The 57,671-nt window shown below is 74.3% G+C and carries 51 protein-coding genes (1 of these 51 running past the window's edge); 47 read left to right on the top strand and 4 right to left on the bottom strand.

Going from position 1 to position 57,671, the window contains the following annotated elements; genetic code table 11:
* From KOV94_RS09410 to whiG, 31 genes are all read left to right on the top strand, one after another.
* Positions 1 to 1,229, top strand: partial view of a glycoside hydrolase family 9 protein gene (locus KOV94_RS09410; protein ID WP_218051891.1) — the 3' portion only. 616 nt of this gene lie to the left of the window's left edge; the window shows 1,229 of its 1,845 coding nt (coding positions 617-1,845); the start codon falls outside the window, past its left edge; it ends in the stop codon at positions 1,227 to 1,229.
* 163 nt (positions 1,230 to 1,392) lie between these two features.
* Positions 1,393 to 3,765, top strand: coding sequence for a LamG-like jellyroll fold domain-containing protein (locus KOV94_RS09405; RefSeq protein WP_218051890.1), 2,373 nt, complete (start codon positions 1,393 to 1,395; stop codon positions 3,763 to 3,765).
* Positions 3,766 to 4,106: 341 nt separating this feature from the next.
* Positions 4,107 to 7,391 carry an isoleucine--tRNA ligase gene (gene ileS / locus KOV94_RS09400; protein WP_218051889.1) on the top strand — a complete coding sequence of 1,095 codons (3,285 nt, stop codon included), beginning with the start codon at positions 4,107 to 4,109 and terminating at the stop codon, positions 7,389 to 7,391.
* Positions 7,388 to 8,764 carry a bifunctional folylpolyglutamate synthase/dihydrofolate synthase gene (locus KOV94_RS09395; RefSeq protein WP_218051888.1) on the top strand — a complete coding sequence of 459 codons (1,377 nt, stop codon included), beginning with the start codon at positions 7,388 to 7,390 and terminating at the stop codon, positions 8,762 to 8,764. Before ileS ends, KOV94_RS09395 begins: the two co-directional genes overlap by 4 nt.
* A gap of 194 nt (positions 8,765 to 8,958) precedes the next feature.
* Entirely contained in the window at positions 8,959 to 9,954 is a 996-nt protein-coding gene (dhaK, locus tag KOV94_RS09390; RefSeq protein ID WP_218051887.1) for a dihydroxyacetone kinase subunit DhaK, read from the top strand.
* 34 nt (positions 9,955 to 9,988) lie between these two features.
* Positions 9,989 to 10,621, top strand: coding sequence for a dihydroxyacetone kinase subunit DhaL (gene dhaL / locus KOV94_RS09385; protein ID WP_218051886.1), 633 nt, complete (start codon positions 9,989 to 9,991; stop codon positions 10,619 to 10,621).
* Entirely contained in the window at positions 10,618 to 11,331 is a 714-nt protein-coding gene (dhaM, locus tag KOV94_RS09380) for a dihydroxyacetone kinase phosphoryl donor subunit DhaM (protein WP_218051885.1), read from the top strand. The genes dhaL and dhaM overlap by 4 nt, the downstream gene beginning before the upstream one ends.
* Before the next feature lie 96 nt (positions 11,332 to 11,427).
* Positions 11,428 to 12,105, top strand: a complete 678-nt coding sequence (locus KOV94_RS09375) for a TetR/AcrR family transcriptional regulator (RefSeq protein ID WP_225916402.1) — start codon at positions 11,428 to 11,430, stop codon at positions 12,103 to 12,105.
* 91 nt (positions 12,106 to 12,196) lie between these two features.
* Positions 12,197 to 13,924 (top strand): MDR family MFS transporter, encoded by a 1,728-nt coding sequence (locus tag KOV94_RS09370; protein ID WP_124344403.1) that lies wholly within the window; start codon positions 12,197 to 12,199, stop codon positions 13,922 to 13,924.
* Between the two features lie 9 nt (positions 13,925 to 13,933).
* The gene (locus KOV94_RS09365; protein ID WP_124344402.1) at positions 13,934 to 14,329 is read left to right on the top strand and encodes a DUF4233 domain-containing protein; all 396 of its coding nucleotides are present in this window, start codon (positions 13,934 to 13,936) and stop codon (positions 14,327 to 14,329) included.
* Between the two features lie 54 nt (positions 14,330 to 14,383).
* Positions 14,384 to 14,809 (top strand): nucleoside-diphosphate kinase, encoded by a 426-nt coding sequence (gene ndk / locus KOV94_RS09360; RefSeq protein WP_218051883.1) that lies wholly within the window; start codon positions 14,384 to 14,386, stop codon positions 14,807 to 14,809.
* A gap of 83 nt (positions 14,810 to 14,892) precedes the next feature.
* Positions 14,893 to 18,456 (top strand): chromosome segregation protein SMC, encoded by a 3,564-nt coding sequence (smc, locus tag KOV94_RS09355; RefSeq protein ID WP_218051882.1) that lies wholly within the window; start codon positions 14,893 to 14,895, stop codon positions 18,454 to 18,456.
* 117 nt (positions 18,457 to 18,573) lie between these two features.
* The gene (locus tag KOV94_RS09350; protein WP_218051881.1) at positions 18,574 to 18,912 is read left to right on the top strand and encodes a hypothetical protein; all 339 of its coding nucleotides are present in this window, start codon (positions 18,574 to 18,576) and stop codon (positions 18,910 to 18,912) included.
* A gap of 150 nt (positions 18,913 to 19,062) precedes the next feature.
* Positions 19,063 to 20,289 (top strand): signal recognition particle-docking protein FtsY, encoded by a 1,227-nt coding sequence (gene ftsY / locus KOV94_RS09345; protein WP_218051880.1) that lies wholly within the window; start codon positions 19,063 to 19,065, stop codon positions 20,287 to 20,289.
* A gap of 179 nt (positions 20,290 to 20,468) precedes the next feature.
* A complete protein-coding gene (locus KOV94_RS09340) occupies positions 20,469 to 21,773 on the top strand; it encodes an ammonium transporter (RefSeq protein WP_124343009.1) in 1,305 nt (434 codons plus the stop codon).
* The gene (locus KOV94_RS09335) at positions 21,773 to 22,114 is read left to right on the top strand and encodes a P-II family nitrogen regulator (protein ID WP_124343010.1); all 342 of its coding nucleotides are present in this window, start codon (positions 21,773 to 21,775) and stop codon (positions 22,112 to 22,114) included. Before KOV94_RS09340 ends, KOV94_RS09335 begins: the two co-directional genes overlap by 1 nt.
* A 22-nt stretch (positions 22,115 to 22,136) precedes the next feature.
* Positions 22,137 to 23,933, top strand: a complete 1,797-nt coding sequence (locus KOV94_RS09330; RefSeq protein WP_218051879.1) for a [protein-PII] uridylyltransferase — start codon at positions 22,137 to 22,139, stop codon at positions 23,931 to 23,933.
* Between the two features lie 24 nt (positions 23,934 to 23,957).
* Complete coding sequence (gene ffh, locus KOV94_RS09325) at positions 23,958 to 25,559, top strand: signal recognition particle protein (RefSeq protein WP_124343929.1); 1,602 nt, start codon at positions 23,958 to 23,960, stop codon at positions 25,557 to 25,559.
* A 4-nt stretch (positions 25,560 to 25,563) separates the two neighbouring features.
* Positions 25,564 to 26,664 carry an amidohydrolase family protein gene (locus KOV94_RS09320; protein ID WP_218051878.1) on the top strand — a complete coding sequence of 367 codons (1,101 nt, stop codon included), beginning with the start codon at positions 25,564 to 25,566 and terminating at the stop codon, positions 26,662 to 26,664.
* A 226-nt stretch (positions 26,665 to 26,890) separates the two neighbouring features.
* The gene (gene rpsP / locus KOV94_RS09315; protein WP_124343927.1) at positions 26,891 to 27,322 is read left to right on the top strand and encodes a 30S ribosomal protein S16; all 432 of its coding nucleotides are present in this window, start codon (positions 26,891 to 26,893) and stop codon (positions 27,320 to 27,322) included.
* Entirely contained in the window at positions 27,322 to 27,561 is a 240-nt protein-coding gene (locus KOV94_RS09310) for an RNA-binding protein (protein ID WP_124343926.1), read from the top strand. The genes rpsP and KOV94_RS09310 overlap by 1 nt, the downstream gene beginning before the upstream one ends.
* Before the next feature lie 165 nt (positions 27,562 to 27,726).
* The gene (rimM, locus tag KOV94_RS09305) at positions 27,727 to 28,311 is read left to right on the top strand and encodes a ribosome maturation factor RimM (RefSeq protein ID WP_124343925.1); all 585 of its coding nucleotides are present in this window, start codon (positions 27,727 to 27,729) and stop codon (positions 28,309 to 28,311) included.
* A gap of 1 nt (position 28,312) precedes the next feature.
* Positions 28,313 to 29,128, top strand: coding sequence for a tRNA (guanosine(37)-N1)-methyltransferase TrmD (gene trmD / locus KOV94_RS09300; RefSeq protein WP_124343924.1), 816 nt, complete (start codon positions 28,313 to 28,315; stop codon positions 29,126 to 29,128).
* 218 nt (positions 29,129 to 29,346) lie between these two features.
* The gene (rplS, locus tag KOV94_RS09295) at positions 29,347 to 29,709 is read left to right on the top strand and encodes a 50S ribosomal protein L19 (RefSeq protein WP_124343923.1); all 363 of its coding nucleotides are present in this window, start codon (positions 29,347 to 29,349) and stop codon (positions 29,707 to 29,709) included.
* Positions 29,710 to 29,927: 218 nt separating this feature from the next.
* Positions 29,928 to 30,770, top strand: coding sequence for a signal peptidase I (gene lepB / locus KOV94_RS09290; protein ID WP_308160464.1), 843 nt, complete (start codon positions 29,928 to 29,930; stop codon positions 30,768 to 30,770).
* Positions 30,767 to 31,594, top strand: coding sequence for a ribonuclease HII (gene rnhB / locus KOV94_RS09285; protein WP_124343922.1), 828 nt, complete (start codon positions 30,767 to 30,769; stop codon positions 31,592 to 31,594). The genes lepB and rnhB overlap by 4 nt, the downstream gene beginning before the upstream one ends.
* Positions 31,595 to 31,663: 69 nt before the next feature.
* Positions 31,664 to 31,987 (top strand): DUF2469 domain-containing protein, encoded by a 324-nt coding sequence (locus tag KOV94_RS09280; protein WP_124343921.1) that lies wholly within the window; start codon positions 31,664 to 31,666, stop codon positions 31,985 to 31,987.
* Between the two features lie 327 nt (positions 31,988 to 32,314).
* Entirely contained in the window at positions 32,315 to 32,671 is a 357-nt protein-coding gene (locus tag KOV94_RS09275; RefSeq protein WP_124343943.1) for a YraN family protein, read from the top strand.
* The gene (locus tag KOV94_RS09270; protein WP_218051877.1) at positions 32,672 to 34,195 is read left to right on the top strand and encodes a YifB family Mg chelatase-like AAA ATPase; all 1,524 of its coding nucleotides are present in this window, start codon (positions 32,672 to 32,674) and stop codon (positions 34,193 to 34,195) included.
* Positions 34,196 to 34,527: 332 nt separating this feature from the next.
* A complete protein-coding gene (gene dprA / locus KOV94_RS09265) occupies positions 34,528 to 35,454 on the top strand; it encodes a DNA-processing protein DprA (protein ID WP_235843521.1) in 927 nt (308 codons plus the stop codon).
* 847 nt (positions 35,455 to 36,301) lie between these two features.
* Positions 36,302 to 37,201: an RNA polymerase sigma factor WhiG gene (whiG, locus tag KOV94_RS09260; protein WP_124343940.1), complete on the top strand. Its 900-nt coding sequence runs from the start codon at positions 36,302 to 36,304 to the stop codon at positions 37,199 to 37,201.
* Positions 37,202 to 37,449: 248 nt separating this feature from the next.
* Here the strand turns inward: whiG and KOV94_RS09255 are convergent, their stop codons facing one another.
* Entirely contained in the window at positions 37,450 to 37,980 is a 531-nt protein-coding gene (locus KOV94_RS09255; RefSeq protein WP_218051875.1) for a M23 family metallopeptidase, read from the bottom strand.
* 539 nt (positions 37,981 to 38,519) lie between these two features.
* On the opposite strand from KOV94_RS09255, the gene rpsB reads away from it, so the two are divergent.
* The 8 genes from rpsB to dxr all read left to right on the top strand — a co-directional run bounded on the left by rpsB (position 38,520) and on the right by dxr (position 45,856).
* The gene (gene rpsB, locus KOV94_RS09250; RefSeq protein WP_124343703.1) at positions 38,520 to 39,530 is read left to right on the top strand and encodes a 30S ribosomal protein S2; all 1,011 of its coding nucleotides are present in this window, start codon (positions 38,520 to 38,522) and stop codon (positions 39,528 to 39,530) included.
* 43 nt (positions 39,531 to 39,573) lie between these two features.
* Positions 39,574 to 40,419 (top strand): translation elongation factor Ts, encoded by an 846-nt coding sequence (tsf, locus tag KOV94_RS09245; protein WP_124343702.1) that lies wholly within the window; start codon positions 39,574 to 39,576, stop codon positions 40,417 to 40,419.
* 141 nt (positions 40,420 to 40,560) lie between these two features.
* On the top strand, positions 40,561 to 41,316 hold the full coding sequence (pyrH, locus tag KOV94_RS09240; RefSeq protein ID WP_124343701.1) for a UMP kinase: 756 nt from the start codon (positions 40,561 to 40,563) through the stop codon (positions 41,314 to 41,316).
* 54 nt (positions 41,317 to 41,370) lie between these two features.
* On the top strand, positions 41,371 to 41,928 hold the full coding sequence (frr, locus tag KOV94_RS09235; protein ID WP_124343700.1) for a ribosome recycling factor: 558 nt from the start codon (positions 41,371 to 41,373) through the stop codon (positions 41,926 to 41,928).
* A complete protein-coding gene (locus KOV94_RS09230) occupies positions 41,928 to 42,776 on the top strand; it encodes a phosphatidate cytidylyltransferase (RefSeq protein ID WP_124343699.1) in 849 nt (282 codons plus the stop codon). Before frr ends, KOV94_RS09230 begins: the two co-directional genes overlap by 1 nt.
* 85 nt (positions 42,777 to 42,861) lie before the next feature.
* Positions 42,862 to 43,986 carry a dual-specificity RNA methyltransferase RlmN gene (rlmN, locus tag KOV94_RS09225; protein ID WP_218051874.1) on the top strand — a complete coding sequence of 375 codons (1,125 nt, stop codon included), beginning with the start codon at positions 42,862 to 42,864 and terminating at the stop codon, positions 43,984 to 43,986.
* Positions 43,987 to 44,541 (top strand): DivIVA domain-containing protein, encoded by a 555-nt coding sequence (locus KOV94_RS09220; RefSeq protein WP_124343697.1) that lies wholly within the window; start codon positions 43,987 to 43,989, stop codon positions 44,539 to 44,541.
* 151 nt (positions 44,542 to 44,692) lie between these two features.
* Complete coding sequence (dxr, locus tag KOV94_RS09215; protein ID WP_218051873.1) at positions 44,693 to 45,856, top strand: 1-deoxy-D-xylulose-5-phosphate reductoisomerase; 1,164 nt, start codon at positions 44,693 to 44,695, stop codon at positions 45,854 to 45,856.
* On the opposite strand, the gene KOV94_RS09210 is transcribed toward dxr, so the two are convergent.
* Positions 45,801 to 47,123: an NAD(P)/FAD-dependent oxidoreductase gene (locus tag KOV94_RS09210; protein WP_218051872.1), complete on the bottom strand. Its 1,323-nt coding sequence runs from the start codon at positions 47,121 to 47,123 to the stop codon at positions 45,801 to 45,803. The genes dxr and KOV94_RS09210 overlap by 56 nt on opposite strands.
* A 210-nt stretch (positions 47,124 to 47,333) precedes the next feature.
* Here KOV94_RS09210 and KOV94_RS09205 point away from each other — a divergent pair, with 210 nt between their 5' ends.
* The 3 genes from KOV94_RS09205 to KOV94_RS09195 all read left to right on the top strand — a co-directional run bounded on the left by KOV94_RS09205 (position 47,334) and on the right by KOV94_RS09195 (position 50,896).
* The gene (locus tag KOV94_RS09205; RefSeq protein ID WP_124342552.1) at positions 47,334 to 48,644 is read left to right on the top strand and encodes a M50 family metallopeptidase; all 1,311 of its coding nucleotides are present in this window, start codon (positions 47,334 to 47,336) and stop codon (positions 48,642 to 48,644) included.
* 132 nt (positions 48,645 to 48,776) lie between these two features.
* On the top strand, positions 48,777 to 49,913 hold the full coding sequence (gene ispG / locus KOV94_RS09200) for a flavodoxin-dependent (E)-4-hydroxy-3-methylbut-2-enyl-diphosphate synthase (protein ID WP_200829680.1): 1,137 nt from the start codon (positions 48,777 to 48,779) through the stop codon (positions 49,911 to 49,913).
* A 74-nt stretch (positions 49,914 to 49,987) separates the two neighbouring features.
* Positions 49,988 to 50,896 carry a GNAT family N-acetyltransferase gene (locus tag KOV94_RS09195; RefSeq protein ID WP_124342554.1) on the top strand — a complete coding sequence of 303 codons (909 nt, stop codon included), beginning with the start codon at positions 49,988 to 49,990 and terminating at the stop codon, positions 50,894 to 50,896.
* A gap of 79 nt (positions 50,897 to 50,975) precedes the next feature.
* Here KOV94_RS09195 and KOV94_RS09190 read toward each other — a convergent pair whose 3' ends face one another.
* Positions 50,976 to 51,866 (bottom strand): Fpg/Nei family DNA glycosylase, encoded by an 891-nt coding sequence (locus tag KOV94_RS09190; protein WP_218051871.1) that lies wholly within the window; start codon positions 51,864 to 51,866, stop codon positions 50,976 to 50,978.
* Positions 51,867 to 51,946: 80 nt separating this feature from the next.
* Between KOV94_RS09190 and KOV94_RS09185 the strand changes: the two genes are divergently transcribed.
* On the top strand, positions 51,947 to 53,740 hold the full coding sequence (locus KOV94_RS09185; RefSeq protein ID WP_124342556.1) for a proline--tRNA ligase: 1,794 nt from the start codon (positions 51,947 to 51,949) through the stop codon (positions 53,738 to 53,740).
* Between the two features lie 225 nt (positions 53,741 to 53,965).
* Here the strand turns inward: KOV94_RS09185 and KOV94_RS09180 are convergent, their stop codons facing one another.
* Entirely contained in the window at positions 53,966 to 55,072 is a 1,107-nt protein-coding gene (locus tag KOV94_RS09180; protein ID WP_124342557.1) for a DUF4439 domain-containing protein, read from the bottom strand.
* Positions 55,073 to 55,212: 140 nt separating this feature from the next.
* Here KOV94_RS09180 and rimP point away from each other — a divergent pair, with 140 nt between their 5' ends.
* The 4 genes from rimP to KOV94_RS09160 all read left to right on the top strand — a co-directional run.
* Positions 55,213 to 55,794, top strand: a complete 582-nt coding sequence (gene rimP / locus KOV94_RS09175; RefSeq protein ID WP_218051870.1) for a ribosome maturation factor RimP — start codon at positions 55,213 to 55,215, stop codon at positions 55,792 to 55,794.
* A 1-nt stretch (position 55,795) separates the two neighbouring features.
* Positions 55,796 to 56,869, top strand: coding sequence for a transcription termination factor NusA (gene nusA, locus KOV94_RS09170; protein ID WP_225916401.1), 1,074 nt, complete (start codon positions 55,796 to 55,798; stop codon positions 56,867 to 56,869).
* The gene (locus tag KOV94_RS09165) at positions 56,866 to 57,231 is read left to right on the top strand and encodes a YlxR family protein (RefSeq protein WP_124342558.1); all 366 of its coding nucleotides are present in this window, start codon (positions 56,866 to 56,868) and stop codon (positions 57,229 to 57,231) included. The genes nusA and KOV94_RS09165 overlap by 4 nt, the downstream gene beginning before the upstream one ends.
* 162 nt (positions 57,232 to 57,393) lie before the next feature.
* A partial coding sequence (locus tag KOV94_RS09160; protein WP_218051869.1) for a translation initiation factor IF-2 N-terminal domain-containing protein occupies positions 57,394 to 57,671 on the top strand: 278 nt, incomplete at its 3' end.

The following is a 57,671-nucleotide window of genomic DNA, read 5'->3' as shown; positions in this document are numbered from 1 at the left end:
GCACCGGCACGGACGACGCGCTCGGCGACGGCTCGCTCCGTGTCCCCGAGCGCGGGAACGGCGTGCCCGACGTGCTCGACGAGGCCCGCTGGGAGCTCGAGTGGATGCTCCGCATGGTCGTGCCCGACGGGCAGCCGTACGCGGGCCTCGTGCACCACAAGGTGTCCGACGAGCGCTGGGTGCCGCTGCCGACGCTCCCCGCCGACGACCCGCAGCCGCGCTACCTGCACCGCCCCTCGACGGCGGCGACGCTCAACCTGGCGGCCGTCGCCGCACAGGGCGCCCGCGTCCTCGCGCCGCACGACGCGGCCTTCGCGGAGCGCCTGCTCGACGCGGCACGCGCGGCCTACGACGCCGCCGCGACGCACCCCGTCGTCCTCGCACCCGACACCAACACGCTCGAGAACGCCGGGAGCGGACCGTACGACGACCTCGACGTCGACGACGACCGCCTCTGGTCCGCGACCGAGCTCTACCTCACGACGGGAGAGGACCGCTACGCCGCGGACCTGCGCGCCAACCCGTACCGCCTGGGCGGTGAGCGGCCGGCGTTCCGGCCCGAGGGGTTCGACTGGAACCACGTCTCCGCGTGGGCGCGCCTGCAGCTCGCGACCGTCGAGAGCGCGCTGCCCGAGCGGTCGCTCGTGCGCGCGTCCGTCGTCGACGCCGCCGACGCGCTGGTCGAGCAACAGGCCACCCAGCCGTTCGGCCTCCCCTACGTGCCGTCGAACGGCCGCTACGACTGGGGCAGCAACGGGCTCGTCCTCAACAACCTCGCGATCCTGGCCGCCGCGCACGAGATCACGCGCGACGACCGCTACCGCGACGCCGTGCTCGGCGGCGTCGACTACCTGCTGGGCCGCAACGCCCTGGGCCTGTCGTACGTGACCGGCTTCGGGACGCGCGACGTCCGCAACCAGCACAGCCGCTGGTACGCGCACGCGCTCGACCCCGACCTGCCGCCCCCGCCGCGCGGGACCGTGTCGGGCGGCCCCAACTCCGACTGCCCCGACCCGGTGTCGGCCGCGCTCGCGGGCAGCCCGGCGCAGCAGTGCTTCGTCGACGACGTCCACGCGTACGGCGTGAACGAGATGACGATCAACTGGAACTCGGCGCTCGCGTGGGTGGCGTCGTACCTGGCCGGGCTGGGAGACGGTGGCCCTGCCCGGGACCCGGGTGCGGTCGCGGCCGACAAGCCCGACGAGGAGCGCGTCGGCGCCGACGGCTGACGCACCGCGCACCACCGCAGCTCGGCGCGGATCGGACCAATCCCGCGTCCTACAACGATGTACATCTCTCGCACAACGTTGTAGATTCCGGACTCGGCGCTTCTTCGCGGCATCGCCGCCGCCCGCGCCCTGTCCTGCGTCCGACGTCGCACCAGGAGTACCGATGGCCCGTCGCCCCGTGCGCGCCGCCCTCACGGCCGCCGCCCTGACCCTCGCGCTCGGAGTCACGAGCGCCCCCGCCGCCCAGGCGCACCGCCGCCCGGCCGAACCGCCCCCGCCGACCTTCCAGGACGTCTCCGTGCACGACCCGTCGGTCGTCACGTCGGGCGACGACATCTGGGTGTTCGGCAGCCACCTCGCCGCCGCCAAGACCGACGACCTGCTGCACTGGGAGAAGGTCGCCGACGGCGCGAACGCGGACAACCCGCTGTTCGACGACGTCCGTGCCAACCTCGCCGAGACGTTCGCCTGGGCGCAGACCGACACCCTCTGGGCGGCCGACGTCATCCAGCTCCCCGACGGTCGCTACGCGATGTACTACAACGCCTGCAAGGGCGACTCGCCCCGCTCGGCGATGGGGATCGCGGTGAGCGACGACGTCGACGGCCCGTACGTCGACCAGGGGATCTTCCTGAAGTCAGGGATGTGGGACGAGCCGTCCGACGCCGTCGACGGCGCGATCTACGACGCCCGCGTGCACCCCAACACCGTCGACCCGGACGCGTTCGTCGACGCCAAGGGCACCTGGTGGCTCGTCTACGGGTCATACTCGGGCGGCATCTTCATCCTGGAGCTCGACCCGTCCACCGGGAAGCCGGTCGAGGGTCAGGGCTACGGGAAGCACCTCGTCGGTGGGAACCACAGCCGCATCGAGGGCCCGACCGTCATGTACGACACGAAGACCCGGTACTACTACCTCTTCCTGTCGTTCGGCGGCCTCGACGCGAACGGCGCGTACAACGTGCGGGTCGCCCGCTCGAAGAGCCCCGACGGCCCGTACCTCGACGCCGCGGGCAACGACATGGCGCAGGTGAAGTCAGACCCGACGAAGCCGCTGTTCGACGACGCGTCGATCGAGCCGTTCGGCACCAAGATCCTCGGCAACCACCTGTTCGCGCGCGAGATCGGCGACCCCGGCGAGGGCCCTGGAACCGGCTACCTCTCGCCGGGTCACAACAGCTGGTACCGCGACCCGGAGACGGGCGAGACGTTCCTCGTCTTCCACGCGCGCTTCCCCGGCAAGGGCGAGCAGCACGAGGTCCGCGTGCACCAGATGTGGATGAACTCCCAGGGCTGGCCCGTCCTCGACCCGTACCGCTACGCGGGCGGCGACGACCGGCGCGTCGAGCGCAAGGACGTCGCGGGGGAGTACGCGCTCGTGACGCACGACAAGGCCCTCACGGCCGACCAGCGCCGCGCGACCCCCGTCACGCTCACGGCCAACGGCAAGGTCACCGGCTCGCTCACCGGCAAGTGGTCCCTCACGGGCAAGAACCAGGCCCGGATCGACGCGGGCGGCACGCGCTACGACGGCGTCTTCACGCGCTCGTGGCAGCCGGACCAGGCCCGTTGGGTCGTGACGTTCTCCGTGCTGTCCCGCGGCGGCGTGACGCTGTGGGGCAGCGCGGTCCCGTCGCTGACCGCGAAGCAGGCCGTGGACGCGGTCGTCGCCGACCTCGACCTCGGGGACACCTCGGGCGTCGTCGCGGACCTCGCGCTGCCGACCACCGGCACCCACGGCACGACGGTCACGTGGGCGTCGTCCGACCCCGCGGTCGTGTCGACCACGGGCGACGTGACCCGCCCCGAGACGGGCGCAGGCGACGCGCACGTCACGCTCACCGCGACGGTCCGCAACGGCAAGGTCGTCAGGACCGCGACCTTCGACGTCACCGTCCTGCAGCGCGTGGCCGGAGGCGTCGTCGGCTCGTGGTCCTTCGAGGGCGACCTCGCCGACGGCACGGGGACCCACGCCCCCGCCACGACGACCGGCCCGCGGCTCGACCAGGCCGGCGGCCAGGTCACGTACGTCGCCGACGGCGCGCGCGGTCAGGCCGCGCACCTCAACGGCACCTCGGGCGTCCGGCTGCCCGACGGTCTCGTCTCCGGCTCGACGTGGTCCGCGTCGATGTGGCTGCGCCCGCAGGCGCTCACGCCGTACACGACCGCGTTCTTCGCGGCGCGCGACGCGGACAGCTGGGTCAGCGTGGTCCCGCGCGGCCACGACGGCGTCGGCGGCTCGACCATGGTCTGGTCGGGCGCGCAGTGGTACGACGCCGGCACGGGCACGCAGATCCCGGTCGGCGAGTGGAGCCACGTCGCGGTCACGGTCGACGGCGGCGACGTGGTCGTCTACGTCGACGGCGAGGCGCGCTACACCGGCACGGGCTTCCCCGACGTGCTCACGACGACGACGGGCACGTTCGCGCTCGGCGTCAACTGGTGGGACACGCCCTTCCAGGGCGACGTCGACGAGGTGTCCGTCTGGAGCTCGGCGCTCACCCCGACGGAGGTCGCCGCGCTCGCGACGCGCTGACGTCCGACCGCGGCCCGGTCGTCACGCCCTCCCGTGACGGCCGGGCCGTGGCCTGCGCGGACGCATTCGCGGTGGCGGACCTCCCGGGACGGGTCGGTAGACTCACGCCCACAGGCGTCGACCCGGCCATCACCGGCGAGCCTCCGGAAGAACAGGCTCCGACCCGCCCGGCGGGGACGAGCCCCAGTAGAACCGGACGGGGCAGGCCCGTCACAGCCGCAGCAGAGAGGTCGACGACCCCGCGAGGGGGAGCCGGCAAGCGAGGTGGTACCGCGGTCGTCCCCGCACCCGGGGGTGGTCGTCCTCGCGGCCGTGAGCGAGATCGACCAGGAGACCCGACGGTGACCACCGCACCGCGCTACCCGCTGCACCGCCCCGACCAGCCCGTGCCCGCGTCGCCGGACCTGCCCGGGCTCGAGCGCGACGTCCTCGCGCACTGGGACGCCGACGGGACGTTCCAGGCGTCGATCGACCAGCGCGACGCGGGGGAGGACGGCAGCAACGAGTTCGTCTTCTACGACGGCCCGCCGTTCGCGAACGGCCTGCCGCACTACGGCCACCTGCTCACCGGCTACGCGAAGGACGTCGTCCCGCGCTTCCAGACGATGAAGGGCCGCCGCGTCGAGCGCCGGTTCGGCTGGGACACGCACGGCCTGCCCGCGGAGCTCGAGGCGCAGCGGCTGCTCGGCATCACCGAGAAGGCGCAGATCGACGAGCTCGGCATCGCGAAGTTCAACCAGGCGTGTCGCGAGTCGGTGCTCAAGTACACGGGCGAGTGGCGCGACTACGTCACGCGTCAGGCGCGCTGGGTGGACTTCGACCACGACTACAAGACGCTCGACGTCACCTTCATGGAGTCGGTGATCTGGGCGTTCAAGCAGCTTCACGACAAGGGCCTCGCGTACGAGGGCTACCGGGTCCTGCCGTACTGCTGGGTCGACGAGACGCCGCTGTCGAACCACGAGCTGCGCATGGACGACGACGTGTACGCGTCGCGCCAGGACCCCGCGCTGACCGTCGGACTCCGCCTGGAGAGCGGCGAGCTGCTGCTCGTCTGGACGACGACCCCGTGGACGCTCCCGAGCAACCTCGCCGTCGCGGTCGGCCCGGACGTCGAGTACGTGGTCGTCGAGCCCGCGGCGGACTCGCCGTTCGGCCAGGCGCACCCGGGGGAGCGCGTCATGCTCGCAGCGGCGCGGCTCGCCGCCTACCAGCGCGAGCTCGGCGAGGCGACGGTCGTCGAGACCGTGACGGGCACCGACCTCGTCGGCCGCTCCTACACGCCGCCGTTCGACTACTTCGCGGGCCACGAGCACGCGCACCGCGTGCTCGCCGCGGACTTCGTCACGACCGACGACGGCACCGGCGTCGTGCACCTCGCGCCCGCGTTCGGCGAGGACGACATGGTCGCGTGCGACGCGGCGGGCATCGCGCCCGTCGTGCCGGTCGACGCGCGTGGGCGGTTCACGGCCGAGGTCGGCGACTACGCCGGCCAGCAGGTCTTCGAGGCGAACAAGCCGATCATCGCGGACCTCAAGGCGGGCTCGGGTCCCCTCGCGCGCGTCGACGCCGCGCAGCGGTCCGTCGTCGTGCGCCACGAGACGTACGACCACTCCTACCCGCACTGCTGGCGCTGCCGGAACCCGCTGATCTACAAGGCCGTGTCGTCGTGGTTCGTGCGCGTCACGGAGTTCCGCGACCGCATGGTCGAGCTCAACCAGGAGATCACCTGGACGCCCGAGCACATCAAGGACGGCCAGTTCGGCAAGTGGCTCAGCAACGCGCGCGACTGGTCGATCAGCCGCAACCGGTACTGGGGCACGCCGATCCCGGTGTGGGTGTCGGACGACCCGCTGCACCCGCGCGTCGACGTCTACGGCTCGCTCGCGGAGCTCGAGGCGGACTTCGGCCGCCTGCCCGTGAACGAGGCCGGTGAGCCCGACCTGCACCGCCCGTTCATCGACGACCTCACGCGCCCGAACCCGGACGACCCCACCGGCCGTTCGACCATGCGCCGGATCCCCGACGTGCTCGACGTGTGGTTCGACTCGGGCGCGATGCCGTTCGCGCAGGTGCACTACCCGTTCGAGAACGCCGACTGGTTCGAGCACCACTACCCGGGCGACTTCATCGTCGAGTACATCGGGCAGACGCGCGGCTGGTTCTACACCCTGCACGTCCTCGCGACGGCGATCTTCGACCGCCCGGCGTTCCGCAACGTCATGTGCCACGGGATCGTCCTCGGCGACGACGGCCGCAAGGCGTCGAAGTCGCTGCGCAACTTCCCGGACCCCGTCGTCATGTGGGACAAGTACGGCTCGGACGCGGTGCGCTGGTCGCTCATGTCGAGCCCGATCCTGCGCGGCGGGAACCTCGTCGTGACCGAGGAGGGCATCCGCGACGGCGTGCGCCAGGTGCTGCTGCCGCTGTGGAGCACGTACTACTTCTTCACGCTGTACGCGGGTGCGGTGCGCGGCGGGGAGGGGCTCACGGCCCGACGCGTCGACGAGTCGTCCGTGGGGTCGCTCGCGACGATGGACCGGTACGTGCTCGCGCGCACCCGGTGGCTCGTCGACGACGTCACGCGCCACCTCGACGCGTACGACATCGCGGAGGCGTGCGAGGCGGTCCGCGACCACCTCGACCTCGTGACCAACTGGTACGTGCGCACGCAGCGCGACCGGTTCTGGGACGAGGACCAGGCGGCCTTCGACACGCTGTGGACGGTGCTCGAGGTGCTCACGCGCGTCATGGCGCCGCTCGCGCCGCTCGTCACGGAGGAGATCTGGCGCGGCCTGACGGGCGGGCGCAGCGTGCACCTCACCGACTGGCCGACGGCCGCCGACGTCGTGGCGACGGACGTGGGCTTCGAGTACACCGAAGCCGAGCTCGTCGCGGCCATGGACCGCGTGCGCGAGGTCGTGTCGACGACGCACGCGCTGCGCAAGGCCCGGCAGATCCGCGTGCGCCAGCCCTTGCGCGGCCTGCGCGTCGTCGTGCCGCACCCCGAGTGGTTCGGCCCGTTCGTCGGTCTGATCGCGTCCGAGGTCAACGTCCGTGAGGTCGAGGTCCTGGGCCTGCACGACGCCGACGCCGCCGACCTGGGCGTGAGCGCGCAGCTCGCCGTGAACGCGCGTGCGGCCGGCCCGCGCCTGGGTCGTGCCGTGCAGACCGTCATCAAGGCCGCGAAGGCGGGTGCGTGGGAGCAGACGCCCGACGGCGTCGTCGTCCGCACCGACGACGGCGAGGTCGCGCTCCAGGAGCACGAGTACACGGTGACGACGGTCGTCGAGCAGCGCGAGGGGGTCGACCTGGCCGCCGCGGTGCTGTCGACCGACGGGTTCGTCGTGCTCGACGTGGCCCTGGACGACGAGCTGCTGGCCGAGGGGTACGCGCGCGACGTCGTGCGGCAGGTCCAGGACGCCCGCAAGGCCGCCGGGCTCAACGTCGGCGACCGCATCCTCCTCACGCTCGACGTGCCGCGCGAGCACGTGGCCGACGTCGAGACGCACCGCGACACCATCGCGCACGAGACGCTCGCGGTGAGCGTCACGGTCAACCCGTCGGCCGCCGACGCGGTCGGGGTCCACGTCGAGGCCGTCGAGGCGGGCGGGTACGAGGCATGAGCAAGGGATCCGAGCACCTGCGCGCCGAGCAGGAGCGCGCCGCACGGGAGGCCGCCGACGAGGTCTACCGCGCCATCCTGTCGCGCGCTCCCGAGCACGACATCGACCCGACGCTCGACCGCGTGCGCGCGGTGTGCGAGCTGCTGGGCGACCCGCAGCGCGCCTACCGGACCATCCACCTCACGGGCACCAACGGCAAGACGTCGACGAGCCGCATGGTCGAGCGGCTGCTGCGCGAGCACGGCCTGCGCACGGGCCGGTTCACGAGCCCGCACCTCACGCGCGTGACCGAGCGCATCGCGATCGACGGCGAGCCGATCAGCGACGAGCGGTTCGTCGAGGTGTGGCAGGACGTCGCGCCGTACGTGCACCTGGTCGACCAGCGGTCGGCGGAGAAGGGCGAGCCGCGGCTGTCGTTCTTCGAGGTGTTCACGGTCATGGCGTTCGCGGCCTTCGCGGACGCGCCCGTCGACGTCGCCGTCGTCGAGGTGGGCCTGGGCGGCCGGTGGGACTCGACGAACGTCGTCGACGGCGAGGTCGCGGTCATCACGCCGATCGCGATGGACCACGAGCGCTACCTCGGCGACACGCTCGTCGAGATCGCGTCCGAGAAGTCGGGCATCGTCAAGGACGGGGCGACGCTCGTCCTCGCGCAGCAGACCGAGGACGTCGAGGGCGTGGTGCTGGCTGCGGCGGCCGAGCACGGTGCGCGCGTCGTGCGCGAGGGCGTCGAGATCGCGGTGGTCGACCGGCAGGTCGCGGTCGGCGGGCAGATGCTGACGCTGCGCGGGCTCGGCGGCGTCTACTCCGAGGTGTTCCTGCCGCTGCACGGCGCGTTCCAGGCGCACAACGCGCTGCTCGCGCTCGTCGCGGTCGAGGCGTTCCTCACCGGCGGCGCGGCCCTCGACGGCGACGTCGTCGGGGCCGCGTTCGCCGACGTCACGTCGCCGGGCCGCCTCGAGGTCGTGCGGTCGAGCCCGACGGTCATCGTCGACGGCGCGCACAACCCCGCGGGCGTCGAGGCGCTCGTCGCGTCCCTCGAGGAGGCGTTCGCGTTCCAGCGCGTCGTGGGCGTCGTCGGCGTCATGGCGGACAAGGACCCGGAGGGGATCCTGTCGGTGCTGGAGCCGGTGCTGGCGGAGATCGTGGTGACGCGAGCACCGACGTCGCGCGCGCTCGACCCGCAGGACCTCGCGGAGGTCGCGTACGACGTGTTCGGCGAGGACCGCGTGCACGTCGTCGAGCGGCTGGACGAGGCCGTCGACCTCGCGGCGTCGCTCGCGGAGAGCGAGGTCGAGCGCGGGGCCGCGGTGCTCGTCACCGGCTCGATCGTCCTCGTCGCGGAGGCCCGGATCCTCCTGGGGCGCCCCTGACGGGTCGTCGCATCCCGCACCGCCACCCGTCCGGGTGACACCGCGCCCCCGCGTGCACGAACGTGCACCGGGGGCGCACGTCGTCGCCTTGACCGTTCCTTGGGGTGCGGAGAAGGTGGGGGTGGTCGGGACGACGAGGCCTCGACGCACCTGACGTGGGCGGTCGTGCCCAGGTCGACGGGAGGACGGACAGCGTGAAGAAGCTCATCAACGACCCCCAGGACGTCGTCGCCGAGTCGCTCGAGGGCTTCGCGGCCGCGCACCCGGACCTCGTCGAGGTGCACCTCGACCCGCCGTACGTGGTGCGGACGGGTGGCGCGCGCGAGGGCAAGGTCGGGCTCGTGAGCGGTGGCGGCAGCGGGCACGAGCCGCTGCACGCGGGGTTCGTCGGTGTCGGCATGCTCGACGCGGCCGTGCCGGGCGCGGTGTTCACGTCCCCGACGCCCGACCAGATCGCGCCCGCGATCCAGGCGGCCGACGGCGGAGCGGGGGTGCTCGCGATCGTCAAGAACTACACGGGCGACGTGCTCAACTTCGAGACGGGCGCGGAGCTCGCCGAGGCCGAGGGCGTGACCGTCCGCTCGGTCGTGGTCAACGACGACGTCGCCGTCGAGGACTCGCTCTACACCGCCGGCCGTCGCGGCGTCGCAGGGACCGTGTGCGTCGAGAAGATCGCAGGGGCGGCCGCCGAGCGCGGCGACGACCTCGACGCCGTCGCGGCCGTCGCCGAGAAGGTCATCGCCAACGTGCGGTCCATGGGCGTCGCGCTCACCGCGTGCACCGTCCCGCACGCCGGCAAGCCGAGCTTCGACCTGCCCGAGGACGAGATCGAGATCGGCATCGGGATCCACGGCGAGCCCGGCCGTCGGCGCATCCCGCTCGCGGGCGCGGACGAGATCACCGAGATGCTGCTGACGCCCGTGGTCGACGACCTGGGCCTGTCGGGCGGCGAGGAGGTGCTGCTGTTCGTCAACGGCATGGGGGGCACGCCCGCCTCCGAGCTGTACGTCGTCTATCGTCGGGCACGCGCGTTGCTCTCCGAGCGCGGGGTCGAGGTCACTCGCTCGCTCGTCGGCAACTACGTGACATCACTGGAGATGCAGGGCGCGTCGGTCACCGTGCTGCGGCTGGACGCCGAGACGACCGCCCTGTGGGACGCCCCCGTGCACACCACCGCCCTGCGGTGGTGAGGCTCCGGGACGTCCGCGGTCGAGGGGACGGGGCATGACGCTGGACGTGGCGTGGGCGGTGGCGTGGGTGCGTGCGAGCGCCGCGACGGTCGCCGAGCATCGCGACGAGCTGGTCGAGCTCGACCGCCAGATCGGCGACGGCGACCACGGGGAGAACCTCAACCGCGGCTTCAAGGCGGTCGTCGCCAAGCTCGACGCACTGCCCGAGCAGCCCGCCCAGATCGGCGACGTGCTCAAGCTCGTCGCGACGACGCTCATGTCGACGGTCGGCGGCGCGGCGGGACCGCTGTACGGCACGGCGTTCCTGCGGGCCGCGCGCGCGACCGACGTCACGGAGCTCGACAGCGGCGGTGTGGTCGCGCTGCTCGAGGCCGCGCTCGAGGGGATCGTCGCGCGCGGCAAGGCGACGACGGGCGAGAAGACGATGGTCGACGCGTGGACGCCCGCGACGGAGGCCGCGGTCGCGGCGGCCGACCAGGGCGCGGCACCCCCGGCGGTGCTCGCGGCGGCGGCCCAGGCGGCGGCCGACGGTGCGCAGGCCACGATCCCGCTGGTCGCGACCAAGGGACGGGCCAGCTACCTGGGCGAGCGCTCGGCGGGCCACCTCGACCCGGGTGCGCGGTCGACCGAGCTGCTCCTCGCCGCCGCGGCGCAGGCAGCGGCGTGACAGGCGAGCGCGCGACCGCCCGTGTCGCGCTCGTCCTCGTGTCGCACTCGCGCGGTCTCGCCGAGGGGGCGGTCGAGCTCGCCGGGCAGATGGCGCCGGGCGTGCTGCTGCTCGCGGCGGGCGGCGGTCCCGACGGCGGGCTGGGCACGAGCTTCGACCTGGTCGAGGCGGCGCTGACGGACGCGACCGCGGACGGTCGGTCGGCGGTCGTGCTGACCGACCTGGGTTCGGCGGTCCTGACCGCGGAGTCGGTGCTCGAGCTCGCGGAGCCCGACGTCGCCGCGCGTGTGCGGCTCGCGGACGCGCCGTTCGTCGAGGGAGCCGTCGCCGCCGCGGTCGCGGCGCACGGGGGAGCGGACCTCGCCGCCGTCGTGGCCGCGGCCGAGCACGCGGGGACGACGTTCGCGGCGGTGCCGCCGAGCGAGCCCGCTGCCCCGGCGGCCCAGGGGGACGACGTGGCGCGGGGCTCAGCGGTGCTGCGGAACCCCCTCGGGCTGCACGCGCGTCCCGCCGCGATCGTGGCGCGCATGATCGCCGGCTACGACGCGCGCGTCCGCGTGAACGGCGTCGACGCGGCGAGCGTCCTGCAGCTCATGAAGCTCGGTGCCGTGCAGGGGCAGGAGATCGTCGTCGAGGCCGAGGGGCCGCAGGCCGTCGAGGCGCGCGACGCGCTGCTCGACGCGGTGGAGGGCGGCTTCGGGGAGGTCTGACGCGACGCCTGGGCGCGCGGTCTGGATGGGCCGGGTGAGCGACGGCACAGAAACTGCATGGACTGCAAAGTTGCAGTGGATGTAATGTTGCATCCCATGCAGGAAGTCGACGCCGCGCGCGGACTCGCCGACCCCGCCGACACGCGGCCCGTCGACGAGTCGGCGCCCAGCATCGAGGAGCTCGTGGGCGCCCTCGGGCTCCGCGAGCGCAAGAAGCGCGCCCGCCGCGACGCGCTCATCGACGCCACCCACCGCCTCGTCGACCGCGACGGTCTCGACGCCGTCACGGTCGAGGCCATCTGCGAGGCCGCCGGCGTCTCCGTCCGCACGTTCTTCAACTACTTCGAGACGAAGGACGACGCGGTCCTCGGGCACGCGACGTACCCGATCGACCCGCTGGTCGAGGACGAGTTCGCGTCCGGGGGCCCCACGGGCCACCTCGTGACCGACCTCGAGCACCTCGTCGGCTCGCTGCTCGACGCCGCGCCCCCCGGCCGGGCGCGCATGGCGAAGGGCCTCGCCATCGCCGCGCAGGAGCCCCGGCTGCTCGCGCGGCACCTTGCGTGGCTCGACAAGCACAAGGGCAACCTCATGGCACTCGTCGCACGCCGGCTCGGCGACGACCCCGTCCACTCGCCCGACACCGTCGCCTCGCTCGCCCTGTTCCTCACGCACGCGACGTTCGTGCGCTGGGAGTCGGGCGGGAGCGAGGGCGAGATCCGCGACCACCTGCACACCGTCGTCGGGGAGCTGCGCGCGCTGCTCGCCGACTGACGCACCCGATCTGCCCGCCACCCGCGGGACGGGCGCGTCCGCGCGCCCGCACGACCACGCCATCCACGTCCCCTGAGAAGCAAGGAACCCCATGGCCACCGCCACCGTCCCCGACGTGGGAGCGAGCGACAAGCCGCTCGTCGTCCTCACGCCCCGCACCGTCTGGCTCATCTTCGGCGCCCTCATGGCGAGCATGTTCCTGTCGTCGCTCGACCAGTCGATCGTCGGCACCGCGATGCCGACCATCGTCGGCGAGCTCGACGGCGTCGAGCACCAGGGCTGGGTCGTGACGGCCTACATCCTGGCCATCGCGATCGTCATGCCGCTCTACGGCAAGTTCGGCGACATCTGGGGGCGGCGCTGGCCGTTCCTCGTCGCGATCGCGCTGTTCACGGCGGGCTCCGCGGTCGCCGGCTTCGCCGGGTCCTTCGGCTGGCTCGTCGTCGGCCGCGGCATCCAGGGCCTCGGCGGCGGTGGCCTCATGATCCTGTCGCAGGCGATCATCGCCGACATCGTCCCCGCCAAGGACCGCGGCAAGTACATGGGTCCGATGGGCGCCCTGTTCGGCATCGCGGCCGTCGTCGGCCCGCTGCTCGGCGGCCTGTTCACCGAGCACGCCGACTGGCGCTGGTGCTTCTGGATCAACATCCCCGTCGGCATCGCGGCGTTCGCCGTCGCGTGGTTCGCGCTCAAGCTGCCGTCGCACCGCTCGGGCCGCCGCATCGACGTCGCGGGCATCCTGTTCGTCGTCCTCGGCACGTCCGGCCTGGTCCTCGCCACCAGCTGGGAGAGCTGGAGCGGGCAGCGCGGCTACGACTGGTCCGACCCGGGCCTGCTCGCGCTCGTCGTCGGCACGCTGCTCTCGATCGCGCTGTTCATCGTGGCGGAGCTCAAGGCGTCCGACCCGCTGCTCCCGCTGCGCCTGTTCCGCAACCGCACCTTCACGATCGCGACGGCCATTGGCTTCATCCTCGGCATGGGCATGTTCTCCGCCCTCGCGTTCCTGCCGACGTTCCTCCAGATGTCGACCGGCGTGGGCGTCACGCAGTCCGGCTACCTCCTGCTGCCGATGATGGCGGGCGTCATGCTCACCGCGATCGGCTCGGGTATCGCGATCACCAAGACCGGCCGCTACAAGATCTTCCCCGTCGCGGGCCTCGCGATCACGACCGTCGGGATGGTGTGGCTGACCCGCATCACCGGCGACATGTCGATGTGGCTGTTCGGCGCGATGATCTTCGTGCTCGGCGCCGGCATGGGCCTCGTCATGCAGACGATCGTCCTGGCCGTGCAGAACGCGGTCGACCCGCACGAGCTCGGCACCGCGACGTCGGCGAACAACTTCTTCCGCGAGATCGGAGCGGCCGTCGGCGTCGCCGTGTTCTCCACGATGTTCACCAGCCGGCTCATCGAGCAGGTCACCGACGTGTTCGCGGGCGTGCCCGCCGGCTCCGGCGGCGAGGCGTCCGGCCTCACCCCGGACGTCGTCCAGCAGCTGCCCGAGCCGTTCAAGACCGGTGTCATCGACGCCTACGCGAGCAGCCTGTCGTCGTCGTTCTGGTACTTCATCCCGCTCGTCGTGGTCGGCTTCGTGCTCGCGCTGTTCCTCCGCGAGGTGAAGCTCTCCGACGTGGCCGGCATGGTCGCGCGCGGCGAGGCGGTCGCGGCGGACGACGTGCGTGCGGGCGCGGTCCGCGCGGACGCGACGGTCGACGGCGCGGTCGTCGTGGACGAGCTCTCGGCCTCCGCGCACGACGACGACGGGGCGCCCACCGCGGGCGACCGAGCGGCCGACGGCGACGCCGTGGGTGCCCGGTAACCTGACCCGATGAGCTCGACCGACCCGCAGGCCGTGCGCCGCAAGCGCCCCGCGAAGCCGCAGTTCACCCAGACGATGCTCGTTCTCGAGGCCTTCGTGGTGTTCTTCGCGACGCTCGTGGCGTACGGCCTGCGGGTCGCCGACACCGCCACCGTGTGGTGGGTCGGCGGCTCGCTCACCGTCGTCCTGGTCGTGCTCGCCGGCTGGGTCGGTCGACCCGGCGGCTACGTCGCGGGGTCGGTCGCGCAGGTCGTCGTCCTGGCCTGCGGCTTCGTGATCCCGATGATGTTCGTCGTCGGCGCGGTGTTCGCCGCGATGTGGGTGTTCTCGCTGCGCGTCGGCGGCCGCATCGACCGCGAGCGTGCCGAGTGGGACGCCGCGCACCCCGGCATGGTCGGCCCCTGACCGTTCACGGACACGTCACCGGGCCGCCCGGGCGCCCCCGTTAGGGTGACGCCCATGACTGACACGCAGTGCACCCTGGTCCTCGTCAAGCCCGACGGAGTCCGCCGGGGTCTGGTGGGGGAGATCCTGCGTCGCATCGAGGCGAAGGGCTACACGCTCGTCGCCGTCGAGCTCCGCGAGGCCGACGAGGCGCTGCTCGCGGAGCACTACGCCGAGCACGCCGGCAAGCCGTTCCTCGAGCCGCTCGTCGAGTTCATGCGGTCCGGCCCGGTGCTGGCCGCGGTCGTCGAGGGGCACCGCGTGATCGAGGGCTTCCGCTCGCTCGCCGGCGCGACCGACCCGACCGTCGCCGCCCCCGGCACGATCCGCGGCGACCTGTCCCGCGACTGGGGCTTCAAGGTCATCCAGAACCTCGTGCACGGCTCGGACGGCGAGGAGTCGGCGGCGCGCGAGATCGCGCTGTGGTTCCCGTCGCTCTGACGCCCCTCACCTGACACCGACGGCGGGCGGCGGACGCGCCCCGCGTCCCCGACCGCCCGCCGTCCACGTCCTAGGCTTCCCCCGTGCACCTCAAGACCCTCACCCTGCGGGGGTTCAAGTCGTTCGCCTCGGCGACGACGCTGAGCTTCGAGCCGGGCGTCACCTGCGTGGTCGGCCCGAACGGGTCGGGCAAGTCGAACGTCGTCGACGCGCTCGCGTGGGTCATGGGGGAGCAGGGGGCCAAGTCGCTGCGCGGCGGCAAGATGGAGGACGTCATCTTCGCCGGCACCGCGGGCCGTCCGCCGCTCGGCCGCGCCGAGGTCGCGCTGACCATCGACAACACCGACGGCGCTCTGCCGATCGAGTACACCGAGGTCACGATCTCCCGGACGCTGTTCCGCAGCGGCGGGTCGGAGTACGCGATCAACGGGCAGGGCTGCCGGCTGCTCGACATCCAGGAGCTGCTGTCCGACTCGGGCCTGGGCCGCGAGATGCACGTGATCGTCGGGCAGGGGCAGCTCGACGCGGTGCTGCGTGCGACGCCCGAGGAGCGGCGCGGGTTCATCGAGGAGGCCGCGGGCGTCCTCAAGCACCGCAAGCGCAAGGAGAAGGCGCTCCGCAAGCTCGACGCGATGCAGGCCAACCTCACGCGGCTCGGTGACCTGACCGGTGAGATCCGTCGCCAGCTGGGACCGCTCGGGCGGCAGGCCGAGGTCGCGCGCAAGGCCGCCGTCGTCCAGGCCGACCTGCGCGACGCGCGCGCCCGCCTGCTCGCCGACGACCTCGCGCAGCTCAGCGCGACGCTCGAGCAGGAGATCGCCGACGAGTCCGCGCTGCTCGCCCGCCGCGCCGAGGTCGAGCAGGCGCTCGCCGCGGCCCGCGACGGGCTCACCGCCCTGGAGCGCGAGGCCGCCGAGGCGACCCCGCACCTCACCGAGGTCACCGAGGTCTGGTACCGCCTGTCGTCGCTGCGCGAGCGGCTCCGGGGCACGGCGTCGCTCGCCGCGGACCGCGTGCGGCTGCTCGGCAGCGCCGGGTCGGAGCGCACGGGCGGGCAGGACCCCGACGACCTCGCCGCGCAGGCGGAGCGCGTCCGGGCCGCGGAGGCCGAGCTCGCCGCCGAGGTCGACCTCGCACGCGTCGCACTCGAGGCCGCGGTGACGGCCCGCCAGGAGGCCGAGCAGGCGGCGGCGGCCGCGGAGAAGGAGCTCGCGACCGCGCTGCGCGGTGCCGCCGACCGGCGCGAGGGCGTCGCCCGGCTCGCCGGTCAGGTTGCCGCCCGCCGCAGCCGCGTCGAGGCGACCCAGGCCGAGATCGGGCGCCTGCACGAGACGCTCGCCGCTGCCCGGGAGCGCGAGGCCACCGCGCACACCGAGTTCGTCGCGCTCGAGTCCGAGGTCGCGGGCGTCGAGGCCGGCGAGGAGGGGCTCGACGCCGCGCACGAGGCCGCCGCCGAGGCCCTCGACGTCGCGACCGAGCGGCTCACGGACCTGCAGCAGCGGCTGTCCGAGGCCGAGCGTGAGCACGGGGCGCTCGTCGCGCGGGCCGAGACGCTCGAGCTCAGCCTCACGCCCAAGGACGGCGCGGGTGCGCTGCTCGCCGCCGACGGCCTCACGGGCACGGTCGGGTCGGTCGCGGCGCTGCTCGCGGTCGACGCGCGCGACGAGGAGGCCGTCGTCGCGGCGCTCGGTGCCCTCGCCGACGGTGTCGCGGTCGAGTCGGTCGACGCCGCCGTGGACGCGCTGCGGTGGCTGCGCACCGAGGACGCCGGACGCGCGACGCTGCTGGTCGCGGGCGCGCCCGACGCGGGTCCCGTGGTGGACCTGCCGCCCGGCGCCGACCGTGCGGTCGACCTGGTCACCGCCCCGCCGCTCGTCCAGGCGACCGTCCGCGCGCTGCTCGCCGACGTCGTCGTCGTGGACGACCTCGCGACCGCCCGCGCGCTCGTCGCGCAGCACCCGCACCTCGTCGTCGCGACCCGCGCGGGCGACGTCCTGTCCCGGCATCGCGCGTCCGGCGGGTCGGCGACCGCACCGAGCGCGCTGCACCTGCAGGCCGCGCTCGACCAGGCCCGCTCCGGCGCGGACGAGGCGACGGCCACCGCGGAGCGTCTGCGCTTCGAGATCGCCGGCGCGACCGCCGAGCAGCAGCACGCCCGCGACGAGCACGACCGCACGCTCGCCCGGCTCAACGAGTCCGACGCCGCACTGGCCGCCGTCGCGGAGCAGCTCGGCCACCTGGGGTCCGCCGTCCGGGCCGCGCGCGCCGAGGCCGACCGCGTCGAGGCGTCGCTCACGGCCGCCTCCGCGACCCTGGAGTCGGACGCCGCGGAGCTCGCCGACCTCACCGCTCGCCTCGCGGTCGCCGAGGACGAGCCCGTCGACACCGAGGCGACCATCGCAGAGGCGACCGAGCGCCGCGACTCCCTGGCCGGCCTGGCCACGGGCGCGCGCTCGCGCGAGACCGAGGCCCGCCTGACCCTGCGCACGAGCGAGGAGCGCGCGCGGGCCCTGTCGGGGCGCGCCGCGTCGCTCGAGCGTGCCGCCGAGGCCGAGCGCGCCGCGCGGCAGAAGGCCGCCGAGCGCGAACGCGTGCGCGCGCGCCAGGCGGCCGCGGCCGTCGCGGTCGGGCAGGGTGCCGCGCACGCGCTCGCCGCGATCGAGGGCTCGCTGCGCCAGGCGTCGACCGAGCGCGAGGCCGCCGAGGCCGCCCGGACCGAGCGCGAGCAGCAGCTCTCCGCGACGCGCGCGCGGGTCGACGAGCTCGCGCGCGAGCTCGCGCAGCTCACCGACGCCGCGCACCGCGACGAGGTCGCCCGCACCCAGCAGCGCCTGCGCATCGAGCAGCTGCAGAACCGGTCGGTCGAGGAGCTCGGGCTCGACCCCCAGGTGCTGCTCGACGAGTTCGGCCCGCACCGCGACGTGCCCGTCGTGCTGCCGCCGGGCACCGAGCCCGACGCCGACGCGCCGTCCGCGGTGCCGTTCGTGCGCGAGCAGCAGGAGAAGCGGCTGAAGGCTGCCGAGCGCGCGCTGTCGCTGCTCGGACGTGTCAACCCGCTGGCCCTCGAGGAGTTCGCCGCGCTCGAGGAGCGGCACAAGTTCCTCACCGACCAGCTCGCCGACCTCAAGAAGTCGCGCGCGGACCTGCTGGAGATCGTCAAGGAGATCGACGAGCGCGTCGAGCAGGTGTTCGCCGAGGCGTACCGCGACACCGCTGCCGCGTTCGACGTCGTCTTCCCGCGCCTGTTCCCGGGCGGTGAGGGGCGCCTGGTGCTGACCGATCCCGACGACATGCTCACCACGGGCATCGAGGTCGAGGCGCGCCCGGCCGGCAAGAAGGTCAAGCGTCTGTCGCTGCTGTCCGGCGGCGAGCGGTCGTTGACGGCCGTCGCGCTGCTCGTCGCCATCTTCAAGGCGCGGCCGTCGCCGTTCTACGTCATGGACGAGGTCGAGGCGGCCCTCGACGACGCCAACCTCGGCCGGCTGCTCGACATCTTCCGCGAGCTGCAGGAGGACTCCCAGCTCATCGTCGTCACGCACCAGAAGCGCACGATGGAGATCGCCGACGCCCTCTACGGCGTGACGATGCGCGGCGACGGCGTCACGACCGTCGTGAGCCAGCGCATGCGCGAGGACGTCGCCGTCTGACCCCCGGACCCGGGCGACCGGGACGAGCCGGGCGGCGGGTGTGGAGATCGTGTGAGGGCTGCCCGCCGCGCGGGTGACGTCGCGCGCGTCGGGCCCCGGGGCGCGGAGGATGGACCCGTGGCTGTGCTCGTCGGGATCCTCGTGTCGCTCCTCGTCGCCTTCGCCGTGCTGATCCTCGCCGGCGTCGCGGCGGGCTCCGGCGCGCCCGGGGACGAGCGCACGGGCCCGTGGCGCGCGTTCCGCGCGGGCTGGGCGGCGCGCAAGCACCCCGACGCCGACCAGACCGCGGCCGCGGCCGCCGCGTCGGTGCGTCCCGTCGACGTGTCGCTCGACGAGTTCCTCCGCGCGACCGCCGACGAGGGCGACCCGTACCTGCAGGTCGACGACCTCGCCGACACGCTGCAGCGCGCGAGCCGCAAGGCCGCGCGCGCCCTGCCCCGCCAGCGCGGCGCCTGACGGGCGCACCGTCCTGCCTCCTGGTGCGGCGCCTGACCGCCGCACCGCGGTGACCTGACCGACCGGTCCACCCCGGGTGTGGGCCAGGTCGCACCGGCGCGTCGGTGGGCGGGCTCGCGCGCACGCCCGCCGCCCAGGGAGACTGTGCGCGTGGATCAGGACACCCTCAACACCCTCCTCGCCGTCGGCATCCCGACGGTCGTCGTCGTCACCGTCGGCACGCTGCTGGTCACGCTGCGCCGCGGCCGCGGCGGCAGCACCCCGACGCAGGACGTGCCGCCGCCCGTGCCGGCACCCGAGGCGCCCTTCGGCGACCCGCAGGCTCCCGCGGCGACACCGGTCCCGGTCGACACCGCTCCCGGGACGGCCGTCCCGCCCGAGGCGGCGCCCGACGACGTCGCTGAGCTCGACCGCCCGCCCGTCCTGGAGGTCCCGGCGCCCGTCGCCGGACGTCTGACCCGCCTGCGCGACCGCCTGTCCCGGTCCGGCTCGCCGCTCGGCACCCGCCTGCTGCAGGTCCTGTCGCGCGACCACCTCACGGAGGACGACTGGGACGAGCTCGAGGAGACGCTGCTGCTCGCCGACGTCGGCGCCGGCCCGACCACCGAGATCGTCGACGCGCTGCGCACGCGCGTCCGGGTCGAGGGCCTGCGTGAGCCCGGTCAGGTGCGCACCGTGCTGCGCGACCAGCTGCTCGCGATCGTGGACCCGACGCTCGACCGCTCGCTGCACACCGACCCGGGCGCCACCGCGGACGGCGCGGCTGTCCCGGCGGTCGTGCTCGTGGTCGGCGTCAACGGCACGGGCAAGACGACGACCGTCGGCAAGCTCGCGCGCGTCCTGGTCGCCGACGGGCGCACGGTCGTGCTCGGCGCGGCCGACACGTTCCGCGCCGCGGCGGCCGACCAGCTCGAGACGTGGGGCTCGCGCGTCGGCGTGCGGACCGTGCGGTCCGACAAGGACGGCGCCGACCCCGCGTCGGTCGCGTTCGACGCCGTGCGCACGGGGAAGACCGAGGCGGTCGACGTCGTGCTCGTCGACACGGCCGGCCGCCTGCAGAACAAGGCCGGCCTCATGGACGAGCTCGGCAAGATCACGCGCGTCCTCACGCGCGAGGCGCCGCTCGCCGAGGTGCTGCTCGTCCTCGACGCCACGACCGGTCAGAACGGGCTCAACCAGGCGCGCGTGTTCGCCGAGGTCGCGGGCGTCACGGGCATCGTCCTCACCAAGCTCGACGGCACCGCGAAGGGTGGCATCGTCGTCGCCGTGCAGCGTGAGCTCGGCGTCCCGGTCAAGCTCGTCGGGCTCGGCGAGGGCCCCGACGACCTCGCGCCGTTCGACCCCGAGGCGTTCGTCGACGCGCTGCTCGCGCAGTAGCCCGGCGCCCCCGGTGGGCGCCCGCTGCTGGACGGATGCCCACCACGAAACCGAACGTTTACGCCCGGGTGAGCGTTGTCACACCGCTGTAACACCCTCAGCCCATCGCCGAAACGGTCCTGGCCGACCTTTGGTACCGGACCAGCCACCCCCGGCTGGCGACGGGAGAGGCGATTTCGATGTTCGAACTCGACAGCGGGAACACCGCGTTCATGATCCTCGCCGCGTCTCTGGTGCTGCTGATGACGCCCGCCCTGGCGTTCTTCTACGGCGGCATGGTGCGCGGCAAGAGCGTGCTCAACATGATGATGATGAGCTTCGGTGCCCTCGGCATCGTCTCGCTCATCTGGGTCCTGTACGGCTACTCGGCCACGTTCGGCGGCGACTACGGCGGCTTCGTCGGCAACCCGTTCGAGTACTTCGGCCTGCAGGGCGCGACCGACGAGCAGAGCCTCATGGCCGCCACGGGCGTGCCGTTCCTCGTCGCCGCGGGCTTCCAGCTCACGTTCGCGGTCATCACCGTCGCGCTGATCTCCGGCGCGATCGCGGACCGCTTCAAGTTCAACACCTGGCTCGTCTTCGCGGCGATCTGGGTCACGGTCGTCTACATCCCGCTGGCGCACATGGTTTGGGGCGGCGGCCTGCTCGGCGGCGGCTGGTTCCTCGCCGGCTCGCTCCCCACGCCGATCGACTTCGCCGGTGGGACCGTCGTCCACATCAACGCGGGTGTCGCGGGCCTGGTCCTCGCGATCGTCACGGGCAAGCGCCGCGGCTTCGGCCGCGAGCCGATGCGGCCGCACAACCTGCCGTTCGTCATGCTGGGCGCCGCGCTCCTGTGGTTCGGCTGGTTCGGGTTCAACGCGGGCTCCGAGTTCGCCGCCGACGGCACCGCCGGTCGCGCCTGGGTCAACACGACGGTCGCCACCGCGGTCGCGATGCTCGCCTGGCTCGCCACGGAGAAGGTCCGTGACGGCCACGCCACCTCGCTCGGTGCCGCGTCCGGCGTCGTCGCGGGTCTCGTCGCGATCACCCCGGCGGCCGCGGCCGTCGACACGTGGGGTGCCATCGGCATCGGCGTCGTCGCGGGCATCCTCTGCGCGCTGGCGGTCGGCCTGAAGTACCGGTTCGGCTACGACGACTCGCTCGACGTGGTCGGCGTCCACCTGGTCGGCGGCCTCGTCGGCACGGTCCTCATCGGCTTCTTCGCGACCGACGCGAACGCGACCTGGTACGCGGACGGCGCCGAGAACGGCCTGTTCTACGGTGGTGGCGTCGGGCAGCTGGCCACGCAGATCATCGTCGCCCTGTGCGCGGTGCTCTTCAGCGGTCTGGCCACGCTCGTCATCGCCCTCATCCTCAAGGCCACCATCGGCCTGCGGGCGACGGAGGAGGACGAGGTCGGCGGTCTCGATCTCGCCACGCACGGCGAGACGGCGTACGAGTCCCTGGGCGCGGGCGCCCGGGTCGTGACGGAGGTGAAGTGATGACGAAGCTCGTGACGGCGGTCATCCAGCCGCACCGGCTGGACGACGTGAAGTCGGCCCTCGAGGCGGCGGGTGTGCGGGGTCTGACGGTGAGCGAGGCGAGCGGCTACGGCCGTCAGCGCGGGCACACCGAGGTCTACCGCGGTGCGGAGTACACCGTGGACCTGGTGCCGAAGGTCAAGATCGACGTGCTGGTCGCCGACGCGGACGCCGCGAGCGTCACCGAGGTGATCGTGCGCGCCGCGCAGACCGGCAAGATCGGCGACGGCAAGGTCTGGGTCGTGCCGGTCGAGGACGTGGCTCGCGTCCGCACCGGTGAGCACGGCGACGACGCCCTCTGAGCAGGACGGTCCCGCACAGCACATGACGCAGAACCGGCCGCCCGCGGGGGGCGCGGCCGAGCACGAGTCGCCGGAGGTCCCGCACCCCCTCGTCGGGGTGCGGGACCTCCGCGTCGAGCGGCTCGACCTCGCCGCCCGCCTCACGGGCCCCACCGCCGACGGGGTCGCGCGCCGCGCGGCCGCCGTCGACCTGGTCCGGCACCGCCTCGCCGAGCTCTGGCACCAGGCGACCGACGGGCAGGACGTCAACGGCATCGCGCTCGGCGCGGTCGGCAGCATCGGCCGCGGCGACGCGAGCCCGGTGAGCGACCTCGACCTGCTGCTCGTGCACGAGGGGCGTGGGCACTCGCCCGAGCAGCTCGCCGAGCTCGCGCAGCGGCTCTGGTACCCGATCTGGGACGCCGGGCTCGACCTCGACCACTCGGTCCGCTCGCTCGCGCAGTGCCGCCAGGTCGCGTCGAAGGACCTCCCGGCCGCGGTCGGCCTGCTCGATCTGCAGCCGGTCGCGGGCGACGCGGTGGTGATCGCGCGCGCCAAGTCGGCGCTGCTCGAGGACTGGCGGTCCGCGGCCCGCCGCCGCCTGCCCGAGCTGCTGGCGTCGACCCGGCAGCGCGCCGAGCAGCACGGCGAGCTCGCGTACCGCATCGAGCCCGAGCTGAAGGAGGCCCGCGGCGGCATCCGCGACGCGGTCGTGCTCAGCGCGCTCGCGGCGACGTGGCTCACCGACCGCCCGCACGGCGCGGTCGACCACGCGTACGCGCACCTCCTGGACGTGCGCGACGCCGTCCAGGTCGCGACGCGTCGGCACACCAACCGGCTGCTGCTCGCCGACCAGGACGAGGTCGCGGCGCTCGTCGGCTTCGACGACCGCGACGACCTGCTCGCGAGCATCGCGGAGGCGGGCCGCGTCATCTCGTACGCGCTCGACACGACCGCGCGCAACGCCCGTCAGGCGCTCCAGCGGCCCGCGCGCAGGCCCGTGCTGGTCCGCGGACGCCGGACGCCGCCGCGCCTGCGGCCCATCGCGGAGGACCTGGTCGAGCACGACGGCGAGATCGTCCTCGCGGTCGACGCCCGCCCGGCCGAGGACCCGCTGCTCTCGCTGCGCGCCGCGGCGACCGCCGCCCGGACGGGACTCGCGCTCTCGCCGGTGACCGTCGCGAGCCTCACGGCGACGCCTCCGCTGCCGACACCGTGGCCCAAGGCGGCACGGACGTCCTTCCTCCAGCTGCTCGCGTCGGAGCACGCGCAGGTGCCGATCTGGGAGGCGCTCGACCTGGCGGGCGTGGTGACGACGTGGATCCCGGAGTGGGCCGGCGTGCGGAACCGGCCGCAGCGCTCGCCCGTGCACCGGCACACCGTCGACCGGCACCTCGTCGAGACCGTCGCGCGCGCGGGGCACGCACGCCGGGACCTCGCGCTCGGCGACACGCTGCTGCTCGCCGCGGTCCTGCACGACATCGGCAAGCGCGCGGGGGCGGGGGACCACTCCGTCGAGGGTGCGCGGCTCGCCGCGCCGATCGTGCTGCGCATGGGCTTCGACGACCAGGTCGCGACGGACGTCGCGCGCCTCGTGCGCGAGCACCTGACGCTCGTCGAGCTCGCCACGACGGCCGACCCGGACGACCCCGCGACCGTCGACCGCCTCCTCGACGCGGTCGACCACCGCGCCGACCTGCTCGCGGTGCTCCGCGCGCTGACCGAGGCCGACGCGTCCGCGGCCGGTCCCGCGGCGTGGAGCGCGTGGCGCGGCACCCTCGTCGACGACCTCGTCGCGCGGGCCGGCCGGGTCCTGACAGGTACCCTGGGACGTCCGTGATCCCCGAAGCGTGAGGACCGCCCGGTGTTCGCCACCCTGTCCGACCGACTGACGTCGACCTTCAAGAACCTGCGCACCAAGGGCCGTCTGTCCGAGGCGGACATCGACGCGACCGTGCGCGAGATCCGCCGCGCGCTGCTCGACGCGGACGTCGCCGTGCCGGTCGTGCGGTCCTTCACGGGGGCCGTGCGCGAGCGCGCGCTGTCCGTCGAGGTGTCGCAGGCGCTCAACCCGGCGCAGCAGGTCGTCAAGATCGTCAACGACGAGCTCGTGTCGATCCTCGGCGGCCAGAACCGGCCGCTCGCGTACGCCAAGCGTCCGCCGACCGTCATCCTGCTCGCGGGTCTGCAGGGTGCGGGCAAGACGACCCTCGCGGGCAAGCTCGCGCTGCACCTCAAGAACCAGGGCCACACGCCGCTGCTCGTCGCGGCGGACCTCCAGCGCCCCAACGCGGTCACGCAGCTCCAGGTCGTGGGGGAGCGCGCCGGCGTGCCGGTGTACGCGCCGCACCCCGGCAACCAGGGCTCCGACGACTACCTGCCCGCCGGCGCGGACCCGGTGTCGGTCGCCCGCCAGGGCCTCGAGACCGCGCGCACCCGCCAGCACGACGTGCTCATCGTCGACACCGCGGGCCGCCTCGGCGTCGACGCCGAGCTCATGCAGCAGGCCTCCGACATCCGCGACGCGGTCGAGCCCGACGAGATCCTCTTCGTCATCGACGCGATGATCGGCCAGGACGCGGTCGCGACCGCGCAGGCCTTCGCGGACGGCGTCGGCTTCACGGGCGTCGTGCTGTCCAAGCTCGACGGCGACGCGCGCGGTGGTGCCGCGCTGTCCGTCGCGTCGGTGACGGGCCGACCGATCCTGTTCGCCTCCACGGGTGAGAAGCTCACGGACTTCGAGGTCTTCCACCCCGACCGCATGGCCTCGCGCATCCTCGACATGGGTGACGTGCTCACGCTCATCGAGCAGGCCGAGAAGGCGTTCGACGCCGAGCAGGCCGAGAAGATGGCCGGCAAGCTCGTCAGCGGCGAGGACTTCACGCTCGAGGACTTCCTCGTGCAGATGCAGCAGCTGCGCAAGATGGGCCCGCTCAAGAACATGTTCGGGATGCTCCCCGGCATGGGCCAGATGCGGGAGGCCCTCGACAGCTTCGACGAGCGCGAGGTCGACCGCATCGAGGCGATCATCCGCTCGATGACGCCCGCCGAGCGGCAGAACCCGAAGATCATCAACGGCTCGCGCCGCGCCCGCATCGCGCGCGGTTCGGGCACCACGCCGACCGACATCAACCAGCTCGTCGAGCGGTTCGACGGCGCGCAGAAGATGATGCGCCAGATGGCCAAGGGCGGCGGCATGCCGGGCATGCCGGGGATGGGCAACCTGCCGGGCATGGGCGGCAAGAAGTCGCGGGGCAAGACCGCGGCTCCCGCGCGGAAGGTCAAGGGCAAGTCGGGGAACCCCGCGAAGCGTGCCGCGCAGGAGCGGGCGGCGCTCGAGCGCGGCCCCGCGACGCCGGCGGCGACCGGCTCGGCCTTCGGGCTCGGCCAGCCGGCCGCGCAGCAGGACGTCGACCCGGCGGACCTGCAGCTCCCCGCCGGGCTGGACCGTTTCCTCGGCCGCTGACGCCATGACGGCCGGCGAGGTGCTGCACCTGCGCGGGACCGTCGTGCTCGACGACGACCGCGAGGTCGGGGAGGCGTGGGTCGTCGGCGGACGCGTGACGTTCTCCCGTCCTGCCGCGTCGCCCACGGCGACGCTCGACGGGTGGGTGCTGCCCGGCCTCGTCGACGTGCACTGCCACATCGGGCTCGCGTCCGACGGGCCTGTCGACGACGGCACCGCGGAGAAGCAGGCGCTGGCCGACCGCGACGCGGGCGTTCTGCTGGTGCGCGACGCGGGCTCGCCCGCCGACACCGGCTGGGTGCACGCGCGCGACGACCTGCCGCGGCTGATCCGCGCCGGCCGGCACCTCGCCCGTCCCAAGCGCTACCTGCGCCACTACGGCCGCGAGCTCGCGACCGTGGACGAGCTGCCCGCCGCGGTCCGCGAGGAGGCCGCGCGCGGCGACGGCTGGGTCAAGCTCGTCGCCGACTGGATCGACCGCGACCTCGGCGCCGACGGCGACCTGCGACCGCTCTGGCCGCGCGACGTGCTGGCCGAGGCGGTCGCCGCCGCGCACGACGCCGGTGCGCGCGTCACCGCCCACACGTTCGCGACCGAGTCGCTCGACGACCTGCTCGACGCGGGCGTCGACTGCCTCGAGCACGCGACCGGCGCGTCCCCCGAGCACGTCGAGCGCATCGCCGCCGCCGGCATCCCCGTCACCGCGACGCTCCTGCAGGTCGCGCAGTTCCCGGCGATCGCCGCCCAGGGCGCCGAGCGCTATCCGCTGTTCGCTGCGCGCATGCGCGCGATGGGGGAGCGGCGGTACGACCACGTGCGCGACCTGCACGACGCGGGCGTGCGCGTGCTCGTCGGCACGGACGCGGGCGGCACGATCGGGCACGGCCGGATCGCCGAGGAGGCGACGGAGATGGCGCGCGCCGGCATCCCCGACCGGGACGTGGTCGCGGCTGCGAGCTGGCGGACCCGTGCCTGGCTGGGCGCCGACGGGCTGAGCGAGGGCGCGTCGGCCGACCTGGTCGTCTACACCTCCGACCCGAGGGACGACGTGCGCGTGCTCGCCGACCCGGCCGCCGTGGTCCTGCGCGGGCAGCGGGTGCGCTGACCGGCGCGGACGTCGACGACGGCCTCCGTGGACGGCCCGTCGGACGGCCGTCGTCGCACGCAGCCGACCGGCTTGGGAGCACGGTGCGACGTCTGGCACAATGGTCGGCTGTACCCGATGGCTGCAGCCCCTCTACCTGCTGTCGTCGTGTCCTCGGCCGGACGGCGCCCCACCCCACGGGCAGCGCCTCGAGGCCACCCCAGCAGATCCAGGAGAAGACCACACCGTGGCCACGAAGATCCGTCTCAAGCGTCTCGGCAAGATCCGGGCGCCGTACTACCGCATCGTCGTCGCGGACTCGCGCACCAAGCGCGACGGCCGCGTCATCGAGGAGATCGGCAAGTACCACCCGACCGAGGAGCCCTCGTTCATCGAGATCACCTCGGACCGCGCGCAGTACTGGCTCGGCGTCGGCGCGCAGCCGACCGAGCAGGTCCTCGCGCTCCTCAAGGTCACCGGCGACTGGCAGAAGTTCAAGGGCCTGCCGGGCGCCGAGGGCACCCTGCGGACCAAGGGCGACAAGGCCGACCCGAAGGCCGCGATCGAGGCCGCCGCCGCTGACGCCGAGAAGGTCAAGGCGACGGCGTCGGAGAAGAAGGCCGCCGTTGCCGAGGCCCCGGCCGACGAGGCGCCCGCCGCCGAGGACGAGCAGGCCTGATGCTCGCCGACGCGCTCGAGCACCTGGTGCGCGGGATCGTCGACCACCCGGACGACGTGCGCGTGAGCGCCTCGTCCCTGCGGCGCGGCGAGCTCCTCGAGGTCCGGGTCCACCCGGACGACCTCGGACGCGTCATCGGTCGCGGCGGACGCACCGCCCGTGCGCTGCGCACCGTCGTCGGGGCGCTGTCCCCGGACGGCGCGGTGCGCGTCGACGTCGTGGACGTCGACCGCCGCTGACCCGCCCCCGGGCACGCCGTCACGGCGGCTGCCCGACGGCTCGACAGGCCCGGTCCCCTAACCTGGGGACCGGGCCTGTGCCGTGCCTGCCCGTCGTCGCCCTGCCGTCGTCGCCCGCCCGGAACCGGGCGCCCGATCCACGCCGTATCCCTCGGAGGAACTCCCATGCTGCTGACCGTCGCGCGGATCGGACGTGCGCACGGCCTGCGCGGCGAGGTCGCGCTCGACCTGCGCACCGACGCGCCCGAGGACCGGCTCGCCGCGGGAGCGGTGCTCACCACCGAGCCCGCGTCGGCCGGCCCGCTCACCGTCGTGCGGACGCGCGTGCAGCAGGGCCGCTGGTACGTGACGTTCGCCGAGGCGTCCGACCGCACCGCCGCGGAAGGGCTGACCGGGGTGACGCTCGTCGTCGACGCGGACGACTCCGACGACGACGAGGACGCCTGGTACCCGCACGAGCTCGCCGGCCTGCGGGCCGAGCACGTCGACGGCCGGGTCCTCGGCGAGGTCGTCGGTCTCGAGCACGCGCCCGCGCACGACGTCCTGGTGGTCCGGGAGACCGACGGCGCCCGGACGCTCGTGCCGTTCGTCCGGGCGATCGTCCCGGTGGTCGACGTCGCCGGCGGACGCGTCGTGCTCGACCCGCCGGGCGGGCTTCTCGCGTCGGACGCCGCCAACCTCGTGGTGTCCGACGAGACGCGGGGCGACGGCGCCGCAGGCACGCGCGACGGCGTGGACGACGAGGCCTGACGTGCGCGTCGACGTCGTCACGATCTTCCCCGACTACCTCGCGCCGCTCGACCTCTCGCTCGTCGGCAAGGCGCGCACCGCCGGGCTCTTGGACCTGCGCGTGCACGACCTGCGCGACTGGACGTCGGACCGCCACCGCACCGTCGACGACACCCCGTTCGGCGGTGGTGCGGGCATGGTGATGCGGCCCGACGTGTGGGGGAGGGCGCTCGACGACCTGCTCGACGAGGGCTCGCACCTGCTGCTGCCGACCCCGTCGGGCACGCGCTTCACGCAGCGGACCGCCGAGCGCCTCGCGACCGAGACGCACCTCGTCGTCGCGTGCGGGCGGTACGAGGGCATCGACGCACGCGTGGCCGAGCACTACGCGACCCGCTCCGGCGTGACGGTCAGCGAGTTCTCCCTGGGCGACTACGTGCTCAACGGCGGGGAGGTCGCGGCGCTCGTGCTGGTCGAGGCCGTCGCCCGCCTGCTCCCGGGCGTCGTGGGGAACCCGGAGTCGCTCGTCGAGGAGTCGCACGGCGCCGCCGGGCTGCTCGAGTACCCCGTCTACACGAAGCCGCCGACCTGGGCCGAGCTCGACGTGCCGGAGGTGCTGCTGTCCGGGCACCACGGCCGCATCGCGCGCTGGCGGCGTGACCAGGCGCTCGTCCGCACGGCGGCACGGCGTCCCGACCTGCTCGACGCGCTCGCCCCCGACCAGCTCGACGCGCACGACCGCGCGACGCTGCAGGCGACGGGGTGGTCGCCCGGTTCCGCGGAGCCGCAGGTGACCGGTTCCGGCGCGACCGACGGTCCGGCGCGCGCCGACGCCTGACGCGATTACCGCGGGCGGGTGCCGCTGTGGCAGACTTGTCCGCTGGTGCGCGCAGGTCGCGTCTCTGCCACAGGGGAGACGGCCCACGGCCAGCCGGGAACCGCCGATCGCTCGGCCCCGGACGCACCGGAACCAGACCATCGCAGGCGCCCGCCCCTCGCGGCCGGGGCGCCCACGAGAACGTTCCTGACCTGTGGCAGGGCGGGGAAGCGGCACACATGCACACGCTCGACCAGCTCGACGCAGCCTCGCTGCGCAACGACGTCCCGGACTTCCGCCCCGGTGACACCGTCAAGGTCAACGTCAAGGTCGTCGAGGGCAACCGCTCGCGCGTCCAGGCGTTCCAGGGTGTCGTCATCGCCCGCCAGGGCGCCGGCGTCCGTGAGACGTTCACGGTCCGCAAGATCAGCTTCCAGGTCGGCGTCGAGCGCACCTTCCCGGTGCACTCCCCGTCGCTCGAGTCGATCGAGGTCGTCACCCGCGGTGACGTCCGTCGCGCGAAGCTGTACTACCTGCGTGGCCTGCGCGGCAAGAAGGCCAAGATCAAGGAGAAGCGCGAGAGCGTGCCGTCGAAGGGCTGAGCCTGCTCGACGCTCCACGACGGGCGGTCACCCTCCGGGGTGGCCGCCCGTCGGCGTCTCCGCACCCTCGCCCGACGGTCGCCGCCCCGCCCTCCCGTACGCGTCCCCGCACCCGTCACGGGCGCCTGCACCGACCCCTCACAGCCGGGTCACAGAAGCCCCGTGACCGTGTCGTGGTCAGGTACACGAACGGCCCTGCGGCGTGCGAGAGTGTGCGGGTGATCGACCGTCCCGCCGAGGGAGTCCACGAGCAGCCCCGGCGCACCCCCTGGCCGCGGGAGGGCCTCGTGCCCCCGCCCACCGACGACCACGCGCAGGGCGACGACGCCCCCGACGACCGGCGCTCGCGCCGGAACCGGCACGTCGCGAAGCGCCAGCGCAACGGCGCGCTGTCGATGCTCCGCGAGACCGTCATCATCCTCGTCAGCGCCCTCGCGCTGTCGCTCGTCGTCAAGACGTTCCTCATCCAGGCGTTCTTCATCCCCAGCCCCTCGATGCACGACACGCTCATCGAGGACGACCGGATCCTCGTCAGCAAGCTGACCCCGGGTCCGTTCGACCTGCGGCGCGGCGACATCGTCGTGTTCAAGGACCCGGGCGGCTGGCTCAACGGCGCCGGGGAGGTCGCGCCGACGGGCGTCAACAAGGTCGTGCGGGACGTCCTCACGTTCATCGGCCTGTACCCCCAGGACGCGGGCGAGCACCTGGTCAAGCGTGTGATCGGGCTGCCCGGAGACCACGTCGTGTGCGACGACGCGTGCGTCGCGGGCGGGCCCTTGACGGTGAACGGCGTCGCGATCGACGAACCGTACGTCGCGCCCGGCGCGATCCCGAGCGACGTGCCGTTCGACGTCACGGTCGCACCCGAGTCGTTGTGGGTCATGGGCGACAACCGGCAGCGCTCGCTCGACTCGCGGTTCAACATGGCGAAGCCGGGCGGCGGCGCCGTGCCGATCAAGAACGTCGTGGGCGTCGCGTTCGTGACCGTGTGGCCGCTCGACCGCGCCGGGCTGCTGCGCAACCCGTCGGCGACGTTCGAGGACGTCCCGGACCCGTCGTGACCGCGGACCTCGCCACCGCCGCGCCTCGTGCCGCGAGGGGCGTGAAGGCGCGCAGCGGACCGCACCTCCGGCACGAGCGCGTGCTGCTGCGGGAGGGCGCGCGGCTCGTCGCAGGCATGGACGAGGTCGGCCGCGGCTCGCTCGCGGGACCCGTGAGCGTCGGGGTGGTCGTCGTCGACGCCGCGACGCGGTCGGCGCCCCGCGGGGTGGCCGACTCCAAGCTGCTCACGCCCCTCGCGCGCACGGCGCTGCTGCCCGCGCTGCGGCGCTGGGGGCTCGCGCGGGCCGTCGGTCACGCGAGCGCGGCCGAGATCGACGCGGTCGGGATCATCGCCGCGCTGCGGCTCGCCGGGACGCGAGCGCTCGCCGAGGTACGCACCCAGATCGGACCCGTCGACGTCGTGCTGCTGGACGGCTCGCACGACTGGCTGTCCGGCCCGACCCAGCAGGACCTCTTCGCGGCCGTCGAGGCCGAGGTCCCGCCGACGCCGCGCGTGCTCACGCGCGTCAAGGCCGACCGCTCGTGCGCGACCGTGGCCGCGGCGTCCGTGCTGGCCAAGTGCGAGCGCGACGCGATGATGGTCGAGCTCGCCGCGCAGCACCCGGACTACCGCTGGGACGAGAACAAGGGCTACTCGTCGCCGGACCACCTGGACGCGCTGCGCACGCTCGGGCCGTGCGTCCTGCACCGCCGGTCGTGGCGACTGCCGACCGCGACGGAGGGCGTCCTGGGCGCCGAGGTCGCGGACCTCGAGCCGCTCGTGCCGCTCGACGCGTTCGGCCTGCCGGAGGCCGTGCACGCGTCGCTCGTCGATCCGGACTGACCGGGACGACCGGGGCCCGCGGCGGGTCGCGGTGGCGTGCCGCCCGTGGGCATGGGGGATGATGGACGCGTGAGCGCCGAGGACCTGGAGAACTACGAGACCGACATGGAGCTCGCGCTGTACCGCGAGTACCGGGACGTCGTGGGGCTCTTCTCGTACGTCGTCGAGACCGAGCGGCGGTTCTACCTGGCCAACCACGTCGACCTGCAGGTGCGGTCCGCCGCCGGCGAGGTCTACTTCGAGCTGAGCCTCGCCGACGCGTGGGTGTGGGACGTCTACCGGTCCGCGCGGTTCGTGAAGTCCGTGCGCGTCGTGACGTTCAAGGACGTCAACGTCGAGGAGCTCGCGAAGACCGAGCTCGACCTCGGCGGCGGGACAGCCTTCCCGCGCTGACGCACCGCGGGACACGCTTCCCGGAGTGCGGGCGACGCGGGAGGACCTTGCCGCGCCGCCGGCGCTGCGGGGCCTCCGCCGCCGCGCTGACGCGCGACGCCTCCGCCGCCGCGCTGACGGACGACGCGTTCGCCCCGCGCCGCGCTGACGCACGACGCGTCCGCCCCGCGCGCGTCGAGCCCCCAGTACCGCCCAGGACGACTGCGCGTCGTCGACGCGAGCGCGAACCGTCCACAGCCCGCCAGGTGCGGCGCGCGTCCACGGGTCGGCCGGACGGCTGCGTGCACCCCCTTCGGCCGCCGCGAGGCTGCCTCCGGAGGTGGTCCGGTGCGTGCGAAGGACGCGGTGGGACGGTACGGCGAGGACGTGGCGGCGGCGCACGTGCGCGAGCGCGGCTGGCAGGTGCTCGAGCGCAACTGGCGGTGCTCCGACGGCGAGCTCGACCTCGTGGCGCTCGACGGCACGGAGCTCGTGGTGGTCGAGGTCAAGACCCGACGGTCGACGACGTACGGGTCGCCCGCCGAGGCGGTGACCGCGCGCAAGCTCGCCCGGATCCGGCGGCTCGCCGCGCGCTGGCTCGCCGCGCACGACGTCCGCCCGGCCTCCGTCCGCGTCGACGTCGTGTGCGTGCTCGTCCCCGCCCGCGGGGCCGCGCAGGTCGAGCACCTCGTGGGGGTGGTCTGAGTGACCCTCGGCCGCACCCTGGCCGTCGCCCTCGTCGGCCTGGCCGCCCACGTCGTGGACGTCGAGGCGCACCTCGCGCCGTCGCTCCCGGCGTTCACCCTCGTCGGTCTCCCCGACGCGTCGCTCGCGGAGGCGCGCGACCGGGTCCGGGCTGCGGTGACGTCCAGCGGGCTCGCGTGGCCGAACCGCCGGATCACCGTGAACCTCTCGCCGGCGACCCTGCCGAAGTCCGGGTCCGCGTTCGACCTCGCGATCGCGGTCGCCACGCTCGCCGGTGCCGGGCTCGTCGACGCCGACCGCGTGCACGGTCTCGTCCACGTCGGCGAGCTGGGGCTCGACGGCCGCCTGCGCCCCGTGCGTGGCGTCCTGCCGGCCGTGGCGGCGGCGGTCGCCGCCGGTCACGCGCGGGTCGTCGTCCCGGCCGGCAACGTCGCCGAGGCGCGGCTCGTGCCCGGTGCGCGGGTCGTCGGGGCGACCACGCTCGCCGAGGTCGCCGCCGGGTACGGCGCAGACGTCCCGGTCCCCGACCTGCCACCCGTCGACGGGCTCGTGTCCGGGACCGCGCGCACCGCTCGTGACCTCGACCTCGCGGACGTCCTGGGGCAGGAGGACGCGCGGCACGCGCTGGAGGTCGCCGCGGCCGGCGGGCACCACCTCCTGATGGTCGGCCCGCCCGGGACGGGCAAGACGATGCTCGCGTCGCGCCTCCCGGGCCTGCTGCCCGACCTCGACGAGCGCGCCGCGGTCGAGGTGACGTCGGTGCACCCGATCGCGGGCACGTTCGACCCCGGCGCGGGGCTGCTGACCCGCCCGCCGTTCGAGGACCCGCACCACACGGCGACGCCGGCGAGCGTGGTCGGCGGCGGCTCCGGCGTCCCGCGACCCGGCGCGGCGTCGCGCGCCCATCGCGGCGTGCTCTTCCTCGACGAGGCGCCCGAGTTCACGACGGCGGTGCTGCAGACCTTGCGGCAGCCCCTCGAGCACGGCGAGCTCGTCCTGCACCGGGCCGCCGGCGCCGCGCGCTACCCGGCACGCTTCCAGCTCGTGCTCGCCGCCAACCCCTGCCCCTGCGGTCGCGCGGTCGGCAAGGGCCTCGACTGCACGTGCCGCAGCGAGCAGCGGCGCCGGTACTTCGCCCGGCTCTCCGGGCCGTTGCTCGACCGCGTCGACCTCCAGGTCGAGCTGCCCCCGACCCGGCCCGGCGGAGCCGCCGGCGACGCGACCGCGGTCGTCGCCCGACGCGTGACCGATGCGCGGGCGGCGCAGGCGGAGCGTCTGGCCGGCACCCCGTGGCGGACGAACGCCGACGTGCCGGGCTCCTGGCTGCGCGAACGCCTCGGCTCCGACCGTGCCGTCGTCTCCGACCTCGACCGTGCCCTCGAGCGCGGCACGCTGAGCCTTCGAGGCGTCGACCGCGTGGTCCGGGTCGCCTGGACGCTCGCCGACCTGGACGGTCGGGCCTCGCCGAGCCGGGCCGACGTCGGCCGCGCGCTGCTGCTGCGGACGCGGGGGCACGGCGCATGAGCGTCTCGGAGCGGGAGCGCCGGGCTCGGGCGACGTGGAGCGCGCTCGTGGAGCCCGGCGATGCGGTCGCCGGCGCGCTCGTGTCGACGTTCGGCGCGGCCGAGGCCTGGGACCGTGTGAGACTCGCCCTGCGCGCGAGCCCGGACGGTGCAGGCGCAGCGGGGCTGGTGCTGGACGCAGGCGACGGACGGGACGCGACAGCGCCGCGTGGGCGAGCCGACGACCGGGAGGGCGGTGACCACGACGGTCGGCCCGTCGGCCAGCGGGAGGAGGGCCCGGGTCGCGCCCGTCTTGCCCGAGCGCTCGCTCGATGGGCACCGCGAGCGTCGACGGTGGACGGCGGTGCGCTGCTCGGCGCGCTCGACGGACTGGGTGGCGGGTTCCTCGTGCCGGGGGACGACGGGTGGCCGGAGGCCCTCGACGCGCTCGGGCCTGCGGCTCCGTTCGGGCTCTGGGTGCGTGGCGCTGCTGACCTCGCGCGGACCGGCGCGCGCGGCGTCGCGGTGGTGGGTGCACGTGCGGCGACCACCTACGGGGAGCGCGTCGCGCACGACCTCGCGGCCGGCCTCGCCGCGCGTGCCGTCACGGTCGTGTCCGGGGGTGCCTTCGGGATCGACGCCGCCGCGCACCGGGGGGCGCTCGCCGGGTCCGGCCGCACGGTCGTCGTGCTCGCCGGTGGCGTCGACCGGGCCTACCCACGGGGCAACGCGCGGCTGCTCGAAGCGGTCGTCGCCGACGGTGGGACGGTCGTCTCCGAGGTCCCGGTCGGCTCGGTCCCGACACGCGTCCGCTTCCTGCAGCGCAACCGGCTCATCGCGGGCCTCGCGACCGCGACAGTCGTCGTCGAGGCAGCGTGGCGGTCCGGTGCGATCAGCACGGCGTACCACGCGTCGACCCTGCTCCGGCCCGTCGGTGCGGTGCCTGGACCCGTGACGTCCGTCGCGTCGGCCGGGTGTCACCGGCTGCTGCGGTCCGGAGTCGCGGTCTGCGTGACGGACACCGCGGAGGTGCTCGAGCTCGCCGGCCTGGACGGCCCGGCAGCCGACCCGTCCGACGTCCCGACCCGTCCCGGAGACGGCCTGCCCGAGCACGTCCGCCGTGTTCTGGAGGCCGCACCGTCGCGCCGCGCGCTCGAGCCCGGCGCGCTCGCCGTCGCCGCAGGGGTCAGCCTCGCGGAGGCGCACGCCGCGCTGGGGCTGCTCGAGCTCGACGGTCTCGTCCGCCGCGAGGGCGCGGGATGGCGCCGCGCACGGCCCTGACACGCCGCGCTGCGGAGGAGCTGGGCCACCGGCGTAGCGAGCATCCGGCGGTTGCGCGACGACTCACGGACGCGGTGCGGAGGACGGCGTCACCCCGTGGGGGACGCAGGGACGCGCGTTGCGGGGCGTACCGGTCGACACGTGCGGGACGGCTGGACGCCCGTGGCGTGGGGGCGGGCAACACGTACGGGCACTGCTCGACGCACGTGGCGTGGGGGAGCGGGCCACGCGTTCGGGACGGCGGGACGCACGTGGCGTGGGGGAGCCGGCGGCGCGTACGGGACGGCGGGACGCCCGTGCGCGCGGGCGCGGATCACCCCTGCGCGTCCGGTCCGCGGTGACACGTGCGACCGGAGCGCGGTGACACGTGCGCAGCCGCAGCGAGTGACAGGTGCGCGAGGCAACTAGACGAGCGACGAGCCGCAGGAGTTCCCACCGCGCCGGAACTGCACAGGACCCGCCGGGTGAATTTCGTCACGGGGGACGGTCGAATCGGACATCGATTCAGACAATGCGTCCACAATCGCCCGCGACTGCGCCGGAGGAGTGAAGTTGCGGCTTGTTCGGCGCGTGTGTTTCCCGTCACCGTAGGGGCCATGAACGAGACGACGGCTCCCCGGGGGCACCGCGGCCCCCGCGCCGACGCCTCGTTCTCGGCATTTCCGATGAATGTCTCCGGTCCTTTCTCGGGTCGTGTCCGTCCGGACGTGGCCGTCGGGAACGGGGGCGTCGTCGGCGCCGTGCGCACGGCGGCCACGCAGCGCGCGACCACCCCCTCCATGGTCCAGCCGGAGTGCTCGGCCCCCTCATGCGCGCCCGGCCGCGCACGCACGAACGGAGTACCTCGATGACGAGTGCACTGGACGCAGCGCCGTCCCGTCTGCGGTTCGTCGGCACCGCGCCGGTCGGCGTGATCCCGAGCCCCCGCACCGCGGCGCCGGCACCCGTCGAGGACGTCGACGTCGCGTCGGCCCCGGTCGTCGAGCCGCTCATCGCCGAGGCGTGGGACGACTACAAGTCGACCGGCAGCCGCGCGGCGCGCGAGCAGCTGATCCTGCACTACGCCCCGCTCGTGTCCGCTGTCGCGGGCCGCGTCGGCATGCGCCTGCCGAGCACGGTCGAGCAGGCCGACCTCGTGTCGTACGGGATGTTCGGGCTCATCGACGCGATCGAGAAGTACGAGACCGGTCGTGCCGTGAAGTTCGAGTCGTACGCGTCCTCCCGCATCCGCGGCGCGATCATCGACGAGCTCCGGGCGATGGACTGGGTCCCGCGCTCGGTGCGGACGAAGGCCCGTTCCGTCGACCGTGCGTACGCCGAGCTCGAGGCGAAGCTGCACCGGGCGCCCACGGAGTCGGAGGTCGCGGCGCACCTCGAGATCGCGGTGTCGGAGCTGCGCCAGACGTTCTCCCAGCTGTCGACCGTGAACATCGCGGCGCTCGACGAGCTGCTCGGCGGCGGCGAGGACCGTCAGGCGGGCGTCAGCCTCGTCGACACCCTCGGCGACGAGCGCACCGAGGACCCGGCCGGCTCGCTCGACGCGGCGGAGACGAAGTACCTCCTGGCCCGCGCGATCGAGCAGCTGACCGACCGTGAGCGCATGGTCGTCGTCCTCTACTACTACGAGGGCATGACGCTCGCCGAGATCGGCCGAGTCCTGGGCGTGACCGAGTCGCGCATCTCGCAGATGCACACCGCGGCCATGCTGCGGCTGCGCACCCGCCTCGTCGAGGCCGAGCAGGCCTGACGACCCCGCACCACCCGGCGAGGCCGAGATCGCCTCGTCCCAGGGCGCGTCCGCCTCGTCGAGCGGACGCGCTGCGCGTGTCGGCGTCGACCGGACCCGACGGACGCTCGCCGCTCACGTCGGCATCGACGGGACAGGCGGGCGCGCCCTGCGGATGCGGGCGTCGTCGATCGGACGTGCCCGCTCTGCTTCCGGCGAGCGGACGTGCCACGCGGGTGCCGGGGACCGGCGGACGGGCCGCGGGCGGGTCACCGCGTGGGCAGGAGCACGATCGGCCCGCCGTCGACGAGGGCGACCGGGTCGAGGTAGACGTCGCCCCGTCGCACACCCCAGTGCAGGCACGCGTCCGCCGCGCAGTGGCCGCCGTCCGGGCTCACCGTGCCGACGGGGTCGCCGGCTGCGACGCGACCCCCCGTCGCCACCACCGGGGTGACCGGTTCCACGGAGGAGCGCAGCCCGTCGTCGTGCGTCAGCGTCACGACGCCGCGGCCCGCGACGACGCCGACGAACGTCACGACGCCCGGCGCCGGTGCCCGCACGACCGTGCCGGGCGCCGCGCGCAGGTCGACGCCGCGGTGCCCGGCCGCCCAGGGGGCGGGCGGGGCCTCGAACGGGGCCGTGACGGCGACGGGCGGCTCGAGCGGCCAGACGTAGCGGGCCACCGGTCGTCGGACGTCCGGCGCGCCGGTGCCCGCCGTCGATGCGGACACCGGCGCGGGGAGCGCCGATGCGGACACGAGCGTGGTGACGGTGCCGAGCGTGACCAGGGTCGAGACCACGCGGGCGGGAAGCCGCGCCCGACGGCGGGACGACGTGCCGCCGTGGGTCGGCGGACGAGGGACGCGTCGACGGGGGAGCGAGAAGCTGGACACGTGCCGAGCGTGGCGCGGACCGTGACCGTCGCGCCGGGATCAGGCCGCGACGGTGGACAGGCGCGGTCGGCTCCGGGCTGGGGACGGGTCGCGGGGGCGCCGGACGGGGCACGGCCCGACGTCGGCTAGACTTCCCCTGCGACCGGTCCGTGCCGGTCGACATCGCGCACCACCGACCCGCCTCGTCGTCCGCCTCGCGGACCTCGACCGGGGTCGGGCGCTGCACCGGTCCGCAGGACGTCCCGCTCGTCGGGGGTCCGCGGCGCAGCCCCTGACGTGGTGCCAGGGGCCCCGACCTGGTGTCGGAGCCGACAACCGAGACGCGGGGGCGCCGCGGCGGCCCCGCCCAGTCGCGCGCACCGGCCGGTGCGCGCGACTGGGCGGGGCCGCCGCGGCGGCCCCGCCCAGTCGCGCGCACCGGCCGGTGCGCGCCGGAAGGACGTGCCATGGCCGTCGTGACCATGCGCCAGCTGCTCGAGAGCGGTGTCCACTTCGGGCACCAGACCCGCCGCTGGAACCCCAAGATGAAGCGCTTCATCTTCACCGAGCGCAACGGCATCTACATCGTCGACCTGCAGCAGTCGCTGTCCTACATCGACCGCGCGTACGACTTCGTCAGCCAGACCGTCGCCCACGGTGGCTCGATCCTCTTCGTCGGCACCAAGAAGCAGGCGCAGGAGCCCGTCGCCGAGCAGGCCGCGCGCGTCGGCATGCCGTACGTCAACCAGCGCTGGCTGGGTGGCATGCTCACCAACTTCTCGACGGTCCACAAGCGCCTGCAGCGCCTCAAGGAGCTCGAGCAGATCGACTTCGACGACGTCGCGGCCTCGGGCCTGACGAAGAAGGAGCTGCTCGTCCTGCGTCGCGAGAAGGACAAGCTCAGCAAGACCCTCGGCGGCATCCGTGACATGGCCAAGGTCCCCTCGGCCGTGTGGATCGTCGACACGAACAAGGAGCACCTCGCGGTCGACGAGGCGCGCAAGCTCGGCATCCCGGTCGTCGCGATCCTCGACACGAACTGCGACCCGGACGTCGTCGACTACCCGATCCCGGGCAACGACGACGCGATCCGCGCCGTCCAGCTGCTCACCCGCGTGATCGCGGACGCCGCCGCCGACGGCCTGCTCAAGCGCCACTCGGGCCGCACCGCCGCCGCGGAGGGTGCCGAGGCCGACGCCGAGCCGCTCGCCGAGTGGGAGCGTGAGCTCCTCGCCGGTGCCGAGGCCGACCTGCAGTCCGGCTCGTCCGCCGCTGCGCCGGCCGCCGTGCAGGCCGACGCGCCGACCGCTGCCGACGTCGTGACGACGGACGCCCCGGCTGAGGAGGCCGCTGCGGCCGCCGAGGCCGCGGAGACCGTCGAGGCCGCCGCGGCCGCTCCCGCCGAGGGCGACGAGGCCAGCCCGGCCGCCGCCGGCGACGAGGCCGCCCCGGCCGAGGGCGACGCGGCGTCCCACTGACGCGCGTCCTCCTGCACACCCCTTCGACCAGAACGGAACACTGATGGCGAACTACTCGCTCGCTGACATCAAGGCGCTGCGCGAGAAGACCGGCGCGGGCATGCTCGACGTCAAGAAGGCGCTCGAGGAGGCCGAGGGCGACTCGGACAAGGCGCTCGAGATCATCCGCGTGAAGGGCCTCAAGGGCGTCGGCAAGCGCGAGGGCCGCTCGGCCTCCGACGGCCTCGTCGCGGCGCACGTCGGTCCGACGGCGGACGGCGAGGGCCAGACGGGCGTGCTCGTCGAGGTCAACTCGGAGACGGACTTCGTGGCGAAGAGCCCGAACTTCGTCGCGCTGGCCGACCGCGTCCTCGCGGCGGCGGTCGACTCGGCCGCCCGCGACGCGGACGCGCTGCTCGCGACCGAGGTCGACGGCTCGAGCGTGCAGTCGATCGTCGACGAGACGGCCGCCACCCTGGGTGAGCGCGTCGTCGTGCGCCGTCTGGCCCGCGTGGCCGGCGAGCACGTCGAGGTCTACCTGCACAAGGTCAACAAGGACCTGCCCCCGCAGGTCGGCGTCCTCGTCGCCACGGACGCGGCCGGTGCCTCGGTCGCCCGTGACGTCGCGACCCACATCGCCGCCTTCTCGCCGTCGTACCTGACGCGCGACGAGGTCCCGGCGGAGACGGTCGAGAACGAGCGTCGCATCGCCGAGGAGACGGCTCGCACCGAGGGCAAGCCCGAGGCCGCGCTGCCGAAGATCGTCGAGGGCCGCCTCAACGGCTTCTTCAAGGAGAACGTGCTGCTCGACCAGGCGTTCGCGAAGGACCCGAAGAAGTCGGTCGGCCAGGTCCTCACCGAGGCCGGCGGCACGCTCACCGGCTTCGTGCGCTACCGCGTGGGAGCCTGACCCCATGTGATCGACGGTGGCCCCGGCCCGCAAGGGTCGGGGCCACCGTCGCACGGGGCGCCCCACGACCTGCCGCCGAGAAGGCCCGCGGTCGCCGCGCCTGCCCGACACCCGGACGACCAGCACCCACCCCGACCGTCGATGGAGGCCGCAGTGACCCAGGACCCGAGTACGACCGGCGAGCCCGCGCCCGCCCGGCGCGTCCTGCTCAAGCTCTCCGGCGAGACGTTCGGCGGCGGTGACGTCGGCCTCGCGGCGGACGTCGTGCAGCGGGTCGCCGCGGAGATCGCGGTCGCGGTGCGCTCCGGCGTGCAGGTCGCGATCGTGGTCGGGGGTGGCAACTTCTTCCGCGGTGCGGAGCTGTCGCAGCGCGGCATCGACCGGGCCCGTGCGGACTACATGGGCATGCTCGGCACGGTGATGAACTGCCTGGCGCTGCAGGACTTCCTCGAGCAGGCCGGCGTCAGCACGCGCGTGCAGACGGCGATCGCGATGGGCCAGGTCGCGGAGCCGTACATCCCGCTGCGGGCGATCCGGCACCTGGAGAAGGGCCGCGTCGTGATCTTCGGCGCGGGCGCGGGGATGCCGTACTTCTCGACCGACACCGTGAGCGTGCAGCGCGCCCTGGAGACGCACTGCCAGGAGGTGCTCATGGGCAAGAACGGCGTCGACGGCGTGTACACGGCGGATCCCCGCAAGGACCCGTCGGCGGTCAAGCTCGACCACCTGACCTACACCGACGCGCTCGTCGGCGACCTGGGCGTCATGGACGCGACGGCGCTGAGCCTGTGCCGCGACAACGACGTGGTCATGCGCGTCTTCGGGCTCGAGGAGCGGGGCAACGTCACCCGAGCCCTGCAGGGTGAGAAGATCGGCACGCTGGTCACGGCGAGCTGACGCACCGAGCCCGCACGCCCGACCCCCAGACGACAGCAGCACGAAGGAGCAGCGGTGATCGACGAGACCCTCCTCGAGGCCGAGGAGAAGATGGACAAGGCGGTCGAGGTCGCCAAGGACGACTTCGCGACGATCCGCACGGGCCGGGCCAACGCGGCGATGTTCTCGAAGGTGTTCGTCGACTACTACGGCAGCCCGACGCCCCTCCAGCAGCTCGCGTCGTTCAACGTGACCGAGGCGCGCACGATCCTGGTCTCGCCGTTCGACAAGTCGTCGACGACGGCGATCGAGAAGGCGCTGCGCGACTCCGACCTGGGCGTGAACCCGACGAACGACGGCAACGTCATCCGCGTCGTGCTGCCGGCCCTCACGGAGGAGCGTCGCCGCGACTTCGTCAAGCTCGCGAAGTCGAAGGCGGAGGACGCCCGCGTGTCGGTGCGCTCCGTCCGGCGCAAGGCCAAGGAGGAGCTCGACCGCATCGTCAAGGACGGCGAGGCGGGCGAGGACGAGGTCGTGCGGGCGGAGAAGGAGCTCGAGGCGCTCACCAAGAAGCACGTCGAGACCATCGACCACCTGCTCGCCTCCAAGGAGAGCGAGCTCCTCGAGGTCTGATGACGGAGCACAGCACCATCGCCGCGCCGAAGACCCTCCGGCCGGGCCGCGACCTCCCGGTCGCGGTCGTGGTCGGCGTGACCCTGCTCGTCGGCGTCGTCGCCTCGCTGTTCATCCGCAAGGAGATCTTCGGCGTCGTCGCGATCGTGGCGGTCTGCGCGGCGCTGTGGGAGCTGGCGCAGGCGTTCGCGCGCCGCAACATCCACCTGCCGCTGCTCCCGCTGCTCGTCGGCGCGGTCGGCACGCTCGTGTCGGCGTACCTCGCGGGCCCGGAGGCGCTGTTCGTCGCCTTCATGCTGACCGTCGGCGGTGTCGTCGTCTGGCGCGTGCTCGACGGTAGCGGCGAGGCGGCGCTGCGCGACGCGAGCGCGGGCGCGTTCGCGGCGGCGTACCTGCCGTTCCTGGCGGGTTTCGCGATGCTGCTGCTCGCGGAGCCCGACGGGCCCTGGCGCGTGATGCTGTTCATCCTGCTCGTGGTCGCGAGCGACACGGGCGGGTACGCGGTCGGGGTGCTGCTGGGCCGGCACCCGCTCGCACCGTCGGTGAGCCCGAACAAGACATGGGAAGGGCTGCTGGGCTCGGTCGTCCTGGCGAGCGTCGTCGGCGTCGTCGGGGTGCAGGCCGCGTTCGGCGGCGAGCCGCTCGTCGGCGTCGTCATGGGGCTCGCGACCGTCGTGACGGCGACGCTGGGGGACCTGGCCGAGTCGATGCTCAAGCGCGACCTCGAGCTCAAGGACATGGGCCGGCTCATCCCGGGCCACGGCGGGATCCTCGACCGGCTCGACTCGTTGCTCCTCACGGCACCCGTCGCCTACGTCATCCTCGCGGTGCTGCAGCCTGCGGGCTGACGCGCACGCCACGCGCCCGCCGCTCGCGGCCACCCGCGCCGCCGCTCGACCCCGTCCCACCGACACCCAGAAGGGGGTGCCCCGCATGACCGGTACACCCGTGCGCCTCGACCTGTCCTCGCCGACCCGCGGACCGCGGGGCAAGCCGCCCAAGCACTTCGTCGACCTCACGCCCGAGCAGCGGGTCGAGGCCGTGGCCGAGCTCGGCGAGAAGCCGTTCCGCGCCAAGCAGCTCGCCACGCACTACTTCACGCACCTGACGAACGACCCGGCGCAGATGACGGACCTGCCGAAGGCGACGCGCGACAAGCTCGTCGAGGGCCTGTTCCCGACGCTGCTCACGGCGCACCGCACGCTGACCGCGGACCAGGGCACGACCGTCAAGACGCTGTGGCACCTGTTCGACGGTGCCAAGGTCGAGTCGGTGCTCATGCGGTACGCGAACCGCACCACGCTGTGCATCTCGAGCCAGGCGGGCTGCGGTCTCGCGTGCGCGTTCTGCGCGACGGGTCAGCTGGGCCTCACGCGCAACCTGTCGACGGCGGAGATCGTCGAGCAGGTGCGGGCTGCGGCGCGGTCGCTGGCCGACGGCGAGGTGCCCGGCGGACGGACGCGCCTGACGAACGTCGTGTTCATGGGCATGGGCGAGCCGCTCGCCAACTACAAGGCCGTCATGGAGACCGTGCGGCGTCTCGTGGCGCCCACGCCCGACGGCCTCGGCATGTCGGCGCGCAACGTGACGGTCTCGACCGTCGGCATGGTGCCGGCGATGGACCGGCTCGCGAACGAGGGCATCCCCGTGACGCTCGCGCTGTCGCTGCACGCCCCCGACGACGAGCTGCGCTCCGAGCTCGTGCCGGTCAACACGCGCTGGAGCGTCGACGAGGCGATCGACTCGGCGCACCGCTACTTCGAGAAGACCGGCCGCCGGGTGTCGATCGAGTACGCCCTGATCCGGGACGTGAACGACCACGCGTGGCGCGCGGATCTGCTCGGCGAGAAGCTCGCGGCGCGCGGCAAGGGGTGGGTGCACTGCAACCCGATCCCGCTCAACCCGGTGCCGAACTCGCGGTGGACGGCGAGCGATCCCGAGGTGGAGCGCGAGTTCGTGGCACGCTTGCGAGCGCACGGGATCCCGACCACCATCCGGGACACGCGCGGCAGCGAGATCGACGGGGCGTGCGGACAGCTCGCCGCGGAGGAGGACTGAGTGAGCGACGGCATGTTCCGGACCGTCTCCGGCCTGAAGCAGGGATACGACCCGGACGAGGTCGACGACTTCTTCACGCACGCGCGCCAGGTGTACGAGGCGGGCCCGTCGTCGGGGCTGTCGAGCAAGGACGTGCGCGGCGTCGCGTTCGACATGGTCCGCGGCGGCTACGTGACCGCGGCGGTCGACGCGGCGCTCGACCGGCTCGAGCAGGCGTTCGTCGCGCGGCAGCGTGCGGAGTTCGTGCAGCGCAACGGCCAGGACGCGTGGATGGCCAAGCTCAGCGAGCAGGCGCGGACCCTGTACGGGCGTCTGTCGCGTCCCGATGGCGACCGGTTCGCCGCGCCGGAGGGGCGTCAGCAGGGCTACGAGCCCGCGGACGTCGACGCCCTGTGCCACCGCCTGGTCGCGTACTTCGACAAGGGCACGCCGCTGTCGGCGGCCGAGGTCCGGGCGGCGACCTTCCGCAGCCGCCGGGGCCGCAACGCCTACGCCGAGCAGTCGGTGGATGCGTTCCTCGCGCGTGCGGTCGAGGTGCTGCTCGGCGTCGAGTGACGCCCGCGACGTGCGCCGTCGTCGGCGAGTGACGCCCGCGGCGTGCTCAGCCTGCGGCGGATGACGCCTTCGACCTGCTCCGCCGGCGTCGAGCGTCGCGACGCGGCCGGCGGTGTCCCCGCACGGTCCGCGCGTCCGGGAGGATGGGCGAGTGAGTGAGCGCAGCGTCGTCATCCTCGGCTCGACGGGGTCCATCGGCACCCAGGCGATCGACGTCGTCCGCCGCAACCCCGACCGGTTTCGCGTCGTCGGGCTGAGCGCGGGCGGGCGGGACGTCGCGACGGTCGCCCAGCAGGCGCGTGACCTGCGCGTCGAGACGGTCGCGGTGGCCGACCCGGCCGCGGGTGATCCGCTGCGCGCCGCGCTCGACGGCACTGGCGTGGAGGTCGTCGCCGGCCCGGGCGCGTCGACGGACCTCGCGGGCCGCGGGGCGGACGTCGTGCTCAACGGCATCACGGGGTCCGTGGGCCTGGGGCCGACGCTCGCGGCGCTGCGCTCGGGCAGCACGCTCGCCCTGGCCAACAAGGAGTCGCTCGTCGTGGGCGGTGCGCTCGTGCACGCGGCGCGCGTGCGACCCGACCAGATCGTGCCGGTCGACTCCGAGCACTCCGCGATCGCGCAGGCGCTGCGCGGCGGGGCGCGCGACGAGGTGCGCCGGATCGTGCTGACGGCGTCGGGCGGGCCGTTCCGCGGGTGGTCGCTCGACGACGTCAAGGCCGTGACGGCGACGCAGGCGCTCGCGCACCCGACGTGGTCGATGGGCCCGGTCGTGACGGTCAACTCCGCGACGCTCATGAACAAGGGCCTGGAGCTCATCGAGGCGCACCTGCTGTTCGGCGTGCCGGTCGAGGACATCACCGTCGTCGTGCACCCGCAGTCGGTCGTGCACTCGATGGTCGAGTTCGTCGACGGCTCGACGATCGCGCAGGCGTCGCCGCCGGACATGCGCCTGCCGATCGCGCTCGGCCTGTCGTGGCCGGACCGCGTGCCCCTCGTCGCGCCGCCGTGCGACTGGACGACCGCGACGGCGTGGACGTTCGAGCCGCTCGACGAGGAGGTGTTCGGCGCCGTGCGGCTGGCCCGCCACGCGGTCGCCGCGTCCCCGACCCACCCGGCGGTCTACAACGCGGCGAACGAGGAGTGCGTCGACGCGTTCCTCGCGGGCCGGATCGGCTTCCTCGACATCGTGTCCACGGTCGAGCGCGTGCTCGCCGAGCACGACGGCACGGACCCCGACGACCTGTCGCTCGACGCGGTCCTCATCGCGGAGCGGTGGGCGCGGTCGCGTGCGCACGAGGTGCTCGCGCAGCGCTGACCCGGGCGACCGCGTCGCCGAGCAGCCGCACGGGCGCCGGCGGCCACGTGGGGGAGCGGTGCCCGACCCACGGCAGCCGGACGAGGGGCCCGCCCGCGCCCGTCACGAGGTCGGCGAGGGTGCGCCCGGCGAGGTTCGCCGCGGCCACGCCGTCGAACCCCAGCCCGCGCACCCAGCCGATGCCGTCGTCGTCGAGGCCGACCGAGGGGTGCCCGTCGCGTGCGACGCCGACGGTCGCCGACCAGGCGTGCGTCGACGGCGTTGCGGCCAGGTCGGGGAACAGCTCACCGAGCGTCGTGTGCAGCGCGGTCGCCGCGCGGTCGACGCCGGCCGGCGACGCGACGGCGCGCCCGCTCACGTCGACGAGGACGAGCCGCCCGTCGGCGGTGCGCTCACCCCGGACGCGTGCGGCGGCGTCGACGAACGTCTGCGACCGGGCGAGCCCGACCGCGTCCCACTGCGCGGAGGTCAGCGGCGAGGTCGCGACCGCGACCCCGTGGCGCGCGACGACCGAGCGGCCCGAGCCCGGCGTGAGCGGCGCGCCCGCACCGGTCGCGACGACCGTCCACCGGGTCCGCACGATGCCCCGGTCGGTCGCGACGGCGCGCGGCGACACGCGCAGCGCCCGGGTCCGCTCGACGACCCGGCCCCCGCGTGACAGCACCACGTCACGCAGCCCGAGCGCGAGGGCCGCGGGCTGCAGGCGCGCGCAGTCGGGGCTGTACGCACCCGCGAGGACGCCGGCCGCACGCACGTGCTCGGCGACCTCGTCGGGTGCGAGCAGGTGCACGTCGTCCTCGAGGTCGGCCGCGACCTGCACGTGCGTCGCGATGCGCTCGACCTCCGCAGGGGTGCGCGCGAGGCGGACGGACCCGCCGTACGCGAACCCGCAGTCGACCTGCTCGGCAGCCGCGGCGCCGCCGACCTCGACGACGGCGTCCCGCAGCGCCGCCCGCAGCGCCCGTGCGCCTGCGAGCCCGTGCAGGCGGACCAGCTCCTCGCCCGGCACGTCCAGGTCGGCGGAGCACCAGCCCGACCCGTGGCCCGTCGCGCCGGCACCGGTGACGTCGGCCTCCACGACGAGCACGTCGAGCGAGGGGTCGGCCTCGAGGAGGTAGTACGCGGTCCACAGCCCCGCGAGCCCCGCGCCGACGACGACGACGTCGGCCTGGTCGTCGCCGTCGAGCGGTTCCCGCGGGCGCAGCGCGCCGGGGTCGTCGTCGAGGAGCTGGTCGAGCCACAGCGGGTGCGTGCGAGCGGTCGCCATGCCGGGACGGTAGTGGCGCGCGCGGGTTGCCGACAGCCGACACGACGCGGTCGGCGACGCGCGCCTGCGCCGGTCGGGTGGTCTGCGGGCCGCTCCGCGAACGGTGTCAGCGGACTCCCAGCCGGACGCGGGATGATGGTCGCCGGCCCGGGCAGCGACCGGGCCCGTCCGCGTGCCTGCGGACGTCTCGCGTGGAGGTGTCGGGACCGCATGGAGTTCCTGGTCGGCGTGCTGATCGTCGTGGTCGTGCTGCTGCTGTCGATCGCGTTGCACGAGGTCGGGCACATGGTGCCCGCCAAGCGCTTCGGTGTCCGCGTCAGCCACTACATGGTCGGGTTCGGCCCGACGCTGTGGTCGCGCACGAAGGGCGAGACGGAGTACGGCCTCAAGGCGATCCCGCTGGGCGGCTTCGTGCGGCTCGTCGGGATGTACCCGCCCGACGAGGCCGTCGGCAACCCGCCGGCCCGCACGTGGATCGGCCGGCTCGCGCGCGACGCGCGGCAGGCGAGCGCCGAGGAGATCCGCCCCGGCGAGGACCACCGGGCGTTCTACCGGCTCTCGACGCCGAAGAAGCTCGTCGTCATGCTCGGCGGTCCCGTGATGAACCTCCTGATCGCCGTGGTCCTCATGGTCGTGGTGCTCGTCGGGATCGGGATCCCCTCCGGGCAGAGCACGACGCTCGAGTCGGTCTCGCAGTGTGTCATCCCCGCAGACGCACCCGCCGACCGCGCCTGCACGGACGGCGACGAGCCCGCGCCGGGCGCCGCGGCCGGGCTGCGGCCGGGGGACACCGTGGTGTCGTACGACGGCACCGCCGTCGAGTCGTGGGAGCAGCTGACGGACCTGATCCGGGCAACGGGGGGCGAGAGCGTGCCGGTCGTCGTCGAGCGCGACGGCCAGCAGGTGACGCTGTCGGTGACGCCCGTCGTGGCCGAGCGCCCCGTCATCGGCGAGGACGGCGGCCCGGTGCTCGACGCGGACGGCGAGATGAAGACGGTCCCGGCCGGCTTCCTCGGCGTGACCGCGGCCCAGGCCATCGAGCGGCAGCCGTGGAGCGAGGCGCCCGAGTCGGTCGCGTCGGCCACGTGGCAGACCATCGGGGTCGTCGCGACGCTGCCGACGAAGGTCGCGGACCTGGCACGGTCGACGTTCGCGCACGAGGAGCGCGACCAGAACAGCATCGTCGGCGTCGTGGGCATCGCCCGGTTCGGCGGTGAGATCGGCGCCGCCGACCTGCCGTTCTCGGTGAAGATCGCCGGCTGGCTCCAGATGCTCGCGATGCTCAACGTCGCCCTGTTCGTCTTCAACCTCATCCCGCTGCCCCCGCTCGACGGCGGTCACGTCGCGGCGGCGCTCTGGGAGGGTGTCCGCCGTCAGGTCGCGCGCCTGCGCGGCCAGCCGCGGCCCGGGCCGTTCGACGCGGCGAAGCTCGTCCCGCTCGCGTACACCGTGTTCATCCTGCTCGGCGCCGTCGGGCTGCTGCTGGTCTACGCCGACATCGTCAACCCGATCACCATCTGACCTGCGCGGACCCGGCGGACCGCGGCGCACGGCGCAGGTTCCGTGCGGGTTGTGTGGCGTCGGTCGCTCGGGCCCGGTCCGGGCGTGCGACGGTGCGATGATGGGGGCGTGAGCACCCCGATCAGCCTCGGCATGCCGGCTGCGCCCGTCCCCGTCCTGGCGCCCCGGCGGGCCTCCCGCAAGATCCGCGTCGGCAAGGTCGAGGTCGGCGGCGACGCCCCGATCAGCGTCCAGTCGATGACCACCACGCCGACGACCGACATCAACGCGACGCTCCAGCAGATCGCCGCCCTCACGGCGTCCGGCTGCGACATCGTCCGCGTCGCCGTGCCCAGCCAGGACGACGCCGACGCGCTGCCCGCGATCGCGCGCAAGTCGCAGATCCCGGTGATCGCCGACATCCACTTCCAGCCGAAGTACGTGTTCGCCGCGATCGACGCGGGCTGCGCCGCCGTCCGCGTGAACCCCGGCAACATCCGCAAGTTCGACGACCAGGTCAAGGAGATCGCGCGCGCCGCGTCCGACGCCGGCGTCTCGCTGCGGATCGGCGTCAACGCGGGCTCGCTCGACCCGCGGCTCCTCGCCAAGTACGGCAAGGCCACGCCCGAGGCGCTCGTCGAGTCGGCCGTGTGGGAGGCGTCCCTCTTCGAGGAGCACGGCTTCCACGACTTCAAGATCTCGGTGAAGCACAACGACCCGGTCGTCATGGTGCGCGCCTACGAGCTGCTCGCCGAGGCCGGCGACTGGCCGCTGCACCTCGGCGTGACCGAGGCCGGCCCGGCGTTCCAGGGCACGATCAAGTCGGCGACCGCGTTCGGTGCGCTGCTCAGCAAGGGCATCGGCGACACGATCCGCGTCTCCCTGTCGGCCCCTCCCGTCGAGGAGGTCAAGGTCGGCATCCAGATCCTGCAGTCGCTCAACCTGCGGCCCCGCAAGCTCGAGATCGTGTCGTGCCCGTCCTGCGGTCGCGCCCAGGTGGACGTCTACACGCTGGCCGAGAAGGTCACCGCGGGTCTCGAGGGCATGGAGGTGCCGCTGCGCGTCGCGGTCATGGGCTGCGTCGTCAACGGCCCCGGCGAGGCGCGCGAGGCGGACCTCGGCGTCGCGTCCGGCAACGGCAAGGGGCAGATCTTCGTCAAGGGCGAGGTCATCAAGACCGTCCCCGAGTCCCTCATCGTCGAGACGCTCATCGAGGAGGCCATGCGCCTCGCCGAGACCATGGACCCCGTCGAGGCCGGGCAGGGGAGCCCGACGGTCTCCGTCGGCTGACCGAGGTCCGTGCCGGGGACGGCGGGTCGCCGGACGACAGGTCCGGTCGCCGTCCGTGGTGCACAATCCGTGTCATGGGTTCTCGCCGCGCGATGCTGCTCGACGAGCGGGCAGGGGGACGCGTCCTGACGGACGTCGACCTCCGTGCTGCGCTCGCCGTCTGCGCGCTCGACCCGGTCGCCGCGGTCCTCGCGACCGCCCGCCTCGAGCAGGCCACCGTCAGCGGTCTGCGGTCCGCCGGCGGGACGCTGTGGGGCTTCGCGCACGACGGCGCGCTGCGCGCGGTGTGCTGGGCGGGCGCCAACGTCGTACCGGTCGTGCCGACCGACGACCCGCAGCTCGCGGCGCGCGCGCTCGACGCGTTCGCGGGCCTCGCACGCGCCCAGGGCCGCCGCTGCTCGTCGATCGTCGGCTCCGCCGACATGGTGCTCGGCCTCTGGGACCGGCTGAGCCGGACCTGGCCCGCGGCCCGCGAGGTCCGGGCCGACCAGCCGTCGATGGTCATCGACGACGAGCCGCGCATCGCACCCGACCGGACCGTCCGCCGCTCCCGGGTCGAGGAGTACGACCTCGTGCTCCCCGCGTGCATCCGCATGTTCACCGAGGAGGTCGGCTACTCGCCCGCCGGTGGCCCGGGAGGTCCGTACGAGACGCGCGTCCGCGGGCTCATCGGCTCGGGCCGCTCGTTCGTGCGGGTCGAGCGGGAGGACGGCCGGCGCGGCCCGCGCGACACCATCGTGTTCAAGGCCGAGCTCGGGGCCGTCGCCGGGGGAGTCGCGCAGGTGCAGGGCGTGTGGGTCACGCCCGAACGGCGCGGCGAGGGGCTCTCGGAGGCGGGCATGGCGGCCGTCGTGCAGCTCGCGCGGTCCGCGGAGACGCCCGTCGTGTCGCTCTACGTCAACGGGTACAACCACCGCGCGCTCGCGGCGTACCGCGCGGTCGGGTTCCGCCAGGTCGGCACGTACGCGACCGTCCTGTTCTGACGGCGGGCTTGCTCCCGACGGGGCTCGGCTTTCGACACGGCTCAGCTCCCGACGGCGGGCTCAGCTCCCGACGACGCGCTCAGCGCAGGAGCCGCGACATCCGGCGGTCCGCGAGCGGCCTGCCGCCCGTCTGGCACGTCGGGCAGTACTGCAGGGACGAGTCGGCGAACGAGACCTCGTGCACGGTGTCGCCGCACGGCACGCCGTCCCACCCCGGGCACGCCTCACCCGTCCGGCCGTGCACGCGCATCCCGCGCCGCTTCGCGTCCTTGAGCTCGGCGGCGGGCCGGCCCGACGCGGCGGCGACCGCGTCGGTCAGGACCTGCCGGATCGCGACCCACAGCGTGGCCGTCCGGTCGGCGTCGAACGACCGCGTGGGGGCGAACGGGCTCATGCGTGCGGCGTGCAGGATCTCGTCCGAGTAGGCGTTCCCGATGCCGGCGATCGTGCCCTGGTCGCGCAGCAGGCCCTTGACCTGCTGGTTGCGGGCCGCGAGCAGCTCCGCGAGACGGTCCTCGGTGAACTCGTCGGACAGCGGCTCGACGCCGAGCGTCGCGATCTGCGGGACCGCGGTCGGCTCCTCGACGACGTGCACCGCGAGCCGCTTGCGCGTGCCCGCCTCGGTCAGGTCGAAGCCCGAGCCGTCGTCGAGCCGCACGCGCAGCGCGATCGGCGACTTGCCGGGCCGGACGGGCCGCGGCGAGAGCTCGTCGGACCAGCGCACCCAGCCCGCACGCGACAGGTGCCAGACGAGGTGCAGCGGCTCGCCGGTCGACGTCGCGACCATGAGGTCGAGCCACTTGCCGTGCCGCACGACGTCGACGACCGCGCCGCCGACGAGCGCGTCGGGCGGCGGCCGGAACGTCTTGAGCGCGCTGATCGCGCCGACCTCGACTCCGGACACGGCACGGTCCACGGCGCGCCCGCGCAGGAACTGCGCGAGCGCCTCGACCTCAGGCAGCTCGGGCACCCGCCCATCCTGGCCGAGACCGCCCACACCGCGACAGCGGACGCACGGGCGACCCTGCCGCGACCACTAGGCTCGCCCCCATGCTCCTGCGCCTGTCCACGCTCTTCGTCCGCACGCTGCGGGAGGACCCCGCCGACGCCGAGGTCGCGAGCCACAAGCTGCTCGTCCGCGCGGGGTACATCCGTCGGGCCGCGCCCGGGATCTACACGTGGCTGCCGCTCGGGCTGCGGGTGCTCGGCAAGGTCGAGGCCGTCGTGCGCGAGGAGATGGCGGCCGCGGGCGCGCAGGAGGTGCACTTCCCGGCGCTGCTGCCCAAGGAGCCGTACGAGGCGACGGGCCGGTGGAGCGAGTACGGGCCGAACATCTTCCGGCTCAAGGACCGCAAGGGCGGCGACTACCTCCTCGCGCCCACGCACGAGGAGCTGTTCACGCTGCTCGTCAAAGACCTGTACTCGTCGTACAAGGACCTGCCGCTCACGCTCTTCCAGATCCAGACGAAGTACCGCGACGAGGCGCGTCCGCGCGCGGGTCTGATCCGCGGGCGCGAGTTCGTCATGAAGGACGCCTACTCGTTCGACGTCGACGACGCCGGGCTGGACGCGTCGTACGCCGCGCAGCGCGCCGCCTACCAGCGCGTGTTCGACCGGCTCGGCCTCGAGTACGTGATCGTGACCGCGACGTCGGGCGCGATGGGCGGCTCGCGGTCGGAGGAGTTCCTCACGCCCACCGCGATCGGCGAGGACACGTTCGTCCGGTCCGCGGGCGGCTACGCCGCGAACGTCGAGGCCGTCACGACCGTCGCGCCGCCCGCGCTCGACTGGTCGGACGCGCCCGCAGCGCACGTCGAGGACACGCCCGACACCCCGACCATCGAGTCGCTCGTCGCGCACGCCAACGCCCACCAGCCGCGCCCCGACCGGGAGTGGACGGCCGCCGACACGCTCAAGAACGTCGTGCTCGCGCTGGTGCAGCCCACGGGCGAGCGCGAGCTGCTCGTCGTGGGTCTGCCCGGCGACCGCGAGGTCGACCTCAAGCGCCTCGAGGCCGGGCTCGCCCCCGCCGAGGTCGAGGCCGCGGGCGAGGCCGACTTCGCCGCGCACCCCGAGCTCGTCAAGGGCTACATCGGTCCCGGCGCGCTCGGCCCGAACGTGCCCGTCGCCGAGGGGGCCGAGCGGACGGCCGTGCGCTACCTCCTCGACCCGCGGGTCGTCGACGGCACGCGGTGGATCACCGGTGCGAACGAGCCCGGCCGGCACGTCTTCGACCTGGTGGCCGGGCGGGACTTCACCGCCGACGGCACGGTCGAGGCCGCCGAGGTCCGCGCGGGCGACCCCGCGCCCGACGGGTCGGGCCCGCTCGAGCTCGCGCGCGGCATCGAGATCGGCCACATCTTCCAGCTGGGCCGCAAGTACGCCCAGGCGCTCGGCCTCACGGTCCTCGACCAGAACGGCAAGGCGCAGGTCGTCACGATGGGGTCCTACGGCATCGGCGTGACCCGCGTGCTGGCCGCGCTGGCCGAGGCGAACCACGACGACCGCGGCCTCGCGTGGCCCGCGCACGTCGCGCCCGCGCACGTGCACGTCGTCGCGACGGGCAAGGACGCGACGGTCTTCGACGCCGCTGACGAGATCGCGCGCGACCTCTCCGGCCGTGGCATCGAGGTGCTGTACGACGACCGGCCCAAGGTGTCGCCCGGCGTGAAGTTCGCCGACGCCGAGCTGCTCGGCGTCCCGCTCGTCGTCGTCGTGGGACGCGGCCTCGCCGAAGGGCTCGTCGAGGTCCGTCCGCGGGCCGGTGGCGACGCGCAGCAGGTGCCCGTCGCGGACGTCGTCGAGCACGTCGCCGCACGCGTCCGCGAGCTCCTCGCCGACTGACGGTCCCCGGGCCGGCGCACGTCGGCCCCCGGCCTGCGCCGGGGCGCCGTCGGCGGGGCAGGGGATCGGCCGCGTCAGTCCGCCGTCGGCGAGGAGAGCGGCGCGGGCGCGTCACCCCGCCGTCGGCGAGGAGAGCGGAGCGGCCGCGGTCAGCCCGCCGTCGGTGTGGGGAGCGGCGCGGCCGCGGTCAGCCCGCCGTCGGTGTGGGGAGCGGCGCGGCCGCGGTCAGCCCGCCGTCGGTGTGGGGAGCGGCTCGGCCGCGAGCTCGGGCATGCCCGGGAACGCGACCGGGGTCGCACCCCACGCACGCGCCTGGCGCGTCGCGTCCGCGAGGCCCGTGAGCAGCTCGGCGCGGGCGCCCGCGTCGGCGGAGGCGACGAGCGTCGCGTAGGTGTCGGCGACCGCCGACTCGGCACCGCGTGCGACGCCGGCCGCGACCGTCGGGTCGTCGAGTCCGGCGGGCAGCGCGTACGCGACGCGACGCGGGTCGTCGAGCTGTCCGGCCGTGCCCGCGGAGGTCGCCCACCGCTCGGCCGCGTCGCGGTGCCCGGCGGCGGTCTGACGCGCGAGCGTGCGCGGGTCACCTTCCAGCTTCGCGGCGACGACCTCGAGCGCGTACCCCGCCTCGTCGTGCGCGAGCGTGAGGGCGTCGAGGTCGGCGCGGTCGAGTCCCGCCGGAGCGGGGGCCTCGTCGGCCGCGGAGCCGGGCGTCGGGGTCGCGGACGGTGTCGGCGGCTGGTCGGCGCCGCCCTCGGGCGTACCGTCCACTCCGGCCCGGAGCGCGATCTCGGGCGCAGGGAGACCGAGCGCCGTGGCCAGCCGTCCGGCCAGGTCGGTCCGGGCGGTCGCGACGGACCCGACCAGGCGCGCGAGCGGCCCGTCGGGGACGGCGTCCGCGTCGGCGAGGGCCGTCGCGGCGTCCTCGGCGAGCTCCGCCAGGACGGACTCGGCGGTCGGCGCCGGGGAGGCGGTCGTGCTGCTCGGCGACGCCGACGGCGTCGGCTCGGGCAGCCCCGAGTCGTAGACGCCGCCCAGCTGCTCGGCGTGCAGCTCGCCGAACGCCGCGACGTCGGCGAGCACGGCGGCGACGGGCTCGGCGGGAGCGGCGTCGAGGAGCGTCCGCGCGTCCTGCGCCAGACCGAGCGCGTCGTCGACCGTGCGGCCGCGCACGTGCTCGACGGCGTCCGGGGACGGCTCGACGGGCGGGGGTGTCTCGAGGCGCAGGCCGCAGCCGGTCAGCAGGGTCGCGGTGGCCGCGACGACGACGAGCGTCACCGCCCGGCGGAGCGGCACGGGCCGGCGGCGGGAGGTCGGGTGGTCGGGTGCGCTCATCGCCGGTGATCCTCCCACGACGACGTGGCGCGTCGACGCGGCGACCGACGGGTGTGCCCGGACTCGTTACGCTGGTCCCACAACATCACAGGGTCGAGCCGCGTGCCGGTGACCCGTCGGAACCGACAGGAGGCCCTCCCATGGTCGCGCCAGCACCCGCCCAGCGGGTCCGGCAGGTCGTCGAACCGGCGGTGGCCGGCCTCGGCCTCCTGCTGGAGGACGTCGAGGTGGCGAGGGCCGGGGCACGGTCGGTGGTCCGCGTGGTCGTGGACGTCGCCGAGGACGACGAGGGCGAGCTCGACCTGGACCGGGTCGCCGAGGTGACCCGTGCGGTGTCCGACGCGCTCGACGCGCAGGACGTCGTGGCGGGGGAGTACACCCTCGAGGTGTCGAGCCCGGGCGTGTCGCGTCCGCTCACGGAGCGCCGGCACTTCGCCCGCGCGGTCGGTCGCTCGGTCACCGTGCGCCTCGTCGACGGCGGGACGCTCGCGGGCCGCCTGACGGCCGTGGAGCGCGGGACGACGGACGCCGACGACGCGGTCGTCGTGGTGCCGGTGACGCCGGGCGCGAAGGGGCGGCGTCCGAAGACCGGCGACCCCGTCCGGCTGCTGCTGACCGACGTGCGCGACGCACGCGTCGAGGTGGACCTGAGCGGCCTCGGACCTGTGGACGACGACGACGTGGCCGGCCCGGGTGCCGACGCCGCCGGACGGGAAGGCTGACATGGACATCGACATGCAGGCGCTGCGCCTGCTGGAGCGCGAGCGGGAGATCAGCCTCGACGTGCTCGTCTCGGCGATCGAGCAGGCGCTGCTCTCGGCCTACCACCGCACCCCGGGGTCGCACCCGCGGGCGCGCGTCGAGGTCGACCGCCGCAGCGGGCACGTGACGGTGTGGGCCCGCGAGCCCCAGCCCGTCGGCGAGGACGGCCGCCCGGTCGAGGTCGACACCCCCGAGTTCGACGACACCCCCGACGGCTTCGGCCGCATCGCGACCGCGACCGCGCGCCAGGTGATCGTCCAGCGGCTGCGCGACGCCGAGGACGACCAGGTGCTCGGCACGTTCCGCGGCAAGGAGGGCGAGGTCCTCGGCGGCGTCATCCAGCAGGGGCGCGACCCGCGGACCGTGCTCGTCGACGTCGGCGGCACCGAGGCCGTGCTCCCGCAGCACGAGCAGGTGCCCGGCGAGGAGTACGTGCACGGCGACCGGCTGCGCGCGTACGTCATCGAGGTCGCGCGTGGCCCCCGCGGCCCGCAGGTCACGCTGTCGCGCACGCACCCGAACCTCGTGCGCCGGCTGTTCGCGCTCGAGGTCCCGGAGGTCGCCGACGGCACGGTCGAGATCACGGCGATCGCCCGCGAGGCCGGGCACCGCACCAAGATGGCCGTCCGCGCGACGGTCGCCGGGGTCAACGCGAAGGGCGCGTGCATCGGCCCGATGGGCGGCCGCGTGCGCGCTGTCATGGCCGAGCTGCACGGCGAGAAGATCGACATCGTCGACCACTCCGACGACCCGGCCGAGATGATCGCGCACGCGCTGTCGCCCGCCCGCGTGGTGTCGGTCACGGTCGTCGACGAGGCCGCCCGCGCCGCCCGCGTCGTCGTGCCCGACTACCAGCTGTCGCTCGCGATCGGCAAGGAGGGCCAGAACGCCCGCCTGGCCGCGAAGCTGACCGGCTGGCGCATCGACATCCGGTCCGACGCCGAGGTCCCCGGGGCCGACGGCGGGCCTGCCGCCGGCGCGGCCCGGCACGACGCCGGCGAGGCCCCGCGGGGCGGCGCCGGTCAGCACCGGTGACGCGGAGGGGTAGACTGTCGACGGCTGGGCCGGATGCCCGGCTCTCCTCGCCGAGCAGGCGGACCCCCGACCCCGCACCCGTGGTGCCTGTCGTGGGACCGGTGCGCACGTGCGTGGGGTGCCGAGCGACCGGCCCGAGGTCAGCCCTGCTGAGGGTGGTCGCCCCCGCCGCCGGTCCCGGAGTCCCGGAGCTGGTCGTGGACGTCGGTCGCCGGATGCCGGGCAGGGGAGCGTGGCTGCACCCCGATCGTGCCTGCCTCGAGCTCGCCGAACGCCGCAGGGCGTTCGGGCGGGCCCTGCGGCTGCCGGGTCCGCCCGGTACGCGCGCGGTCCACGAGCACCTCGAGCAGCACGAGCAGTGAGCGTCACCGGGTCCCCCTGGTGACGTGGCCGATCGTCGAGAAGGAAGCGGGTTGGAAGCCGATGGCTACCCGATGAGCACGCACCGATGAGTACCCAGCGATGAGTACCCAGCACTAACGACGGTCCGACCCTGTCCGGGGGCGGGCCAGGACAGGAGAGATGTGGCCAAGGTCCGCGTCTACGAGCTCGCCAAGGAGCTCGGAGTCGACAGCAAGACCCTCATGACCAAGCTGAACGAGCTCGGTGAGTTCGTCCGCTCGGCGAGCTCGACCATCGAGCCGCCCGTCGTGCGCAAGCTGCGCGACACCTACCCCGCAGGTGGCGGTGCCTCGGCACCGAAGGCCGCTGCGCGCCCGGCTCCCGCCGCGCCCGCGGCTCCGGCTCCGGCCGCACCCGCACCCGCCGCCGCGGCCCCCGCGCCGGCGGCACCCGCCCCGAG

This window comes from Cellulomonas algicola (genome assembly GCF_019024305.1).
GTDB lineage: Bacteria > Actinomycetota > Actinomycetes > Actinomycetales > Cellulomonadaceae > Cellulomonas > Cellulomonas algicola.
This window is presented reverse-complemented; position numbering and strand designations above follow the sequence as displayed.

Coding starts and splice junctions, on each gene's coding strand:
- KOV94_RS09320 (WP_218051878.1), top strand. CDS start 25,564: ATGACGGCCGGCGAGGTGCTGCACCTGCGCGGGACCGTCGTGCTCGAC.
- KOV94_RS09365 (WP_124344402.1), top strand. CDS start 13,934: ATGAGCTCGACCGACCCGCAGGCCGTGCGCCGCAAGCGCCCCGCGAAG.
- rplS (WP_124343923.1), top strand. CDS start 29,347: ATGCACACGCTCGACCAGCTCGACGCAGCCTCGCTGCGCAACGACGTC.
- nusA (WP_225916401.1), top strand. CDS start 55,796: ATGGACATCGACATGCAGGCGCTGCGCCTGCTGGAGCGCGAGCGGGAG.
- ispG (WP_200829680.1), top strand. CDS start 48,777: ATGCCGGCTGCGCCCGTCCCCGTCCTGGCGCCCCGGCGGGCCTCCCGC.
- KOV94_RS09370 (WP_124344403.1), top strand. CDS start 12,197: ATGGCCACCGCCACCGTCCCCGACGTGGGAGCGAGCGACAAGCCGCTC.
- tsf (WP_124343702.1), top strand. CDS start 39,574: ATGGCGAACTACTCGCTCGCTGACATCAAGGCGCTGCGCGAGAAGACC.
- KOV94_RS09375 (WP_225916402.1), top strand. CDS start 11,428: ATGCAGGAAGTCGACGCCGCGCGCGGACTCGCCGACCCCGCCGACACG.
- pyrH (WP_124343701.1), top strand. CDS start 40,561: ATGGAGGCCGCAGTGACCCAGGACCCGAGTACGACCGGCGAGCCCGCG.
- ndk (WP_218051883.1), top strand. CDS start 14,384: ATGACTGACACGCAGTGCACCCTGGTCCTCGTCAAGCCCGACGGAGTC.
- KOV94_RS09185 (WP_124342556.1), top strand. CDS start 51,947: ATGCTCCTGCGCCTGTCCACGCTCTTCGTCCGCACGCTGCGGGAGGAC.
- KOV94_RS09310 (WP_124343926.1), top strand. CDS start 27,322: ATGCTCGCCGACGCGCTCGAGCACCTGGTGCGCGGGATCGTCGACCAC.
- KOV94_RS09205 (WP_124342552.1), top strand. CDS start 47,334: ATGGAGTTCCTGGTCGGCGTGCTGATCGTCGTGGTCGTGCTGCTGCTG.
- KOV94_RS09180 (WP_124342557.1), bottom strand. CDS start 55,072: ATGAGCGCACCCGACCACCCGACCTCCCGCCGCCGGCCCGTGCCGCTC.
- KOV94_RS09340 (WP_124343009.1), top strand. CDS start 20,469: ATGTTCGAACTCGACAGCGGGAACACCGCGTTCATGATCCTCGCCGCG.
- KOV94_RS09195 (WP_124342554.1), top strand. CDS start 49,988: ATGGGTTCTCGCCGCGCGATGCTGCTCGACGAGCGGGCAGGGGGACGC.
- KOV94_RS09335 (WP_124343010.1), top strand. CDS start 21,773: ATGACGAAGCTCGTGACGGCGGTCATCCAGCCGCACCGGCTGGACGAC.
- rimM (WP_124343925.1), top strand. CDS start 27,727: ATGCTGCTGACCGTCGCGCGGATCGGACGTGCGCACGGCCTGCGCGGC.
- KOV94_RS09395 (WP_218051888.1), top strand. CDS start 7,388: ATGAGCAAGGGATCCGAGCACCTGCGCGCCGAGCAGGAGCGCGCCGCA.
- KOV94_RS09330 (WP_218051879.1), top strand. CDS start 22,137: ATGACGCAGAACCGGCCGCCCGCGGGGGGCGCGGCCGAGCACGAGTCG.
- KOV94_RS09230 (WP_124343699.1), top strand. CDS start 41,928: ATGACGGAGCACAGCACCATCGCCGCGCCGAAGACCCTCCGGCCGGGC.
- KOV94_RS09210 (WP_218051872.1), bottom strand. CDS start 47,123: ATGGCGACCGCTCGCACGCACCCGCTGTGGCTCGACCAGCTCCTCGAC.
- KOV94_RS09405 (WP_218051890.1), top strand. CDS start 1,393: ATGGCCCGTCGCCCCGTGCGCGCCGCCCTCACGGCCGCCGCCCTGACC.
- rimP (WP_218051870.1), top strand. CDS start 55,213: ATGGTCGCGCCAGCACCCGCCCAGCGGGTCCGGCAGGTCGTCGAACCG.
- rlmN (WP_218051874.1), top strand. CDS start 42,862: ATGACCGGTACACCCGTGCGCCTCGACCTGTCCTCGCCGACCCGCGGA.
- dhaL (WP_218051886.1), top strand. CDS start 9,989: ATGACGCTGGACGTGGCGTGGGCGGTGGCGTGGGTGCGTGCGAGCGCC.
- whiG (WP_124343940.1), top strand. CDS start 36,302: ATGACGAGTGCACTGGACGCAGCGCCGTCCCGTCTGCGGTTCGTCGGC.
- rpsB (WP_124343703.1), top strand. CDS start 38,520: ATGGCCGTCGTGACCATGCGCCAGCTGCTCGAGAGCGGTGTCCACTTC.